Origin of the sequence: Brevundimonas kwangchunensis (assembly GCF_039523815.1) — a bacterium.
GTDB lineage: Bacteria > Pseudomonadota > Alphaproteobacteria > Caulobacterales > Caulobacteraceae > Brevundimonas > Brevundimonas kwangchunensis.
Genome location: NZ_BAAAGA010000001.1, coordinates 867896 through 922094 on the forward strand (window position 1 = coordinate 867896; position 54199 = coordinate 922094).

Here is a 54199-nt window from a genome sequence, read left to right on the forward strand (position 1 = left end):
TCCCGGCCGCGCCGGCGCCGATGATGGCCAGGTCGAGGGTAGCGGGCAGGCGGTCGGTCATGGCGATCTCAACGAAGCGGGCGGCGACCTGTTGCGCCGTCCCGCCTCCGGATCAAGAGGCGGGTTGCGGCAGGGCCACGCCCTCGATCGGTTCGCCCGACAGCCACTGCGCCGCCGCCGCCTTCAGCTCGTCCAGCGTCATGGCGCGATAGTCGGACTCCCACTCGACGGCGTCGCGAAGCTTCTGTGGTTCGCGGACCGAGCCGTTCAGGACGCCGTACCACCAGCTGTTGGTCGCGCGGGTTTCCGGGATGCGGGCGAGGATGGGACCCCGGACATTGTCCAGCTCGGCCTGGGTGATCTGGCCTGCTGCGACCTCGGCGACGACGCGGCGGACCGCCTCGCGCACCCGCTCGATGTCTGCTGGAGAGGTCGCCACGCTGACGCTCAGGGAGCCGTCGTCGCCGCCGTCCTCGAACCGTGTGCCGACGCCGGGGCTGTAGGTCGCGCCGAGCGTCTCGCGGACCTCGTCGCGGATACGGTTCTGCAGCACGCCCCGCACCAGCTCCAGCGCGCGTTGCTCGCGCCGCCGGGAGGCGTCGCCGACGAACAGGGGCCAGGTCGCCGTGAACATCGCCTGATCCGCCGCGCCCTCGTGGGTCGCCTGCACCTGCGGCCGGGCATCGCCGTACCGGATCAGGTAACTGCCCGCATCGGGGCTGACGAGCGTGCGGGGCGGCAGGGCGCCGAAGGTCGCCGCGGCCTTCTCGATCATCCGCTCCTCCGAAAGGTCGCCGACGATGGTCACCTCGATCGGCGTCTCGGTCAGGATCGGGCGATAGATGCGCTCGATGTCCGCCATGGTCAGGGCGTCCATCTGCTCGCGCGGCGGCAGCAGGCGCGGATTGCCCGGCGCGAGCGCCTCGCCGACAGCCAGCGTCAGGACGTTGGCCGGGCTGGTGCGGACATTGCGATAGACGGTGTCGATCATCTGCCGACGCTGGCCGGGGAAGTCGTCGCGGAAGCCCGGATCGGTCAGCAGGGCCGTCATGGCCTGCAGCTGGAGTTCGAACTCCGCAGGGGCGACCGTGCTGAACATCTGGAAGGTGTCGTTCTGCATCCGCACGCCGACGCCGATCCGCCGCGTCGGAAACAGGTCCTGGATCTCCCGCAAACTGTGCTGGCCGAGGCCGCCCGACCAGACGAGACCGGCCCCCATCGACGCGGTCTGGAAGTCGGCGTCCGGCACGGCGTTGCGCCCGCCGCCCATCTCGACCGAGACGTTGATCTGCGACCGGGTGAACTGCACGCTCTTCACATTCAGCACCACGCCGTTCGCGAACGTCACGCGGGTGAAGCCGGGTTCGGCGATGGTCTCGCGCGAGACGATCTCGCCGGCCGGGCCGAAGTCCTCATAGGCCCAGCCGGCCAATTCCTCGTCCGCCGGACGTGGCTCGGGCGCGGGCGCCGCCATGGCCTCGGCCCAGACCGCCCGGACCTCGTCCGCCGTCGGCGGCTCGGGCATGCGCACGGCGATCAGCGGCTCGGAGCCGTTCCAGGCGCTGACGAAATCGGCCTGAACCGCCGCCGCGTCGATGCCCGCGACCACGCCGTTGTAGATCGCCGGGATGTCGCGCGGCCGAACGAACCCGCTCGGGTCCAGCCCATGGACGGGGAACAGGCCCAGCAGGCCCTGCACCAGGCTGCTGGAGTACCTGTCATCGGCCCGGCGGATGCTGGTGGAGTTGCTGCGCTTCTGAAGATCGACCAGACGCTTGATCTCCGGATCGCTGACGCCGTGGGCCTCCATCCGGCGCACCTCGGTCAGGGCGGCGGCCGTCGCGGCGCGCCAGTCGCCGTCGACCGGCGGCGTGACGTTCAGGCACACGGCGTTCGCCTCGCGTGTCCACGGCGAAATCGAGACCGACGCCCCGGCGAACGGCGCGTCGGCCCCTTGGCTCAGCAGCTGCAGACGCCGATTCAGAATCCCGGCCCAGAGCCCGCGGGTGATGTAGTGGCGACGGCGTTCGCGCGTGTCCGGGCCGAGGGTTTGCCAGGGCGACAGCCGGCACAGGCCGACCGTCGATGTCAGGTGGTTCTCGGGGTAGACCAGCACGTCCAGCGGACGCGCCGGATCCAGCGGCGTGGCCTCGGCGCGAACCATGGGCTCCGACGGGGCCCGCCAGTCGCCGAACGCCCGGCGCACCCGCGCCTCCATCTGGTTGACCGGCAAATCGCCGGCGATCACCAGAATGGCGTTGTCCGGCCGGTACCAGGCGCGGTGGAAGGCGGTCAGGGCCCCGGCGTCGATGGCGCGGATGGTCTCCGACGTCCCGATCGGCGAGCGCACCCGGCTGCGGGCGTCCGGCGCCGCAAAAGCCTGATAGGCCTCGTACCAGTCCCGCGCCGGGCCCAGACGGCCGTTGTGCTCGGCGATGATCACGCCCTGCTCGCGGGCGACCGCCTCGGGCGTCAGGGTCAGGCCGTCGCCGATGTCGCGCAGCCAGCCGAAGGCGAGGTCCAGCGACGCCGCGTCAGACCGGGGCAGCTCCAGATCGTAGGTCGTGGCGAACATCGAGGTGCTGGCGTTCTGGTCCCGCCCGAAGGCGACGCCGGCCTCGGCGAAGCGGCGCACCAGCTCGCCCTCGGGGATGCCGCGCGTGCCGTTGAAGGCCATATGCTCGAGGAAGTGGGCGATGCCCCGGTACTCGTCCGGCTCCTCATAGCTGCCGACGTCGAACCGCAGCCGGATCGACAGGCCGCCGACCGGCCGGTCGTTGCGCATCAGGGCATAGCGCAGGCCGTTGGGCAGGCGACCCTGCCGCACGGCCGGGTCGGTGCGGATGACTTCATTGGCGCGCGGGTTTCGCTGCGCCTCCGCCGGCGTGCCGACGCACAGCGCCATCGCCGCCGCGAGGGCGACCGAAACAGACCTGAAAATCACCCGACCGCCCCGACGACGCTGACAACTCTGCGGCGAACCTAGACGCCGGATTCGACTTCACCAAGAGGCGTTCGCGCCGCGGCGTCATGCATTGAAATATCACGTGCGCGGCATCGTACTTTTTGCAGGATTGATTTTTGGACGGTTCTGTCCATTTATGCGCCGCGTTCCTCCCCGAACGCTCATATGCGAGTGCGCCAGATGGCCCTGAATCCCGTTCTCAAGAAGCGCCTGCCCCTGATCGTGGCCGGCGTCGCAGCCATCGGCCTCGTCGTCGGCGGTGTGGTCTGGTGGCAGGGCAAGCAGCGGTGGGAGGCCACCGAGAACGCCTTCGTCCAGGCCGACACCACCGAGGTCAGCCCCCAGATCGACGGCTATGTCGTCGAGGTGCTGGTGCGCGACAACCAGCGGGTCGAGGCCGGTCAGGTTCTGATCCGTCTGGACGACGCCGACGCGAAGGCGAACCTCGCCCAGGCCGAGGCCAATCTGGCCGCCCTGCAGGCCGGGGTGCAGAACGTCGACGCCCGCGCCGAGCAGGAACAGGCCGTCATCGCCAGCCGCGCCGCCGCCGTCAGCCAGGCGCAGGCCCAGGCCGATCTGGCCCGCCAGCAGGTCGCCCGCTACGGCCGTCTGGCCGAGCAGGGCTGGGTGTCGCAACAGCGTATCGAGACCGAACAGGCCGGCGTCCGCACCGCACAGGCCTCCGTGGCCGAAGCCCAGGCCGCCCTCGTCGCCGAACAGCGCGCCGCCGGCGTGCTGGGCTCGACCCGCAGCCAGTCGGTCGCCTCGGTCCAGCAGGCCCAGGCCGCCGTCGACAAGGCCCGCATCGCCCTGGAGCGCACCGTGATCCGCGCGCCGGTCGCCGGCGTCGTCGGCGCCCGCGGCGTGCGCGTCGGCCAGTATGTCCGTCCGGGCGGCCAGATCCTGTCGATCGTGCCGCTGGGCGACACCTATGTGGTCGCCAACTTCAAGGAGACCCAGATGGATCGCCTGCGTCTGGGCCAGACGGTCGAGATCAGCGCCGACGCCTTCCCGGGCCAGCGCCTGACCGGCCACATCGACAGCTTCGCCCCGGCCACCGGCTCGGAGTTCGCCCTGATCCCGGTCGAGAACGCCACCGGCAACTTCACCAAGATCACCCAGCGCGTGCCCGTCCGCATCCGCGTCGACCGCACCGCCGGCGCCGCCCTGCGCCCCGGCCTGTCGGTCGAGGTCAAGGTCGACCTCAAGAGCGAGGGCGGCCTGAGCTTCGCCGAGGCCGCCGCCGCGCCCGTCCAGAACGCGGCGCTGAACTAGGCCGCCATCATGGTTGTTCTGTCCCGCCCGGCTTCCGAAGGCCGGAGAATCCGCGAAGCGGGTTCATCGCAAAGAACGCCAAGGGGTCACCAAGGACACCACGAGAGCAGAGCTCTTCGTGAACCCTTGGTGTCCTTGGTGATGAACCCCGGAACGCTAAGCCAGATGCCGGCCTGCGCCGGGGCGCTCAATCCATGACAGCCGCTCCAGTATCCGCCGCCGCCCCCACGGACGAGCCCAAGGTCAACTGGACCGTCCTGTTGCTGGGCTTCGCCGGCATGGTCATCGGCCAGTTCATGGCGATCCTGGACATCCAGATCGTCGCCAGCTCTCTGCCCCAGATCCAGGCCGGCGTCGGCGCCTCGGCCGACGAGATCAGCTGGATCCAGACCGCCTATCTGATCCCCGAGGTCGTGATGATTCCCCTGTCGGGATATCTGTCGCGGCTGTGGGGAACGCAGAAGGTCTTCCTCGCCTCCTGCACCGGCTTCCTGCTGATGAGCATTGCCGTCGGTCTGTCGCAGTCGGTCGAGCAGATGATCTTCTTCCGCGCGATCCAGGGCTTCGTCGGCGGGGCCATGATCCCGACCGTCTTCGCCGTGGCCTTTACCGCCTTCCCGCCGAAACAGCGCATCACCGCCAGCGTCATCATGGGTCTGATCGTCACGCTGGCGCCGACCGTCGGCCCGACGCTGGGCGGCCACCTGACCGAGCAGCTCAGCTGGCGATGGCTGTTCTTCATCAACGTCCCGCCGGGACTGCTGGTGCTGTTCCTGGTCGGTCGCTACGCCAACTTCGACAAGGGCGACCCGTCGCTGTCGAAAGGCTTCGACTGGTTCGGCCTGGGCCTGATGGCCGTCTTCCTGATGAGCCTGCAGTTCGTGCTGGAGGAGGGGGCGAAGAACGACTGGTTCGCCGACGACCACATCCTGCTGCTGTCCGTGGTCGTGCTGCTTACCGGCCCGGCCTTCATCTGGCGGGTGCTGACTTACTGGAATCCGATCGTCGAACTGCGGGCGTTCAAAAACCGCAACTTCCTCGTCGGCGTGGTGATGACCTTCACCGTCGGCTTCGCCCTGTTCGGCGGCACATTCCTGCTGCCGCTCTTCCTGGGCCGGGTGCGCGAGTATTCGGCGGCCGAGGTCGGCACGACCATGGTCGTCTCGGGTCTGGCCATGTTCGCCACCGGCCCCTTCGCCGGGCGTCTGGCGCGGGCGGTGGATCCGCGCGTTCTGATGTTCGGCGGCTTCATGCTGTGCGCCTGGGGCATGTGGGACGCCCATGCGGTGACCAGCGAGTGGGGCTTCTGGGAGTTCGCCGGGGTTCAGGCCCTGCGCGGCGTCGGCGTCATGCTGGCCATGATCGCCTCGCAGCAGGTGACCATGTCGACCCTGCCGCCGCACATGGTGAAGAACGCCTCGGGTCTGGTGAACCTGTTCCGCAACGTCGGCGGGGCCGTGGGTCTGGCGACCCTGAATACTTCGCTGACGACCAACACGGCCCTGCATATGAGCGAGCTGACGCAGAACATCTCCGTCACCAACGCGGGCATGCAGAACCTGCTGGCTGGCATGCAGGAGCGGTTCGCCGGCTCGGCCGATCCGGCGGGCGCGGCGATGCAGGCGGTTCATGGCATGCTGATGCGGCAGGCCACCACATTGGCCTTCGGCGACGCCTTCGCGATGCTGGCCATCGGCTGCGCCATCGCCGCCTTCATCACCCTGTTCGCCCGCCCGGTGAAGCCGCAGGCCGGCGCCCCGCCCGTGGACGCCCACTGATGCCCAGGATCGCTGGCCAGATCGACGAGACCAAGACCGAGGCCATCCTTGAGGCGGCGATGGCGCTGTTCGCCGAGAAGGGCGTCTCGACCTCGATGGACGCCATCGCCCGCAAGGCCGGCGTCTCGCGCCAGACCCTCTACAACCGCTTCCCGTCCAAGGTGGAGATCGGCCGGGCCCTCGCCGAGCGCCGCTCGGACGCCATCAGCGCGCCGCTGCGCTCGGGCGGCGATCCGCAGGCGGTCCTGACCGCCATGGCCTCCAGCCTGCTGCAGAAGATCTGCGGCGACGACGGCCGGACCTCGATGCGCGGCGTGGCCCTGATGTCGCCGACCGCCCCCGATCTGGCCCGCGCGGTCTACGACGCCGGCCCCGCGCAGGGCTTGCGCCGACTGACCGACTGGCTGGCCGAGCAGAACCGCCTCGGAACCCTGTCCGTGCCGGAGCCGGCTCTGGCCGCTGAAATGTTCGTCGGCATGACCCTCGGCCACGGCCATCTGCGCAGCGTGCTCGGCGTCCCGCATCCGGCCTTCGATCCGGAAGCCCGCGCCGCCGAAACCGCCCGCCGCTTCATCCGGGCGTTCCAGCCTTGAACCCATCCCTCCAGAAAACGCCGTCACCCTCGGGCTTGACCCGAGGGCCGGACGCAGGGCTGCGCATCCCGTAGTTCCGGCCCGCTGAACGCGCCGCATCGGCAAGGCACAGTTCGCCACGCCGTCCGGTCCTCGGGTCAAGCCCGAGGATGACGATCGTGAGTGTACGGGTTAGACCCGGCCCAACTCACGGAGACCGCCCCATGCTGATGCACCTGTCGTCCTGGCCCGAGATCGACGCGCGCCTGAAGTCCACGAAGACGGTGGTGGTGCCGATCGGTTCGAACGAGCAACATGGTCCAACCGGCCTGCTCGGCACCGACTGGCTCTGCCCCGAGATCATCGCCCATGCCGCCGAGCAGACCGACGACAGCCTGATCGTCGCCCCGACCTTCAACATCGGCATGGCCCAGCATCACCTGGCCTTCGCCGGCACCATCTCCCTGCGCCCCTCGACCTTTATGGCCGCGATCACCGACTGGGTGCATTCGCTCGGTCGTCACGGCTTCGAGCGCATCTATTTCCTGAACGGGCACGGCGGGAACATCGCCACGATCGAAGCGACCTTCAGCGAGATCTACGCCGCGCCGTCGTTCCAGGCACGCAAGTCGCGCACGATCATGAAACTGCGCAACTGGTGGGACCTGCCGGGCGTGACGCCCCTGTGCAACCGCCTGTTCCCGACCGGCCACGGCGCCCACGCCACCCCGTCCGAGATCGCCGTGACCCAGGCGGCCTATCCCGACCGCATCAAGACCGCCGACTACAGCCCGCAGATCGCGCCGAACGGGCCGATCCGCGACGCTCTGGACTATCGCGCCCGCTTCCCCGACGGCCGCATCGGCTCGGACCCGGCCCAGGCTTCACCGGAGAAGGGGCAGCAGATCATCGACCTGGCCGTCCCCGCCCTGCTGAGGGACGTGCAGGCCTTTACCGATGAGGCCTTGCCGGGGACCTGATTGAGGCCCAAGGCTTGGCGCATGACCCAGTTCGACAAAGCCATTCAGACCGGCCGCCGCCTTACGCGCGATAGCGCGCGGGCCGCCAACAGCGCCCTGTCCGGAGGCGAGATGCTTCAGGCGGCGGGCGATGTGATCAACGCCCGGCTCGAGATCATGGCCGCCGGTATGGCCGATCCGAGCAAGCTCGACCTGAAGGAAATGTCGCTGATGAGCACCGAGAAGGTGGAAGCCTTGTCGGCGTCGGCTTCCGCCATCGCGAAGACCTTCGGCGACATCGGGGGGCGCGTCAGCTCCAGCGCCATGACCGAGGCCGGCCTCGCCATGCAGGCCGCCACCTCGAGCGCCTCGGCCTCCACGCCTGCCGGCGCCCTGCAGGCCCAGTACAGTTACGCCGTCGGCTGGTGGACCCGCGCTGCCGGCCAGATGCTGACCCTCAACAGCGAACTGCTGAAAGGCCAGACCGAGGCGATGCGGCCCATCCACCGGACGGCGGTCGCCAACGCGAAGCGGCTGAAGAAGTAAGAGGAATCTCCCTCCCGCTCGCGGGAGGGACGTCGGCGCGTCAGCGTCGACAGGGTGGGAGGGGCGCGACGACTCAAGCGCTGGCCCTCCCCACCCCGTCGCTGTGCGACCACCCTCCCCCGGCGGGGGAGGGTGATTTTCAGTCCATCAACGGAACGGCGGCTCGTCGAACGCGCGGAGCTTGCGGCTGTGCAGGCGGTTGCCTTCGGCGCGCAGCAGGTCGATGGCCTGGATGCCGATCTGCAGGTGCTCGGAGATCGAGCCCTCGTAGAAGCGGTTGGCCTGCCCCGGCAGCTTGATCTCGCCGTGCAGCGGCTTGTCCGACACGCACAGCAGCGTCCCGTAGGGCACCCGGAAGCGATAGCCTTGGGCCGCGATGGTGGCGCTTTCCATGTCGATGGCGACGGCGCGGCTCTGGTTGAAGCGCAGGGCCGACTTGGAATAGCGCAGCTCCCAGTTCCGGTCGTCGGTGGTGACGACGGTGCCGGTGCGCAGGCGCTTCTTCACTTCCTCGCCCGGCGCGCCCGAGACGATCTTGGCGGCGTCGTACAAGGCGCGCTGCACCTCGGCGATCGACGGGATGGGGATGTCCGGCGGCAGCACCGCGTCCAGCACGTGGTCGTCGCGCAGATAGGCGTGGGCCAGCACATAGTCGCCAATCGTTTGCGAGGGACGCAGCCCGCCGCAGTGGCCGATCATCATCCAGGCGTGCGGACGGGTGACGGCAAGGTGGTCGCAGATCGTCTTGGCGTTCGACGGCCCCACCCCGATGTTGACCAGGGTGATGCCTGCATGGCCCGGCGCAGTCAGGTGATAGGCCGGCATCTGATGCTTCTTCCACGACGCGTCGGCGATGACGGCGTCCGGGTTCGGCGTATCGCGCGTGACCACCACCCCGCCCGAGGTGGAGAAGGTCTCGTAGATGCTGTTCGGGTCCTGCAGCTGCGCCACGGCCCAGCGCACGAACTCGTCGACGTAGCGGTTGTAGTTGGTGAACAGGATGTAGCTCTGCACATCCTCGACCGGCGTGCCGGTATAGTGACGCAGCCGGGCCAGCGAGAAGTCGGTGCGCAGGCCGTCGAACTGCGACAGCGGGAAGTCCTCGGCCGGATCGAACAGGCCGTCGGAGATCTCGTCGCCGATGTGGGCCAGGTCGGTGGTCGGGAAATAGCGGGCGATGGCCGCCGTCATCGTGGCGTCCAGCACCACGTCCGAGCCGTCCAGAACATAGGGGAAGGGGATTTCCTGTTCCGACGGCACGACATCGAAGGTCGCGCCATAGTCTTCCTGCAGCAGGTTCAGCTGTTCGGTCAGATAGGGACGGAACAGGTCCGGACGCGTGACGGTGGTCGAGTAGACGCCCTGCCGCGACAGACGGGCGTACGCGCGCGTCGCCAGATTGGCCGGACGATCGCCGAACCAGCTGATGCGGAGTTCAGGGTAGGAGAAGAGACCCGTGGCCCGCGCCTCGGCGTCGGGACGCTCGCCGGTTGCGAGGAAGGTCTTCACCGCGTCACGCAGGTTGGAGACCGATTGGGTGTAGAGGGTTTCGAGGCGGTCCAGCGCCGCCTGTGCTGTCATCGTATTTGTCATGGCCTCCCTTAACGGAAGGTCGTGACGTTGGCGAGACGGCTACGCTGAACACGCGTTACGGCGTGTGACGAACCTCGGTCAGATGCAGGACGTCGTTGCGGATCTCGAACCGCAGCGACGCCCAGCCGCCGGTGGGACAGCAATGCCCGTCCCGCTCGCGCCACAGCGGCGTCACCGCCCGCATACGCTCGAAATCGATCCGCACCCCGCTCTGGATTGTCAGCCCGTCGGCCATGTCGGCCACCTGATCCTGCCACTGGTCGGTATCGACCGGCCGCCATTCCGCATCGTCCCAGCGGTACAGGCTGTCCATCGGACTGGCCGAGGTTCCGCCGCTGGTGGCGCGAAGGATCAGCAGGGGAACGCCGTCCTCGTCCGTCACCCACTGTGGCGCCTCGTAGCGCCAGGCGCCGAAAGCCTGAAGCACCGGCCGCAGACCCGGTCCGTCCTCGCGCAGAAGGACGATCCCGCCGCCGACCCCATCCTCCGCGCTCGCCCCCTGCTGGATCTGCCAGTAGAGCCGCCCGCCGCCCGGCGCGTCGTTGAGGAAGCCGGCGGACGCCACCGCGCAGCCCTGATCCAGCTTGATCGGCAGACAGGTCCGGCCCAGCTGTTCGAAGCTCGGGCGCGGCATCGGCTCCTCCGCGGAGCCGGTCAGCAGCAACAGGGCGACGGGTGCGAGCGCGATCTTCATGGGGCCCTCCGCGCGACATGATCCATGTCGGCCGCCGCAAGACCACTGACGCCTTCTGACGTCAGCCCAGCTCGCGATGCAGGAAGGCGCTGACGTCGGCCAGCACTGGCGCCTTCTTCCGGAACAGGGGCGAGAAGGTCGCGATCAGGTCGGCGTGGTTCAGACCCGGATAGAGCTTCGCCTCGCACCGGCCGCCGACTGCGCGCATCCGGTCGCACAGGATGGTGGTGTCCTCGGCGTGGACCACGACGTCGTCCGTCCCGTGCCCAAGCCACAGCGGCGGAGCGTCGGCGCGCACGAAGGAAACCGGCTGCGTCAGGGTCGGGTCCGCCACCCGGCCGAAGGCGTTGATCGAGGCCGGCACGTCGAACGGCAGGAAGTCATAGGGACCCGCCAGTCCCGCCGCCGCCCTGATCAGGTTCGGCGCATCGACGCCCGCCATATAGCGCCGGTCCAGCGCGATCATCATGGCCAGATGTGCGCCGGCCGAATGGCCGATCACGCCCAGCCTTGCCGGATCGCCGCCGTACCGCGCCGCCAGCTTTCCGGCCTCCGCCGTCGCCGCAGCCGCGTCCTGAATGAAGGCCGGGAAGTGGACCTCCGGCACGATCCGGTAGTCCGGGACGAAGACCACGAAGCCCTGCGCCGCCAGCGCCTGAGCGGCCCAGCCGTAGACCTCGCGAGACCCCGAATCCCAGCCGCCGCCGTAAAAGAACACCAGCACCGGACGCGGGCCGTTGGCCGCCGCCGTCGGCGCGAACACGTCCATCGTCTGCCGCGCGTCGGAGCCGTAGGGCAGGCCGCGCGCGCTACGCCTGACCCCGCCATCGCGCGGTCCCAGCCCGTTCAGCAGGGCGAGAGGAGAGCAGGCGGCGGCCAGGGCGCCGAGCACGGGGACGAACAGGCCTCTTCGGGTCATGCGCCAGATACGCACGATCCGGTCGACCAGACCACGGTGCGCCGGTTTATCTCGCAGAGGAAATCAGAGCGCCGCAGTTGGCGTCCTCGGCCAGACCGGGATCGACGAAGGGCAGCAGGGCGACCAGCGGATTGATCAGCGCGCCCAGAGCTGCGCCCAGACCGACCTGACCGGCCACCTGACCGCCGTCGATGCCCACGCGCGGCGCGGTCAGCGGACCCTGCACCACGATCGGCGACCACAGACGCACCAGCCGCGCCTCCTTGGTCTCGCCGTCGATCCGCAGGTTCATCGTCTCGGCGCCGAGATCGATCGTGCCTGTCCCCTGTGCCAGCACCGGGGTGGTGTCGATGACGAAAGTCCGCGCCGTGGCCACGCCGCCGGCCACGGTGAAGTCGGCGACGGCGCAGCGGATCTCCGACGAGGACTCGTCCCCGCCCAGCAGGCGACCGAGACCCGCGGTGACATTGATGCCCAGTAGTTCGGCGAAAGCCGAGCGGATGCGGCCTTGCGGCACCACCAGGCTCATCGTGCCTTTGGAGTTGTCCGCGAAGTCGTGGATCGAGGCGCCCGGTCCTTCCAGCTGCGCCCGGCCCAGCGCTGATCCCGTCACCGTCGGCGCGCCGCCGCGGGCGGGAATGATCGATTCCAGGGGATAGCCGCGCAGGCGGAAATCGACGGCGCTGTACGGTGTGTCGCGCGTGGCGTTGATCTTCGCGGTCCCGCGCAGTTCGCCGCGATTGAAGTTGAACGCCACCGGATCGAGGTTGAGGATGCCGTCCTTCAGATCGGCGCCCAGATCGACCTGTCGGATATCCAGTTCGTTCCGCTTCACCTGCGCCGCCCGATAGCGCAGCGTCCCGTCCATGGTTCGCAGGCGTTCGACGTTCAGCGGCGCATCCGGCAGCAGCTTGCCCGGCGTGCCCGAGGTCGCGACCGTATTGCCCGCCGGCGTCACCTGCGGCCGCGCGCCGAGCACAGAGGCCAGGTCGTCGATGTCCAGCAGGCTGGAGCGCAGGTCCGCATCCACCCGACGCCGCTCGCCCGGCTTGTCTACGACCAGATCGCCCGACAGGTCCGACGAGCCCACCCGGCCGCTGAAATCGGCGAAGGTGAATTTGGCGTCGTCGCGCGTCAGGGTCCCCGACAGCCGGTAGGGTGGGGTGTTCGGCGTGGTGATTCCGGTCAGCAGATAGATGTCCGCCAGATCCTGACCCTGAAGGCTCAGGGTCGCGGTGAACTGGCCCAGGTCGAAGGGCCGCGTGATCGAACCGTCGGCCACCAGTCGCGTGCCCAACCCGGCCAGCGTTGCCTGGAAGCCGTAGGGTCGGTCGCGCCGGATGTTGATGAAGGGCCCGCCCTTCACCGTCAGGGTCAGGGGCGTGCCGTTCATGGAGCCACGACCGTCAAGCATGAAGCCGGCCTCACCATCCGTGCCCTCACGGGCGCTGATCGTGGCCTCCAGCTGGATGTCGCGCCGCTGCTCGGTCAGGGACAAGGTTCCGTCGCGGATGACCAGTCGATGGATCGGCGGCAGCTTCATGCCCTCGCCTGTGTCGGGGTCGTCGGGGTTCAGCTGCCAGCTGCGCCGGCCGTCCTCGGTGGCGATCAACACCACCTCCGGTCGGGTGATGGCGACCAGCGGCATCTCCAGCTGGCCCGCGAACAACGAGCGCAGCCTCACCGACGCCTGCAGGTCGTCGACCTTCAGCGTATCGCGCTCGCGCGCCCAGTCGGGCCCGCCGATGCGCAGCTCGCGGATCTGGGCCGAGGGGGTCCAGCTGAACAGATTCACGTCCAGATCGCCATTCAGCTCGATCTGGCGGTCGTATTTCGCCGAAGCCCAGCGCTCGATCGGTCCGCGCAGCATGTTCCAGTCGAACAGCGCGAGGAACAGAACAACGGCGAGGATCAGCACAAGAGTGACGCTCGCGGCGATCTTTTCCGCCGGACCTGGCCGGCGTGCGGCCGCGTAAACGGGGTCATTGGCGACGATCCAGTCGCGCCATGCGCCGATCCGCTGGCCAGCCGGAACCAGCGCCCGGTCCCGCACCGCCAGCCAGTTCCGATTGTCTTTCAGCGGGTTGGGCAAGCGGCGGACTCCGTGGAACTCCACAGAACGCACAACCTCCGGGAAGGCTCAGTTCCCGCCTCTCCAGCACGGGTGTAAAATTTCAGACGCCGAACTGTCGTATAATATTTACATTCGGAGAAATGCGCGCATTATTCCGTCCGGGCCCTGACCATTTCAGGAGGTTTGGAGACAGAATCCGATGCGTCGATTTTCCGCTATCGCCGGCCTCGCGATCATCGCCGGCCTGACCGCCGGCTCCGCCATCGCCGGTCCCGTCCAGAACCAGACGCGCGCCTCCGAGCGCCCTGTGCTGGTCTGCGCCACCGACGCCGCTACCCGCCGGGCCTTCACCCGCGAGCATGGCGCCGCGCCGCAGTTCATCACCGCCCGCGAGGTCCTCTCGATCCAGGGCTCGGACGCCGGCTGGACGACCCCGCGCTGCATGACCGCGCGCGAGTTCGCCCGCTACAAGGAAGCGGCCACCACCTTCGCCCGCGCCAGCTAGGGTCAGCATCGACGCCAAAGGAAAAGGGGGAGNGCCCCCTTTCTCCTGTCCGGAGACCGGCCCGATTACTGGCCGGCAGCCGGGGCCGCGTTCAGGTGCTTGTTCAGCCAGCCGAACACCTCGTTGTGCCATTGCAGGCTGTTGGCCGGACGCAGGACCCAGTGGTTCTCGTCCGGGAAGAAGACCAGACGGCTCTCGATGCCGCGACGCTGCAGCGCCGTGAAGGTCGACAGGCCCTGCGAGGTCGGGATGCGGAAGTCCAGGTCGCCCTGCACGACCAGCATCGGGTCACGCCAGTTGGCCACGTGGTGCACCGGGTTGAAGGCCTCGTAGCCTTCCGGGTTGTCGTAGTGGGTGCCGCCGTACTCCCACTCGGTGAACCACAGCTCCTCGGTGCCGTAGGCCATGCCGCGGATGTCGAACACCCCATCGTGGTTGACCAGGCATTTGAACTCGCCCGGCCATTTGCCCGCGATCCAGTTGATCATGTAGCCGCCGTAGGAGGCGCCCAGGGCGCAGGCGTTGTCGCCGTCCAGGAAGCTGTAGCGCTCCTGGGCCGCAGCCCAGCCCTTCTGCAGATCTTCCAGCGGGCGGTCGCCCCAGTGCTGGCTGATCGAGTCGGTGAAGGCCTGGCCGTAGCCGGTCGAGCCGTGGAAATCGATCATCACGACCGCATAGCCCGCGCCCGCATAGGTCGAAGGGTTCCAGCGGTAGGACCAGCTGTTGCCGAACGAGCCCTGCGGCCCGCCGTGGATCAGGAAGGCGACCGGATACTTCTGTCCCTCGACATAGTTGGCTGGCTTGATGACGTAGCCGTGCACCGTCTCGCCGTTCCAGCCCGGGAAGTTGAACTGCTCGGCCTCGCCGAAGGCCATGGCGTCCAGCTGAGGGTTCACATTGGTGATCTGGCGCGGCATCTCGCGGCCGCGGAAGGTCTTCACGAACAGCTCGCTGGGACGACGCAGGGTGTCCTGCGCGAACAGGAAGCCCGAGGGCGTCTGCTGGAAGGCCGAGACATGGCCCTCGCCGGTCAGCGGGGTCACCGTGCCGCGACGCACGTCGATGCCGAAGATGCGGGTCTGACCCACGTCGCCGGCGGTGGTGTAGAGCATCCGGCCGTCGCGCGACCATTGCAGGGTGTCGGCCGAACGGTCCCAGTCGGCGGCGATCTGGCGGGTCTCGCCCGTCGCCACGTCACGCAGGAAGATCCCGTACTTGTCGGCCTCGAAGCCCGGACGGGCCATGGCGCGCCAGGCCAGCGTCCTGCCGTCTGGCGAGAAGACCGGACCCGTGTCCCAGGCGTCGTTGGCGTCGGTCAGGTTGGTCAGTTCGCCCGGCGCCGAGATCGCAACCTGATACAGGTCGAAGTTCGTGCTCCACGGCTCGCTGTTGCCGGCGTGACGGGCCGAGAAGACCACGCCCTGGCTGTCCGGGGTGAAAACGAACTCGCTCTCGTCGCCGAACGGCTTGGACGGGGTGTCGCCGTCGAAGCCGCGCGTCAGGTGCACCGGCGCGCCCGAGCCGTCGACGTTGACCGAGAACAGGTGGTTCTGGGTGCCGTCGTTCCAGGTGTCCCAGTGGCGCACGAACATGCGGTCATAGACCTGACCCGTGGCCGGATCGTCGGCGACGGCCTTGGCGCGGTCCACGGTGCAGGCCAGGTCGGCGCAGTCCGGGAAGACCGCCAGCGACACCACCACTTTCGAGGCGTCGGGGCTGACGCGGTAGGCGTTCACGTCCAGCGGCAGGTTGGTGACCTGGGTCGCGCCCGTGCCGTCGGCCTCGGCGCGCCACACCTGGCTGGAGCCCGAGCGGCCCGACAGGAACCAGATCTTGCCGTCCGAGCCCCAGCGGGCCGTGTTGGCGCCGCCCTCGTTCAGGGCCAGTCGGCGGCCTTCGGCCGGGTTCTGCAGATCGACCAGATAGATGGCGCCCGAACGACGGTTGGCGCCCACGTCGGTGGTGGTCAGCGAATAGGTGGCCCAGCGGCCGTCCGGCGAAACCTGCGGGTCGCCCAGCCGGTTGGCCGAGATCATGTCGTTGTAGTCGAATGCCTCGCGCGCGGCGGCCTCGGCGGCGGCCGGAGCAGCCGGGGTCTGGGCCAGAGCCGGGACCGCGGTCGCCAGGGCGATGGCGGCGACGGCGCACGAAAGCAGGGAGCGGTGACGCATGGGCAGGTTCCTTTGTCTTCGGGCGTTGGCGTAGCACCGCCTTTCCGGCGACGAAAGCGGCGACGCCTGTACTCACAAAGCCGTGCGATCCGGCCGTCATCCCGCTTGCCGTCCCTCGCGCGACCGGCGACAACCGGCGTCGAATGACCGCCGACGCCCTCGCCACTGCCAAAGCCGCACCGCACGTCGTCGACGTGCTGATCGCCGAGCGCGCGCCGCGACTGACCGCCTCGCCGTTCTGGCCGCTGGTCCGGCCGTTTCTCTACAAGGCTCTCAACTACCGGCAGGCGGTGCGGATGGCTGATGCGGTTCAGCCGCTCTCGGGCGCCGAGGCGCTGGACTATATGAGCGACCTGCTGGACCTGAAGGTCTCGGTCCTCAACGGCGACCGCATCCCCACGGACGGCCGCTGCATCGTCGTGGCCAATCATCCCACGGGCATCGCCGACGGCATCGCCGTCTTCGACGCCATCAAGGCCCGGCGGCCGGACGCCATCTTCTTCGCCAACGCCGACGCCGTGCGCGTCTCGCCCCGGTTGGGCGAGGCGATCATCCCGGTCGAATGGGTCCACGAAAAGCGCACCCGCGAGAAGACCCGCGCCACCCTTCAGGCCGCGAAGGAGGCCTTCGAGGCCGAGCGCTGCGTGGTCATGTTCCCCGCCGGCCGTCTGGCCCGCATCGGCAAGGACGGCTCGGTCACGGACCCGGAATGGGCGGCGACCGCCGCGTCTCTGGCTCGCAAATACGACGCGCCCGTGGTGCCGATCCATGTGTCCGGCCCCTATTCGCGCCTGTTCCACTGGTTCGACCGCTTCTCGCAAGAGCTTCGGGACATCACCCTGTTCCACGAGCTGCTGAACAAGAAGCGCAAGCCCTTCGCCCTGAAGGTCGGCAAGCCGATCCCACCCTCGCGGCTGGATATCGACGCGGCGAAGGCGACCTATGCGCTCAAGGCCTTCACCGAGCGGGTCCTGCCCAGCCAGCCGGACGCCGACTTTGCCTGAGCTGACAGTCTCCCTTCCCGACGCCGAGGCGACCGCCCGTCTGGGCGCCGCCATCGCCCCCCTGCTGCGGCCGGGCGAGGCCCTGCTGCTCTACGGCCCGCTGGGCATGGGCAAGTCGACGCTGGCCCGTGGCCTGATCCGCGCCCTGACCACGCCCGACGAGGACGTGCCGTCCCCGACCTTCACCCTGGTCCAGTTCTACGAGAGCGATCCGCCCGTCGCCCATTTCGACCTCTACCGCCTGACCCGCCCCGAAGAGGCGGCCGAGATCGGGCTGGACGAGGCGCTGGACGAGGGCTGCGCCGTCATCGAATGGCCCGAGCGTCTGGGCGACGATCCCGGCCACTGGCTGGGCCCCGACCGCCTCGCCGTCGTCATCTCCGAACGCGATGGCGGTCGTGGTGCGACATTTTTTGCCGCAGGGGCGTGGGAAGAGCGGCTCAAGGAACTCCATGTCTGATCGCGAACAGCTCCTTCTCGACTTTCTGAAGGCCGCCGGCCTCGCCGACGCCACGCGCGACCCGCTGCCCGGCGACGCCTCGACGCGCCGCTACGAGCGCCTGACCACGCCGGACGGCCGCTCCCTGATGCTGATGGATCAGGCTGCCTCGGCCGAAAGCCCGCCGGCTGATCCGTCCTGGACACCCGAGCAGCGGCTCGCCGCCGGCTGGAACGCCACCGCCCGCCTGTCCGCGGGCCGGATCGAGGCCTTCGCCGCCGTCGCCGACCACCTGCGCCGCCTCGGCCTGTCCGCCCCCGAGATCATCGCCGTCGACGCCGCCGCCGGCCTCGCGGTGCTGGAAGATTTCGGCGACGACCTCTTCGCCCGCGTCATCGAGCGCGGCGAGCCCGAGGAGCCCCTCTACCTCGCCGCCGTCGAGGCGCTCGCGACCCTCCACGCTGCCGAAACTCCGGCAGTCCTTATCGGCCCCGCCGGCGACTGGCCGCTCCAGGTCTATGACGAGACCGCGCTTCAGGGCGGGGCGGACCTCTTCGTCGAATGGTTGCCGAAGCTCGACCCGGAACTTGCCTTCGACGCCGAGGCCGTCGCCGACTGGCGCGCCGCCTGGGCCCCCGTCGTCGCCCGCGGCGCCGCCGGCGCCACCGTCATCGCCCACCGCGACTACCACGCCGAAAACCTCATCCGCCTCTCCGGCCGGTCGGGCGCCCCCATGGTCGGCATGATCGATTTTCAGGACGCCGTCCGCGCGCATCCATCCTGGGATCTCCACTCGCTTCTTCAGGACGCGCGTCGGGATGTTTCGCCCGCGCTCGAGGCGAAGGCTCTGGACCACTATTTCCAATTTTATCCACAGATCGATCGCGCGGTTTTCATGCGTGATTACGCCGGTCTGGCGGCCCTGAACGAAGCGCGAATTCTCGGCATTTTCGCCCGTCTGATCGTCCGCGACGGCAAGCCGCGCTACGCCGCCTTCATGCCCCGCATGTGGGACCACCTGAACGTCAACCTGAAACAGCCGGGTCTGGAGACGGTCGCTGCCTGGTTCGATCGGCATGTCCCTGAGGCGAGACGCAAATGAAATCAGCACCCAGGACCGCCATGGTGCTGGCCGCCGGGCTCGGCACCCGCATGCGCCCCCTGACCAACGACCGCCCCAAGGCCCTCGTCGAGGTCGGCGGCCGCGCCCTTATCGACCATGTGCTGGACCGCCTGGCCGACGCCGGCGTCGAGAAGGCCGTCGTCAATGTCCACTGGTTCGCCGACCGCCTCGAAGCCCACCTCGCCGCCCGCGGCCGCGGCCCGGAAATCGTCATCTCCGACGAACGCGCCGAGCTGCTGGAAACGGGCGGTGGCCTGAAGAAGGCCGCGCCCCTGCTGGGTTCAGACCCCGTCTTCGTCGCCAACATCGACAGCGTCTGGACCGACAACGGCGACGCCCTCGCTGATCTGTCCCGTCTCTGGGACCCGCAACGCATGGACGCCGCCCTGCTGCTGGCCAGGCGCGAAGGCTCCATCGGTTTCGAGGGCGACGGCGACTTCTTCCTCGCCGACGACGGCCACCTGGCCTTCCGCGGCGACGCCCCGTCGGCCCCCTACGCCTATATGGGCGTCCACATCTGCCGACCGGATTACGTCGCGGACGGTCCTGACGGCCCCTTCTCGCTCAGCCAATTCTGGCGCCGCTCCGCTGCCGAGGGCCGCCTGTTCGGTTGCGTGCTGGACGGTGACTGGATGCACGTCGGCGATCCTCAGGCCCGCGACGAGGCCGAGGCGAAACTCACCCGGCAGGCATGACCTCGCGCTTCGATCCCTTCACCGGCGAAGCCCCCCGCTGGTACGCCATCGAGGCGCACCGGCCGTTCCTCGAGGATCTGGCCAGCGGCGTGCTGGACTGGATGCAGGGCCTGCCGCCCGAGGCCTTGGCCGACGCCGTGGTCCTGCTGCCCAATCGCCGCGCCGCGCGCGCCTTCACCGAGGCCCTGTCGCTGCGGGCCGAGGGCCGGACCCTCCTGCTTCCGCAGGTTCGCCCGCTGGGTGATCTTGAGGAGGACGAGCCGCCCTTCGCCCCCGGTGACATCGAGGCCGACCTGCCGCCCGCCATCTCGGCCCTGCAGCGCCGGTTCGAACTGGCCCGTATGATCGCGCGCCACCACAAGGATGTGCTGCCGTCCCTGCGCGCGCTGGAGATGGCCGAAGCCCTCGCCGGCTTCATGGACTCCTGTCAGATCGAGGAAGTCACGGAACCGGGACGCGTGAAGTCGCTGGTCGAGGCCGATCTCGCCGCCCACTGGCAGGCCTCCGCCGCCTTCCTCTCCATCGCCGTCGAGGCCTGGCCCGCCCGGCTCAGGGAACTGGGTCTGATCGACCCGCAGGAACGCAAGGTCCGCCTCCTGAAACGACTGGCCGCGACCTGGGCTGACCGACCGCCGCAGGGTCCGGTCATCGCCGCCGGCTCAACCGGCACCGTCCCCTCCGCCGCCGAGGTCATCGGCGCGGTCGCCAGGGCGCCGCAGGGCTGCGTGGTGCTCCCCGGTCTCGATCTGAATCTGGAGTCCCGCGCGTGGGACGAGGTCGGCGACCAGCATCCGCAAGGTGCGCTCAAGGCTCTGCTGGCCCGCCACGAGGTCGATCGCGCCGCCGTCCGCCGCTGGCCCGCGCCCGAAACGGAAGCCCAGGCCTCGGCCGGTCGCGCCCGCCGGCGCCTGATCGCCGAGGCCCTGAAGCCGCCACGCTCCACCGCCGACTGGCGCGAGACCATCGACGCCATGCAGGCGGGCGGCGCCGATCCGATCGGGGAGGGGCTGTCCGGCCTTTCAGTCCTGACCGGTCGCACCGAGGAGGCTGTCGCCGCCCTCGCCGCCGTCTTGATGCGCGAAGCGGTCGAGACGCCCGGCCGCACCTGTGCTCTCGTCACCCCCGACGCCCAGATCGCTCGCCGGGTGCAGGCGCGCCTCGGCCGCTGGGGGCTGGAGGCCGACTCCTCGGCCGGCACGCCCCTGTCCGGTACCCCCACCGGCGTCCTGCTGGGCCAGATCGTCGAACTGGCTGGCGACGGCTTCGGCGCGGTCGGCCTGCTGGCCCTGCTCAAACATCCTCTGGTCAGTCTCGGACTGGATCCGGCGGACCTGTCCCGCGACCGGGACGGACTTGAGCGGCATGGCCTTCGCGGCCCGCACCCCGCCGACTTCGCCGCCATCCGCCGCAGGCTGGAGCAGGCGACAAAAGGCCGCCGCGGCCAGCCCGCGACCGAACATGTGCAGGCCCGCATCGCCGCCGCCCGCACCCTTCTGGACCATCTGGAGCGAGTCCTTCTGCCCGTGCTCGCCGACTCGGACGCGCCGCGCGGGGTGGACGAGCAGGCCACACACCTCGCGGCGGCCGTCGAAGCGCTTGCCGGCGGTCCGGATCAGGCCTGGCGCGGCGCGGAGGGCGAGGCCGCGGCCCGTCTGCTGGCCGGTCTCATCGAGGACGGCGCGGCGTCCGCCCCCATGACCGGCCGCGCCTTCGCCGACCTGCTGCAACGGCTCATGGATCAGGAGATCGTGCGCACCGGCGGCGCGGCCCACCCGCGCCTGCGCATCCTCGGCGCCATCGAGGCGCGGCTGGTGCGGGCCGACCGGGTCATCCTCGCCGGTCTGGAGGAGGGCGTCTGGCCGCGCGGCGGTGGCGCCGATCCCTTCCTGTCGCGACCCATGCGCCAGACGCTGAAGCTGCCGTCGCCCGAGCGTCGGGTCGGCCTGTCCGCCCACGACTTCGCCCAGGCCGCCTGCGCGCCCGAGGTCATCCTGCTGCATGCCGAACGCCGGGGCGGTCAACCCTCGGTGCGCTCCCGCTGGCTCTGGCGATTGGAGACGCTGGTGAAGGGCGCGGGTCTGTCCCTGCCGGGCCTGCCGCAGGTCGAAGCCTGGGCCCGCGCGCTCGACCGACCGGCCGCCTCACCGCCCGCCAGCCTGAAGCCCGCGACCCGCCCGTCGCCCACGCCCCCGGTCGAGGCCCGGCCGACGCGGATGTCGGTGACCCGCATCGAGGAATGGGTCCGCGATCCCTACGCCACCTACGCCCGCTTCATCCTCAAGCTGTTCCAGCTGGAACGGCCCGACGAACGCGTCGACGCCCGCATCCGCGGCACGGCCATTCACAAGGCGCTCGAGATTTTTTCCCAAGAGTGGGACACGAAGGGCGGCGCGGATGGACCGGCGCGGTTCTCGAAGCTCTATCTCGACGAACTTCTTGCTGCGGGTATGGCGGAATCGGCTCTGGCCCGCGAGGCGGTGCTGGGTCGAAACGCCGGCGTCTGGGTCACCGAGTGGGAAGCCAGCCGCCGTGCGGGCGCGCCGCGCGTCCTGCTGGAGCAGCACGCGGAGTGGGTTATTCCCATCGACGGGACAGACTTCACCCTGACCGCCGACGCCGACCGGGTCGAGGTGCGCGACGGCAAGGTCTCGGTGATCGACTTCAAGACCGGCTCGGCCCCCAGCGCGAAACAGGTGAAGACCGGCTTCTCGTCCCAGCTGCCCCTGACCGCAGCCATGGCGCGGGACGGCGCATTCGGCCCGGAAGGCCAGGGCGAACCCTCTGAACTACTTTATGTCTCTGTCACGGGACGAAACCCACCCGCGCGCATCGAGGATCGCGCCGGCGACGACGGCGCGGCCATGACCGCCGACGAGGCCGTGGCAGGTCTGAAGAAGCGGGTGATTGAGTACGCCGACCCGACCCGCGGCTACGGCTCGCGCACCGCCCCGGCCTTCGTCAAACAGCCGCCGTCGGATTACGACCATCTGGCCCGCGTGGCCGAATGGTCCACCGCCGGCTACGGGGAAGAGGGCTGATGGCCGTGCTCGATCCCCAGAGCCTCGCCGCCGATCCCGGCGTCAACGCCTTCGTCATGGCCAATGCCGGCTCGGGCAAGACCACGACCTTGGTGTCCCGCGTCGCCCGCCTGCTGCTGGGCGGCTCGCGCCCGGACGCCGTGCTTTGCCTGACCTTCACCAAGGCCGCCGCTGCCGAGATGCAGCGCCGCCTCTACGAACGCTTGGGCAAATGGGCGGTCGCGCCGGACGCCGAGCTGCGCGTCGAACTCGGCAAGCTGGAGCAGCGCGACCCCGGCTCCTACGACCGCGGCCAGCTGTCCCACGCCCGCACCCTGTTCGCCCGCGCGCTGGAGACGCCGGGCGGGCTGAAGATCCAGACCATCCACGCCTTCTGCGAACAGCTGCTGCGCCGCTTCCCGATCGAGGCCGGTGTCTCACCCCTGTTCCGCGTCGTCGACGACGTCGAGGCCGAGGCCATCCGGGTCCGCGCCCGTGAGCGGGTGGCCGAACGCTCCCTGTCCGGCGACGCCGGCCTGTCCGACGCCTACGCCAGCATGGCCGGGCAGCTGGACTTCCAGGCCTTCGAGCAGATGTTCGTCCGCTTCGAGGAGAAACGCGCCGCCATCGCCGCATGGGTCTCCCATGCCGGCGGCCCCACCACCCTGCTGCAACGCATCGCCGATCAGGTCGGGGTCGAGCGGCTGGAGGACCCCGACACGCTCGAGGCCGAGGCGGTCAGCCCTCCGGCCCTGAACCTCGACCGCTGGTTCGCCGCGGCCGGCGGCCTGACGCGCGGCTCGGAGAAGTCCGATCGGCCGATGGGCCTGAAGATGCAGGCCGTAGCCGAAGCGATCCGCGCGGGCGCGACGCCGGTGCAGGAGGTGAAGGCGCTGTTCTTCACCGACGGCGGCGACGGCGGACCCCGCGCGAAGCTGGGCACCAGGGCCGTCGACGATGTCACACTGGAGTGGCTTGTCCGCGAACAGGCGCGGCTGATTGAGGTCGTGGCCAAGGCTCGCGCCTGCCGCGTCGGCCGCGACACCCTCTACGCCCTGACTCTCGCGGGCGCCTATTCGGCCGAGTACGAGGCGGCCAAGGCGGCGCGCGGCGCTCTGGACTTCTCCGACCTGATCAGCGCGGCGAAGGAGCTGCTGACTAATGAGGAGACCGGCGCGGCCTGGGTGCTGTTCAAGCTGGACGGCGGCGTCGATCACATCTTGGTCGACGAGGCGCAGGACACCTCGCCCGAGCAGTGGGAGATCGTCCGCGCCCTGACCGACGAGTTCTTCCGCGGCGCCGGCGCGCGCGAGGGCGGGGTCGAGCGGACCCTGTTCGTCGTCGGCGACGAGAAGCAGTCCATCTTCTCCTTCCAGGGCGCCGCGCCCGAACGTCTGCTGCGCGAGAGCCAGTGGTACCGGAAGCAGATCGCAGGCGTCGGCCGCCGGTTCGAGGATGTGCAACTGCTGCAGTCATGGCGCTCGACGCCCGAGGTGCTGGCCTTCGTCGACCGCGTCTTCCTCGATCAGGAGCGGGCGCAGGCGCTCAGCCCCGGCCGGGGCCTGCTCGACGATCGCGCCGACACCCGCATCGAGCACGTCGCCGCCCGCACTGACGGTCTCGGGACCATCGACGTCTGGGACGCCGTTCAGGAGGAGAAGTCCGAGGAACGCCGGGCCTGGGACGAGCCGATGGACGCCGACGCCACCCGCGGCGCCCGCCGTCAGGTCGCCGACCGCATCGTCGCCGAGGTCCGTGGCATGGTCGAGCGCAACGAGGGCGTCCACGACAAGGAGACCCGCCAGTGGCGCGCCGCCGACTGGGGCGACGTCCTGATCCTGGTCAAGAAGCGCGGGCCTATGTTCGAGGAGATTCTGCGCGCGCTGAAGCAGGGCGGGGTGCCGGTGGCCGGCGCCGACAGGCTGAAACTGTCCGAGCATGCGGTGTTTCAGGACCTGCTGGCGCTGGGCCGCGCCGCCCTGTTCCCAGAGGATGACCTGACCCTCGCCGGGGTGCTGCGCAGCCCCCTGTGCGACGTGTCCGAACAGGCCTTGTTCGATCTGTCTCACGGCCGGGACGGCGCATCCCTGTGGCGGGTGCTGCGTGGCCGGGCCGAGACCGAAGACGCGGCCCGCGCGGCGGTCGAATTGATCGCCGGCTTCCGCGCCGCCGCCCGCGACCGGACGTCTTTCGATCTCTACGCCGGCCTGCTGAACCGCCTAGACGCTAACGGTCTGACGATGCGCCAGCGCTTCCTGACCCGGCTGGGCGGGGAGGCGGCCGATGCGCTGGACGCCTTCCTCGATCAGGCCCAGGCGGCGGAGATGCGCGGCGTCATGGATCTGGAGCGGCTGTGCCATTCGCTGGCTTCCCTGACCCAGACTGTGAAGCGCGAGATGGACGAGCCTCGCGGCGAGGTGCGGGTCATGACCGCCCACTCGTCCAAGGGGCTGGAAGCGCCGATCGTCATCCTGCCCGACACCATCTTCGAGGAGCCCAAGGGCGACGCCCTGCTGGAGACCGAGGAGGGCGGTTTCCTGTGGTGCGGGTCTTCGAAGGCCGACTGCGACGCGTCGGCTGAGGCGCGCGAGGCCCGCAAGCGCCGCAACGAGGAGGAGTCGATGCGCCTCCTCTACGTCGGCCTGACGCGCGCCCGCGACCGGCTGATCGTCGGCGGCCGTTATGCCTCGAACCGCAAGCTGGAGAACCTGCGCGCCTGGTGGGGACCGCTGGACGAGGCCATCGGGTCGCTGGGCGGTCGTGAGGTCGAGGGCGTGCACGGCCGCATCCGCCGCTTTGGCGAGGACCCGAAATCCTACCCCCGGATCGAGGCCGCGAGCGCCGCCGATGTCGCCGCGCCGGATTGGCTGGGACGCGTCGTGTCGGCGGAGCCGGGGGAGCGCACCCTGTCCCCCTCGCGGATGGGCGGCCTCGACGGCGCGCCGGCTCCCTCGCCTCTGGCCCGCTCGGGCGGAGGAGGGCTGGGCCGCTTCCGTCGGGGTGATCTGATCCACCGACTGCTGGAGCGCCTGCCGGATGTAGCGGTCGATCTGCGCGCCGATCTGGCCGTCCGCCTTATGTCCCGAGAGCGGGACCTGTCCGACGAGCAAAAGCAGGAAATGATCGACGCCGCGCTCGGCATCCTGACCGACGCGCGGTTCGCACCCGTCTTCGGTCCCGGCTCCCGGGCCGAAGTGGCGCTGACCGGCCGGGTCGGCTCCGCGACCGTCTCCGGCCGGATGGACCGGCTGGTGGTGTCGGCGGATCGTGTTCTGGTCGTCGATTACAAGACCAATCGCCCCGCCCCGCTGCGGATCGAGGAGGCCGACCCGGCCTACCTTGTCCAGATGGCGGTCTATGTCTCAGTGTTGAGGCAGTTGTATCCGACGCATCGGGTGGAGGCCGCCTTGGTGTGGACCGACGGCCCCAACCTGATGCCGATCCCGGACGAAATGCTGACGGCGGCGCTGGCGCGCTGAGGGGCGTTGATTTGGGCGCGCGCTGCGCCCACATGGTTCGGGAACGGGCCGGAATCACCTAGGATGACCAGCCGAGATCAGGTGCAGCGCGCGGCCCGACGGCCGCCCTTCAGGAGACTTCCACATGGCCACCGTCAAGGTCACCGACGACAGCTTCGAGACCGACGTCCTGAAATCCTCGACCCCTGTGCTCGTGGATTTCTGGGCCGAGTGGTGCGGGCCCTGCAAGCAGATCGGCCCGGCTCTGGAGCAGATCTCGGATGAGCTCTCGGGTCAGGTGACCATCGCCAAAGTCAACATCGACGATAGCCCGATGATCCCGTCGAAGCTGGGCGTGAAGGGTATTCCGACCCTGATGCTGTTCAAGGATGGCCAGATGGCCTCGATGAAGGTCGGCGCCATGCCCAAGGGCAAGATCGTCGAATGGCTGGCAGAGGCCGGGATCGCGCCGACGGTCTGATCGCGCCAAGGTTGCGATAATTGCTGAACGGTGTTCTTCTGCCGGCTCCGGAGTCCGGGGCCACAGGAGAACGCCCATGCTGACCGCCGCTACTATCGCCGCCGTCCTGCTCGGCTCGACCCCTGTGATTTCCAGCCAGGCGGTCAGCGTCATCGCTCGCGCGCCCGCGCCTGCCGCTGATACCGCGGCCGGTGAAACCCGCCGCATCTGCCGCTACGAGCGCGCAACCGGCTCGACCATGCAGCAACGCGTTTGCCGGGACCGCCCTGTCCGGGGCGTTCAGGATCAGCAGACGCGCGAGTTCATGGGCAACCTCCAGCGCATGCGGGTGCCGGACAACAACGCCGCCTATGTGCCCGCCGGCCCCGCGGGTTGATCGCAAACTGCTTGCCAACCGTATCGGAGCGCGAAAGATGCTCCACGACTGATCCAGTGGAGTTCTCCCGATGTTGATCGCTTCTCTCGCGTTTGTGCTGTCGTTCGGCCTCGATCAGGCCGCGCAGACCCCCCAGGCCGCTCCGGCGCCTGTGACCGTGGCCCAGGCGGCGACGCCGTCGAATCCGGACATACGCCGGGTTTGCCGCTTCGAAACCACGACCGGGTCCAATCGCCGTGTCCGCGTCTGCCGCGACGTCGACGTGAACGCGATCCAGGACCAGGTGACGCGCGACTTCATGCGCGACAACCAGCGGGTCCGTTTACCGGACGGCAACTGAGGTCCGTCAGGCCGGCCAGGTTTCCCGGGCCGCTCCGAGCACCTCGCCCGCCAGATAGAGCGATCCGCAGATCACCACGCGCCCGGCGCCCAGCCGCAGAGCGTGCTCCAGCGCCTGCGTGACATCGGATGACGCCTGTGCGCCGAGCCCATGCCCCCGGGCGACGGCGGCCAGCGCTTCGGGCTCGGCCGCGGCGCCGTCGAACGGCACGGTGAAGACCGAGGCCTCGCTGTCCCGTAGCGCCTCGAAGAAGCCGCCGGCGTCCTTGTTGGCCAGCATGCCCACGATCAGGGCGGTCGGGCGCGGCGCCTTCGCCTGTCGTTCGGCCAAAGCGACGGCCAGCGCGCGCCCGGCATGCGGGTTGTGGCCGCCATCCAGCCAGAGTTCGGCATCCGCTGCGCGGGCGGCCTCGCCAAACGGGCCGGTCGCCAGCCGCTGCATCCGTGCAGGCCAGCGCACCGCGCCCAGCCCCTCCGCGATCGCTTGTTCCGGCAAGGCCAGTTCCAGCGCCACCGCGACGGCGAGGCCGGCGTTCTCGATCTGGTGCGGCCCCGCGAGGGCTGGCGCGGGCAGATCGAGGAACTGCTCCTGATCCTGAAACGCCAGCCCGCCCCGCTCCGCCCAGGCGTCGAAGTCCACGCCCATCACGGTCAGGGGCGCGCCGACCCCCAGCGCCGCGACCTCGATCGCCGCCATCGCCTCTTCCGACTGGCGCGCGATCAGACCGCGCGCGCCCGCTTTCAGGATGCCGGCCTTCTCCACCGCGATGCCTCGCAGGGACGTGCCGAGAAACTCTGCATGGTCCAGATCGACGGGCGTGATGACGCTCAGCAACGGGCGCTCGATGACATTGGTCGCGTCCAGCACGCCGCCCAGTCCCACCTCGATGATCGCCAGATCCGCAGGGGTTTCGCTCATGGCGAGGAAGGCGGCGGCGGTGGTGCTTTCGAATACCGTCGCCTCGGTCGCGACAGCCTCGATCCGGTCGAGGATGTCGTTCAACTGCTCATCGGAGATCAGCTCGCCGGCCAGGCGGATTCGCTCGTTGAAGCGCACCAGGTGGGGCGAGGTGTAGACGTGTACCCGCAGCCCGGCCGCCTCGGTGATGGCGCGGATGAACGCGACGGTCGAGCCCTTGCCGTTGGTGCCGGCGACGTGGACCACCGGCGGCAGGCGATGCTGCGGATCGCCCAGCGCCGCGCAAAGCGCCCGCATCCGGTCCAGCGACAGGTCGATGCGCTGCGGATGGCGCGCGCGCAGGCGTTCGGAAATCGGATCCATGGCCGCGCTTTTACGCGGCCCGGCGCTTCCCGCCCATCAGGATCGACAGGATCTGGCCCAGAACCTTCGGCAGGTCCGAGCGAGCGACCACGCGGTCGACCATGCCTTTCTCCTGCAGATATTCGGCGCGCTGGAAGCCGGGCGGCAGCTTTTCGCGAATGGTCGCCTCGATGACGCGCGGACCGGCGAAACCGATCAGGGCGCCCGGCTCGGCCAGATGGACATCGCCCAGCATGGCGTAGCTGGCGGTCACGCCGCCCGTGGTCGGGTCGGTCAGGACCACGACGAATGGCAGCTGCGCCGCCTTGAGTTCCTGAATGGCCAAGGTGGTGCGAGCCATCTGCATCAGGCTGAGCGCGCCTTCCTGCATCCGGGCGCCGCCGGCGGCGGTGAAGCAGACAAGCGGGACATTACGCGCGATCGCGGCGCGGGCCGCGGCGATGAAGGCCTCGCCCGCGGCCATGCCCAGCGAGCCGCCCATAAAGGTGAAGTCCTGCACGATGACGACGGCCTCGACGCCGTCCAACTCACCGAAGCCGATGGCCATGGTGTCCTTGCGGCCGGCGGCCTTGCGAGCGGCGTTCAGACGATCCTTGTAGGGCTTGCCGTCCGAGAACTTCAGCGGATCTTCGGGCACGTCCGGCGTGTCGATCGCCTCGTACTCACCGTCGTCGAAGGTCGCGCGCAGGCGGGTCGGCGCGTCGATCCGCATGTGGCGGCCCGACGGCGTGACCCAAAGCGAGGCCTCGAGGTCCGAGCGATAGAGCATCTCGCCCGAGTCCGGATCCTTGACCCAGAGATTGTCGGGCGTGTCCCGCCGGCTGACGATCTTGCGGACGCCGGGCGCGAAGCGCGACAGCCAGCCGCCGCGTTTTTCCTGCTGAGGTTTGTTCTTGTCGACCATCGGGGCGCTTTAGACCGTTTCTTCCGTGCGCGCACCCTTCACCGCATCGGCGAGGCTGCGCACCTTGGCCAGAACGCGCGGCCCGGCGGGTTCGTTCGCGTCCAGCGCGGCGGCGACCTCGTCCACCAACACCGAGCCGGCGACGACGGCGTCGGCGACGCGGGCCACCTCGGCCGCGCGCTCGGGCGTCTTGATGCCGAAGCCTACGGCGACGGGCAGGCCCGAGGCCTTGCGGACCCGCTCCACGGCCGGCGCGACCGACCCCGCCTGGGCTTCCTTCACCCCGGTCACCCCGGCGACGGAGACGTAATAGACGAACCCCGAGGTGCGTTCGGCGATCACCGTCAGGCGGTCGTCGTCCGAGGTCGGCGTCGCCAGCCGGATCAGCGACAGGCTGTGAGCATCCAGTGCATCGGTCAGCGGCCCGGCCTCTTCCGGCGGGCAATCCACCACGATCACCCCGTCCACGCCCGCGGCGGCGACGTCTCGGGCGAAGGCCTCATGGCCATAGCTCTCGATCGGGTTCAGATAACCCATCAGGATCACCGGCGTGGCGTCGTCGCCATCGCGGAAGGCGCGGGCTAACGCCAGCGTCCCCTTCAGCGTCAGCCCGGCCTTGAGGCCGCGCAGCGCGGCGCGCTGGATCGGCGGGCCCTCGGCCATCGGATCCGAGAAGGGGAAGCCCAGCTCGATGATGTCGGCGCCGGCCGCCGGCAGGCCGCGCAGGATCTCCAGCGCCTCGTCACGGGAGGGGTCGCCTGCCATCACATAGGCGACGAAGCCGGCCCGTCCCTCGGCCTTCAGGGCCGCGAAGCGGGCGTCGATACGTTGGGTGGTCATGTCTTACTGCGCGGGAGGTCCGGCCGGATTGGCGGGCTGGGGCGTAGGCGCCTGGGCGGCGCACACATCGCCGGGGATTGGTCCGAAGCCGAGGTAGCCGGTCGATTCCGGGCCGCTGGGCCGCGAGGTGTCGTAGAAGGCCTGCATCTGCAGACCGTCGCAGCCGCCGGCCTCGCGACGGCGCACGAAGACGACGCGGTTGTCGTCCCCGCCAGCAGGGATCCAGCCCTGACCCTGCAGGGCGCTGATGTAGGACTCGGCCAGACCGCCGATCGAGGCGAGCGGTGCGCTGACGCAGAAGGCGCGGCCCGCCAGGCCGTAGAGGTTCCCGCAATCGGGCGACAGGGTCGCGCCGGGAAGCACCAGTTGCTCGGCCGTGACGCCCGGAGGCGGGGTCGGCGCCGCCGGCGCGGCGTCCTGCGCCATGGCGGCAGAGGCCGGAAGGGCCGCGATCGCGGCCAGAATGACGAACTTCATGCTTTTCAGAGCTCCACGCCCAGATGCTTTGCGACCGCAAAGATGTCCTTGTCGCCCCGACCGCACATATTCAGCACGACATCGCCGTCCTTGCCCACCTCTTTCGCGATCTCGCCGACTCGGGCGAGGGCGTGGCTGGGCTCCAGCGCCGGAATGATGCCTTCCAGCTTCGAGCACAGCTGGAACGCCTCCAGCGCTTCCTTGTCGGTGGCGGCGCGATACTCGGCCCGGCCGATGTCCTTCAGCCAGGCGTGTTCGGGGCCGATGCCGGGATAGTCGAGACCGGCCGAGATCGAGTGGCCCTCAAGGATCTGTCCGTCCTCGTCCTGCAGCAGATAGGTGCGGTTGCCGTGCAGCACGCCCGGCCGGCCGCCCTGGATCGAGGCGGCGTGGTCAGGGCCGTCCAGCCCGTGGCCCGCGGCCTCGACGCCGATCAGGCGCACCCCGGCGTCCTCGATGAAGGGGTGAAACAGGCCGATGGCGTTCGAACCCCCGCCGATCGCCGCCACGCAGGCGTCCGGCAGCTTCTCCTTGCGGGCCAGCATCGAGGCGCGAACCTCGCGGCCGATCACAGACTGGAAATCCCGCACCATCGCCGGATAGGGATGCGGACCGGCCGCCGTGCCGATCAGATAGTAGGTATCCTCGACATTGGTCACCCAGTCGCGCATCGCCTCGTTCATGGCGTCCTTCAGCGTGCCGCGACCCGAGGTCACCGGCACCACCTCGGCGCCCAGAAGCTTCATCCGGAACACGTTCGGCGACTGCCGCTCGACGTCCGTCGCGCCCATGTAGACGATGCATTTCAGGCCGAAGCGGGCGCAGACGGTGGCTGTCGCCACGCCGTGCTGGCCGGCGCCGGTTTCGGCGATGATCCGCGTCTTGCCCATCCGCATGGCCAGAAGGATCTGGCCCATACAGTTGTTCACCTTGTGAGCGCCGGTGTGGTTCAGCTCGTCGCGCTTGAACCAGATGTCCGCCCCGCCGTGGTGCGCCGTCAGGCGCTCGGCGAAATACATCGGGCTGGGCCGGCCCACGAAATCGGTCAGGAAGCCGTCCAGCTGCGCCTGGAACGCCGGATCGGCCTTGGCGGCCTCGTAGGCGTCGTTCAGCTCGTGGATCAGCGGCATCAGGGTTTCGGCCACGAACCGCCCGCCGTAGGGGCCGAACCGGCCTTCGTCGTCAGGGAAGTTGTAGCTGTTGGGCAGGATGGCGTTCACGGGACAGTCTCTGGCGCGGGGGAGCGGCGGAAATCAGGCGGAAGTCACAGCGTCGAGGAACGCCGCGATCCGGGCCGGGTCCTTAACACCCGGCGCGCTTTCCACGCCAGAGGACACGTCCACGAGGGGGGCGCCGGTGATCCGCACGGCCTCGCCGACATTGCCGGCGTCCAGTCCTCCGGCGAGGAACCAGGGCCGCGGGAACGTCCGGCCGGCCAACAGCGTCCAGTCGAACGTTGCGCCCACCCCGCCGGGCAGGGCCGAGCCCTCGGGCGGCTTCGCATCGAACATCAGATGATCCACGACCGGCGCCCAGACGGTCGCCGCCTCGATATCCGCCGCCGTCCGCACCGACAGCGCCCGGATGATCCCGGCGCCGGTCAGGGTCCGCACCTGAGCGGCCCGCCCGGGCGTCTCGGACCCGTGCAGCTGGATCAGGTCCGGCTTCAGGATCAGGGCGATCTCCGTCAGCAGGGCGTCGTCGGCATCGACCGTCACGGCCACCACCCCCGTCTTGCCCCGCGCCCGATCGAACAGGGTGGCGGCGTGCAGCGGGTCGATATGCCGGGGGCTTTTCGGAAACACGACCGCGCCCACGAACGCCGCCCCGCCGGCCAGGGCCGCGTCCAGCGTGTCCGGCGTCGTCAGGCCGCAGATCTTCGCGCGCGTCGTCATCGGCCGCACCTGCGCCCGCCGTCCGACAGGGTCAAGGCCGATACAGATCGGCGTCCGGATCGGCGGTCCCGCGTATCGCCGCCGACACGATCTGGCTGGCGATGACCGAATAGGTGATGCCGTTGCCGCCGAAGCCCATGACCGCCCAGGCGTGATCCATCTCCGGCACTCGCGCGATGGACGGCAGGCCGGTCGCGCTCTCGCCGAACGCGCCCGCCCAGCTGTAGTCGATTTCGAATTCCAGCTCCGGCAGCAGGCGCTTCAGCTTGCCCGCGATCGCCGCGCATTTCCGCTTCAGCTTTGCCGCGTCGGCATGGGCGGTCGCTGACGCTTCGTCCTCGCCGCCGACGATCAGCCGACCGTCCCTGCTCATGCGGAAGTACAGATACGGATCGGACGCCTCCCAGACCAGGGTGTCGCGCAGCCAGGCCGGGCAGCGCTGCCTGGGCTTCGACGCCATCGCCCAGGTCGAGATCACCTCGGCCCCCGGCGTCGGGACGCCCTTGGGAAACTCGTAGCCACAGCAGAAGACAACCGTCCTCGCCCGCACCGCGTGCCCCGCGTCCGTCAGCAGGGTCACGCCCTCCGGGTCGCTGGCGGCCTCCAGCACCTCGACCTGAGAGTAAACGGTCGCGCCATTGGCCTGCGCCCGCCGCAGCAGGCCCGCCGCCAGCCGCGCGGGATCGCCGCTCGCCGAGCCCCGGCTCAGGATCGCGCCCGTCCGGTCGATCCCGAACCGCTCGCGCAGATCCGCCGGCCCGACGTACTCGCTTTCCAGTCCGATTCCCGCCCGCGCCTCGGCCTCCGCCTCCAGCGCGCGATGTCCGTATTCGTCGCCGGCCAGATACAGGGCCGCCTTGTCCTTCAGCCCGCAGACGATCCGCTCCTCGGCCACGATCCGCTTCAGCGCGTCCACCGCCGATCTTGAGCGCAGATAGGCCTGCTTCGCCTTTGCCGGACCGATCCTGTCCGCCAGCGTCGTCAGCGGCAGGTCGATCTCCCATTGCAGCAGGGCGGTCGAGGCGACGGTCGATCCCATCAGGGGCGGCCGCCGGTCCAGCACGGCCACAGAGTGATCGCGGCTCAGTTCGTGCGCCATGAAGGCCCCGCTGATCCCCGCGCCGACGATCGCCACATCCACGGCCACGGCGGCCCTGAGCGGCCGCACGGGCACGCCCAGCCCCGGGCTGTCCGCCCACAGCGAGCGCCCCGTCCTGAGGTCGCGTTTGAGGGTCGCGCCGGTCATTCCATCTCCGTCGAAGCGGAGCCTTAAGCGACTGTCGGCGAACCGGGTTCCGGATCAGCAGAAAATCGCGTCGATCTCGTCCTGACTCAGCAGCCGCCACTCACCCGGCGCCAGATCGTCGGGCAGGGCCAGTCCGCCCAGCCGCTCGCGATGCAGGGCCTCGACGTGGTTGCCCACGGCGGCGAACATCCGGCGCACCATGTGATAGCGGCCTTCGGTCACCGAGACCCGTGCCTCGGTCGGCGAAAGGATCTCCAGCCCGGCCGGTTTCAGCGGCCGGTCGTCGTTCTCCAGCAGCAGTTCGCCCGAGGCGAACAGGGCCGTTTCCGTCCCAACCAGCGGCCGCGCCAGCGTCGCGCGATAGATCTTGGCCACATTTTTCTTCGGCGAGATCACCCGGTGCAGCAGGTCGCCGTCGTCGGTCATGAGCAGGAGGCCGGAGGTCTCCTTGTCCAGTCGCCCGATGGTCGAGATCGCCGGATCGCGCCGCCGCCAGCGGTCGGGCAGGACGTCATAGACCAGCGCCCCGTCCTCCTTGTGCGAGCAGGTCATGCCCAGCGGCTTGTGCAGCAGGATGACGATGCCCTGCGGCGGATCCAGCGGCTCGCCGTCGATCTCCATGCGCGACGGCAGGTCCGGCGTCACCGGGATCCGCTTCGACACGTCGGTCAGATCGACGCCGTCCAGCACGATCCCGCCCGCCTTGCCCATCCGCGCCATCTCGGCCCGCGAGCCATAGCCCAGCGAGCCGAGGAGCTTGTCGACGCGGGAGGTGGGTACCTTCGCCACCTACTTCAACGCCTCGAACAGCTTGTAGCCGCCCGCGTCGGCGACCATCCGCACGCGCTTGAAGGCCTCGTTCAGCTCCGCCTCGTAGGGCAGATGGCGGTTGGCCACGATCCAGGCGACGCCGCCCTTCTTCAGCAGGCCTGCGGCCTTTCGAATGAAGGCCTGACCCAGTCGGCGATCCTCCGCCCCGCCGTCGTGGAAGGGCGGGTTGCTGACCACGAAATCGCGGTCGCCGGTCTCCTCGATCAGCCGCACGTCGGCCTGTTCGAAGGTTGCGCGCGGGTCCTCGACGTTGCGACGGGACGCCTCGACCGCGCGACGGTCCAGATCGATCAGGCGCAGGGTTGTCACGGCGGGCGAGCGCAGGGTCACGACCGACAGGGCGCCGTAGCCGCAGCCCAGATCGACGCCCGCGCCCTTCATCGGCGGCAGGTGTTCCGCCAGCAAAGCAGAGCCCGGATCGATCCTGTCCCAGGCGAACACGCCCGGCTGCGACCACGCCTCCAGCCCCGGCACGACCCGCGCCGCGCCGCCCGCGATGGCCTCGTCGATGCCGGTCAGGGTTTCTGGTCTGATCACCACGCAACGCCGGTGGTGCGCCTTGGCAGTCTCGCCGATCTCGACGCCGAAGGCGTGAAGCTCCTTATTCAGCCGGGAGCCGCCCTTGTCCTTGGGGGCCATGACGTCCAGCCGTCCGCCGACCTTCAGCGCCCGCAGCGCCAGCGCCAGGGTGTATCGCCGCTCCAGCACGCCGGGCGGGGCATAGACCATGATGTCGTCGACCGAACCCTCGGCCACATCCTCCAGCGCGGCCGCGCCGGGGATCAGTGGCGAAACCTGCGTCGCCGCGCCGGGAGGATCGAAGACCGCCGGCGGCCGGCCATAGAGAAGCGTGGTCATCCTGGCGCTATAGCTGGAACGGTGAGGCGGGGGAACGACCCCTCCACCATGCTGCGCATTGTCCCCCTCCCCGCTACGCGGAGAGGTGAGCGGACACAGATTCACCTCTCCACGCAGTGGGGAGGTGAATCTGTGCGCTTGCGCGACGAGACGGAGGGGGCCGACGTGGGCTCTGCATCCACAGTGACACCCCGGAACAAATCCGGCACAACCCCGCGATGCTCGCCGATTCAGTTTCCGCCCCGACCGCGCCGACGCTGGCCGATGCGCGCGCGACTCTGGAGCGGGTCTGGGGGCATACCGACTTCAGGGGGCTGCAGAGCGAGGTCGTCGGCGAAATCCTCGCCGGCCGGGACGTGCTGGCGGTGCTGCCCACCGGCGGCGGCAAGTCGGTCTGCTACCAGATCCCGGCGATGCTCCGGCCCGGTCTCGGACTGGTGGTGTCGCCGCTGATCGCTCTGATGACCGATCAGGTCGAGGCGCTGAAACAGCAGGGTGTCTCGGCAGCGAGACTGGACTCCGGCGTGTCGATGGATGACCGATCGGCCATCTGGCGCGCGGCGCGGGCGGGTGAACTGGATCTCCTGTATGTCTCGCCTGAAGGACTGGCCCAGCCGCATCTGATCGATCGCCTGCACGACCTTCCACTCAGCCTGATCGCCATCGACGAGGCGCACTGTGTCTCGCAATGGGGACACGATTTCCGCCCGGATTACCGGACGCTAGGCAGACTGGCCGAGCTTTTCCCGGGCGTACCCCGCATCGCCGTGACCGCCACCGCGGACGCCCGCACGCGGGAGGACATCGTCCGCTCGCTGCGGCTCGACGGCGCGCGTGTCATCGTCGACAGCTTCGCCCGCCCGAACCTGCAGCTCTCGGCCATCCGCAAGGAGAACGCCTCGCGCGCCCGCACGGACGCCGCGGTCATCGATCTGGTGCGTCAGCGCCGGGGCAAGTCCGGCGTCGTCTACTGCGGCTCGCGCGACGGCTGCGAGCGGGTGGCGCAGGCCCTGCGCGACGCCGGGACCAACGCCATCGCCTACCACGCGGGCATGGACGCGAGGGAGCGCGACAAGCGGCTCGAACGCTTCCTCGCCGAGGACGGGACGGTGATGGTGGCGACCATCGCCTTCGGTATGGGCGTGGACAAGGCCGACGTTCGCTTCGTCATCCACGCCGATCCGCCGGGCTCGCTGGAGGCCTACTGGCAGGAGATCGGCCGGGGTGGTCGCGACGGCGAACCGGCCGAGGGCATCACTCTGTACGGCCCCTCCGACATCGCCTGGACGCTGAAACGTCTCGATGGCCGGCCGATGGCCGAGGAGGTCAAGGCGGTGCAGGTCCGCAAGGCCCGCCAACTGTTCGCCATGCTGGACGGCGCGATCTGCCGTCCGCAAGCGGTGCGGCGCTACTTCGGCGAGGCGGATGCGCAGCCCTGCGGCGTCTGTGACCTGTGTCAGGACCCGCCGGCGATGTTCGACGCCACCGTCCTGGCCCAGAAGGCGCTGGCGGCGGTTCAGCGGCTGGGCGAGCGCTTCGGCAAGACCCGCGTGCTGGATCACCTGACCGGCCGGACCAGGGACGTCCAGCCGTGGGAGGCGGGCCTGTCGACCTGGGGCATCGGCAAGGATACGGCGCTGCACACCTGGCGCGACGTGATCGACCACCTGATGTTCGAGGGACTGCTGGTCGAGGACCCGAACGACAACAAGCCGCTGGTCAGGCTGGGCGATCCCGAGGCGGTGCGCGCCGTCTATCGCAACGAGCGGGTCATCGAGGTCCGCCTGACCCCCGCCCGCGTCGCCGCCCCGCGCGAACGCGTCCGCAACGGCCGCAACGCCGCGCTGGAAAACATGGATGCCGACGTCCGCGCCCGATTCGAGACCCTGCGCAACTGGCGTCGCGAACGCGCCGCCGAACAGCGCGTGCCGCCCTATGTGATCTTCCAGGACAAGACGTTGCTGGAGATCGCCCTGGCCGAGCCAGGCGACCTGCACGCGCTGGAGCACATCCCTGGCGTGGGACAGTCGAAGCTGGAGCGCTACGGCAAGGGCGTTCTGGCGGCGCTGTCGGCCGCCGCCTGACCTAGCCCCAAGGGCCGCGTTTGACGTTGGAGCCGGGCGCATCCGAGGTCGGGACGGCGGTCGATGCCGGTCGAGGCCGGGTCACCGGAACGGCCTCCATCACCGGCGCCGGACGAACCGGGGTACGGCCCATCTTCATCGCCAGTTCGGTCAGCGCCCGCACGCGGTTGCCGGTCGCCGGGTGGGTCGAGAACAGGTTGTCCGCGCCCTTGCCCGCCAGCGGGTTGATGATGAACAGCTGACCCGAGGCGGGATTGCGCTCGGCGGTCGGGTTGTGGATCCGCTTGGCATAGGCCTCGATCTTCTGCAGGGCCGAGGCGAGGGCGTTGGGGTCCTGTGCGATCTCGGCGCCGACTCGGTCGGCCTCGTACTCACGGGCGCGGCTGATGGCCATCTGCACCAGACCGGCGGCCATCGGGGCCAGCAGCATCAGGGCGATGGTGCCGATGATGCCGCCCGGACGTTCGCGATCATCGCCGCCGCCGAAGAACAGGGCGAAGTTGGCCAGGGCCGCGATGGCCCCGGCGATGGTGGCGGTGACGGTCATCGTCAGGGTGTCGCGGTTCTTCACGTGGGCCAGCTCGTGGGCCATCACGCCCCGGATCTCCTCGCGGGTCAGCATGTCCAGCAGGCCGGTGGTGGCGCAGACGGCGGCGTTCTCGGGATTGCGGCCAGTGGCGAAGGCATTGGGCTGGTCGTTCGGGATGATGGCGATCATCGGCCGCGGCATGCCGGCATCGCGCGCCATCTGCAGGGTGTCGGCGACGTAGGTGCGCACCACGGCGTTCGGGTGGCTCTCGTCCACCGGCTGGGCACGGTACATCTTCAGGACGATCTTGTCGGCGTTCCAGTAGCTGAACACATTCATCCCGCCCGCGAACAGCAGGGCGATCAGCATGCCCGGCACGCGGCCGATCATGAAGCCGATGCCCATGAAGATGGCGGTCAGCGCCGCCAGCAGGGCGAAGGTCCTGAGATGGTTCATTCGTCGCTCGAATACCGGTCACTGGCGCGTGAAGCGCGCTCATCCAATTTGCGAATTGCAACGCACTGGCTCAAGGCAGGGACGCTGTGACCGATCATCCCACCCCCGACGCCCCGACCGAGACCGACGCCGCCGCGGAAATCGCGCCCGCGTTCAATGCTGACGTGCCCCACGCGACGCCCGAGCGCCCGCTGAGCGAAGCCGCGCGCCGCGCCTTGCTGGAGGCGGCCGAACGTCGCGCCGCCGCCGATCAGGCCGACCTTGCGACCGAACACGGCGGCCCGCGCGGTCCGGAACCCACCCGGTACGGCGACTGGGAGAAGAAGGGCCTCGCGGTCGACTTCTGATCGCGGCGAACGGATCTGACCGAACGGCGTTAACTGTGTCGTTCAGGAGAGCCCTTCCATGATCCGCACCTTCGCCGCCCTCGCCGCCGTCTCCATTCTGGCCTGCGCCGGCGCCGCCTCAGCCCAGACCTTCGCCCCGTCGTGGGGGCAGCCGGTCTATCTCGACGCCTGGGGTCGCCCGGTCGGCGGCACGCCGCTTTCGGAGGTCGAAACCCGGTCCTACCTCGAGACGGGTCGCTGGGCCGACGGCTATCACGAGCGGCCCTACGTCTACGTCCCCGGTCAGGCGTCGTCCTATCGTTACGACGGATATCGGTCCGGCTATCGCTATGGCCATGGCTGGCGTGATCGGGGCCAGAGCCGGCCCTACCAAGGCTATCGCGACGAGTGGGGCTACAACGATGATCGCGCCCGGTCCGGTCGGCAAGGCTATGTGAATCGCGGGCGTTATCGTGACGCCGACGCCCCTTACTTCTACGACCGGTAGGGCTGAACAGGGTTAAATTGGCCCCTCTCCGGGGAATACCGGTGATCGGTCTCGCGCCTGCGGTGCAAGCGCGGGCCTTCTGGTTTCCAGCGTCGATAACGGCTCCTGAAACGGAGTCCGTCACATGCGCAGGTTCACCGCGGCCGTCGGCGCCGCCCTTCTCGTTCTGGTCGCCGGCCCCGCCCTCGCCGGAGAGCGCGACGGTCGCGGCGGCGGACATCACCCGCAGCCGCCCCAGCCCCCGCGCCCCGCGCCATGCTGCCACCACGGCGGCGGCAATACGAACGTGAACGTCAACGTAAACGCCCAGGCGAGCGCGCAGGCCTATGCCTCGGCCGGGTCGTACTTCAACGCCCGCGCCTATGACGTCGGATCGATCCGCGGTCATGGCGGCTACGGCGGCGTGATCTACACCGGTGGTGGCTACGGCGGGGATGCCGGCGCCTACGTCGGCGGTGGCGCGATCTATGACGAGCGCGCGCGGGAAGGTCCGGCCTGCCCGTCGGCTCCGTTCGGCTACATCGTCACCGGTATGGGGCGCGACGAACGCCGCCCGAGCTGGTGCGGTTATCGCGGTCGCGACGACGGTTACGACCGCGGCGGCCGCTACGGTTACAGCACCCGGCACGAGAGCTACGAGGAAAGCCGCTACGAGTACCGCGAGCGGTACGAGGAATACGGCGCCTCGGCCTACTACGAGGACCGCGGCGATTATGCCTACGACGGCTACGACCGCGACTACGACCGGGGTTGCGACTGCCGTCGGGATCGGGATCCGGCGCCCTATCCGCCGCCTTACCTGCCCGAGCCCCCGCGTTATGACCCGCCGCGCCGTCCGGCGCCGGATCGCGGCCACTACCGCCCGCACCGCGAGGAGTTGCCGCGCCAGATCTATCGTCAGGAGCCCGGCGAGCGGGGCTGAGATCAGATCAGGGCGATCGATTCCGCGATCGCCAGCGCTGCCTCACGCGGATCGGCCGCGGCCGTGATCGGGCGACCCACCACCAGATGGGTCGCGCCGTCCCGCAGGGCCTGCTCCGGCGTCGCGGCGCGGCTCTGGTCGTCCATCGCTGCACCGACGGGCCGGATGCCCGGCGTCACGATCAGAAAGTCCGGACGACCGGCGGCCGTGGCGATCTCGCGAACGCGCCGCGCTTCCTGCGGGCTGGACACGACCCCGTCGATCCCGGCGTCCAGCGCCTGACGCACCCGCAGTTCGACCAGTTCGGCCGGCGACAGGCTGTGGTCGTCGGCGGCCACGTCCTCGGCGGACAGGCTGGTCAGGACAGTCACGCCCAGCACCTTCAGGCCTGAACCCTCGGCGCCGCGGCGCGCTGCAGTCATGACCTGCGGCCGGGCATGCACCGTCAGCAGATCGCAGCCGGCGCCCGCCAGACCTGCGGCGGCCTTCTCCACCGTCGCGCCGATGTCGTGCAGCTTCCAGTCCAGGAAGACCCGGCGCCCGTCGCCCTTCAGGGCGCGGGCCAAGCTCATGCCGTCCGTGGCGAACAGCTGCAGGCCGATCTTGTAGAAACCAACGGCGTCCTGAACCCGGTCGACCAGTGCGCGGGCCTCGTCGGTGGTCGGGACGTCCAGCGCGCAGATCAGCCGCGGGTCCGGCTCACGGTTCGGCGCGACGTCGACAGTAAGGGCGTGGTCGGTCATCGACGGACTCCGGCGAACCGGCTAGACCTTGGGCAGGAGGGCTGCGCGCGTGTCGCCGGTCGGGGTTTTCAGGGGCGAGGTCAGCACATGGACGCGGTCGAACTGGGGGTCAACCTGTTCGTGATCCTGTTCGCCCTGCTCGATCCGATCGGCAATCTGCCGATCTTCGCAGCGGCGACGGCGGGAGCTTCTCTCAAGCAGCGCGTGGCCGTGTCGTGGTGGGTCTGCCTGTTCGCGGCCGTGTTCATGGTGCTGATCTTCTTCACCGGCCTGTGGACCCTGCAGTTCTTCGGCATCTCCATGGCCGCCTTCCGGATCGCGGGCGGCATCCTGCTGTTGCTGCTCGGCCTCGAGATGGCGCGCGGGGATTTCATCTCCAGCTTCGTCGACAAGGACGCCGCCAGCGATCTGGCCGACGTGCGCGGTTACGCCAAGCGTCGCTTCCAGCGACTGGTCGTGCCGTTCGCCATTCCGCTGATGATCGGGCCGGGCGCGATCTCGGCCATCATCATCCAGGCGGGTGAGGCCGCCAAGCTGGGGCCGACGGGCACCGCCGCCTCCATGGTCGCCATCGCCGCGGCGTGCGTGGTCACCTTCCTCTGCTTCGCCCTGACCGGGCCGATCAGCCGCCTGCTGGGCGAGGTCGGGCTGGCCATCGTCGTGCGTGTGCTGGGCCTGATCCTGTGTGCCCTGGCCATCCAGTTCATCCTGATGGGACTGGGCGAAGCGCTGCCGGGCATGATCAGCACCGGGGTCATCACCCCCTATCCGAGCGGCGGTCACTGACGACACGAAAAGTGGGGAGGGGGCAATGGACGGATCGCCGGGGCTCAGGCCCCACGGCATGCATGACTGGCAAAGACTCGACGCCTTCGTCGACGCCGCCTTCGCCTTCGCCGTCTCCCTGCTGATTATCAGCGGGACCGAGCCTTTGGCCTCGTTCGAGGACCTGTCGAGGGCGCTGGCGCGGACCCCGGCCTTCGCCTTCGGCTTCGGCCTGATCGTCCTGTTCTGGCTGTCGCACCGGACGTGGTCGAAGCTCAGCCCGGCGCGCAACGGATGGACCACGGCGCTCAGCCTGATGCTGGTCTTCACGATCCTGGTCTTCGTCTTCCCCCTGCGCCTGCTGACGGAGACGGCGACCCACTTCATCTCCGGCGGCGTCCTGCCCGGTGGCGGACTGATGAGCGACATCGCCGACCTGCGTTGGACCTATGCGATCTACGGCGCGGGCTTCGCCCTGCTGTCGGGCTTGAACGTGCTCCTGTTCCGGCAGGCGGCGCGGGCCCTGTCGGTCGGCTCTCCGAACCGCAAGGCGGCGGACCAGTGGTGGGTCACCTGGACCTTGTCGGCGGGGGCAGGCCTGTTGTCGGCCGCGATCGCCCTGACGCCCCTGTTGGCCGCCGCGCCCTGGCTGCCTGGCGTGACCTACAACATCATTCCGCTGGGGCTTCTGCTGATCCTGAGACGCAGCAGGGCGAAGCCGCCCGTCGCCTGATCAGAGGTTCAAGGCCGCGCGGATGTCGCGCCAGTCGACGTATTTGAAGTTCTGGGTCCCGACGTCGTTCACGTCGTCCTGAATGACGACCACGCCTTCCGGGAAGGCCTCGCCGACCGGCCCGCCCAGCGCGTCCAGACCGTCCGTGCCGGTGATGCCGTCGACGGCGCCGTCAGTGACCACGAACCGGCCCTTCAGCACGGGCGCCGGGCCGTCGATGCGCCAGACCGGGAAGGTCGAGTCGCCCTGGCTGGAGCCGATCAGATAGCGGGCGTCGCCGTCGTGCAGGACCGTCAGCCCCTCCAGATCGGCGACGATCACGCCCGGCGCGATCGGCTGGATCAGGGTGCGGCGGTCGCCCGTCGCCGGATCCAGATCGTAACGCCACAAGCCGACGTTCTCCTCGCCGATGAACAGCGAGCCGCTGGCTTCGTCTGCAGCGCAGCCTTCCGAGATGCTGCCGATCTCCGCGCGTCTGACCTCGCGTGATACCGGCTGCCCGTCTGCGCCGACGGTCAGCACGAACTGGCGCAGTTCGCCCTCGTGTCCCACCAGCACGGCGTGCACCTCGGCGCCGCGACGGGCGAAGCAGAAGCCGTAGGGCTCGACCACGTCCGTCGCGATCCGGCCCCAAGGTCTGACAGCGTTGTCGCCTTCACCGGCCGGGTCGAACAGATACAGCGAGATGCCGGTCCTGCCCGGCGTCCGGTCGCTGGCCCCCAGAACCACCTGCGGCCGCCCGCCGACGCTCAGCCCCTCGACCACATCGACATTGTTCAGCAGGCCCTCGGGCAGGAATTGCAGGATCTTCCCGTCCAGACCGTAGATGTAGAGCCCGGCCTTTTTGTCGGTGCCGGCGACGAAGCCCGGCGTCTCAACCCCGCCGATCCGCACCGGCGTCGCCGAGGCCCAGATGGCGGGATCGTCGGCGGCGTCCTCGCCGGCCGTGCCGACCGACGGCGTCTCCAGCGGCGCCTGCACCGGCGCGCCCTGTCCGACCACGCCCTCGCCCTCGCCCTGGTAGTCGACCTCGCGCGTGGCGCAGGCAGCGACGACTAGCGCGGCGATGGCGACGAGGGTGGTGTTCCGGATCAATCTGGAGGTCATCTGAACAGGTCCCCGCGTATTGCCGCGCTGATCGTCGAGGCCCTGCGATCCGTCAACGGCGCTCCCGCGACGATTTTGCAGCGGTTCCGCGACGCTTGGTCCGTGTCGGGAGGGATCGTCGCTTTCCTGTCCGCAAACCGAGAAGCCAGCGTCGCTGTTCCGTCGCCTTGGCGTCGTCGGCTCGCTGTAACGGGCCGGTCCCATGGCCCGAGCCGAAACGCGCCGGGAATGGGGATCATCGAAATGAAGCTTCACCTGTTGATGGGCGCCAGCCTTGCGACGCTCGCCTTCGTCAGTCCGGCCATGGCCGCCAATGACGAGGTCGCCGCCGCCGTCTCGACCGCGCCGACCGTTTACGGCCGCGTCATCAACGCCGACGGCGCGCCGCTGCCGGGCGCCGAGATCATCGTCCGCGAGACCGGCCAGCGCGCCGTCTCAGACGCCCAGGGCCAGTTTGTCCTGAACGTTCGCGAGGGCTCCTCGACCTTCGACGTTCGCTACCTCGGCCTGCCGACCGCGACCCAGACCGTTTCGGCTGTCGGTGGCGAAGCAGTCAGCCTGTCGGTCACCCTCGGCGCCGACGCCTCCAACCTCGGCGAAGTCATCGTCACGGGTGTGATCACCGACGGCGTCGCCCGTTCGCTGAACCAGCAACGCAACGCGGACGGCACGGTGAACGTCCTGTCGGCCGACGCCATCGGCCGCTATCCGGATCCGAACGTCGCCGAGTCGCTCCAGCGCGTCCAGGGCATCGCCATCCAGCGCGACCAGGGTGAGGGCCGTTACATCAACGTGCGCGGTGCTCCTGCAGCCTTCACCGCAGTTTCAGTCGATGGGGTCGCCGTTCCGGCCGTCAGCCCGACGACGCGCGCGGTCGACCTGGATACCCTGCCCAGCGATATCGTTTCGAGCGTGGAAGTCTCCAAGACCCTGCTTCCCAGCCAGGACGCCGACTCGATCGCCGGCGCCGTCGACATCCGCACCCGCTCGCCCTTCGATCGCCGCCGCTTCGCGGTTAGCGGCTACGCCGGCGGCAGCTACAACGACTACGGCGGCTCCGACACCCGTGCGGGCGCAACCATCTCGAACGTCTTCGGTCCGAACCAGACCTTCGGCGCGCTGGTCTCGCTCAGCTATTCGGAGACCAACCGTCGCCCCGACAACGTCGAGAACGCCTGGATTTTCGATACCCGCCCGCTGATCGGCGCCGCCGTCAATCCGGCCTTCAATCACTACGTGATCGAGGAATCGCTGTTCAAGGACTACGAAACTCAGCGTACCCGCCAGGCTCTGAGCGGTGCTCTGGAATGGCGCCCGAACGACAACCTGCGCGCATGGCTGCGAGGCTCGTTCGCCGAGTTCAACGATAACGAATACCGCGACACCCTGCGCTTCACCTATGCGGACGGTAATCCGAGCGGTACGGTCACGGATCAGACGGCGACCTACACAGGCGCCCGCATCTACAAGGCTCTGCGTCACCGCGAGCAGGACAACAAGATCACCACCCTGAACACCGGGGGCGAGTATACCTTCGCCAACGGCGGCGTTCTGGACGCCACCCTGGCCTGGGCGCACAGCGAGCAGACCTACCCCCATCGGGACGAACTGGTTTACCGCTCGGGATCGCAGACCCTTAGCTACGACACCTCAGGCAGCCACTACTATCCGACCTATTCGGCGTTCGGTTCCACGTACTATCAGACGCCGACGAGCTATACCTTCCGCGAGAACACGTTCCGCTCGAACACGACCGATCAGGAAGATGTCTCGTTCCGGATGAACTACGAGCTGCCGACAGTCATTGCCGGTCGCGACGTCACCCTGCGGTTCGGCGCCAAATACAGCACCCGTGACGTCGTCGCCGATGAGGAGCGTTACCGCGACCGCACCACCACGGCTCCGGTGAACCCGGGTCTGCTGGCTCCGCTGCTCAGCGACCGCCCGTCGCAGAACTATGACTACAATCTCGGCGTCAAGTTCGACCACGGTCTGGTCAGTGACTATCTGGCCGCCATCCGTGCGACCTCGACCAACGCCGCTTCACGCCGGATTCCGCAGTCGTGGACCGCGGACTACACCGCGAACGAGGACATCCTGTCGGCCTACGGCCAGGCGCGTCTCGACATCGGGGCCACCAACGTCCTGATCGGTCTGCGCATTGAGCAGACCGACTTCGAGGCCGGTTCGTTCCGCGCCCTCGCGGTGCCGGCGGCTACTCCGGGAGCTGTGCAGGGCTACATCCAGACTCCGACGGCGATGCAGACGGATCGGACGGACTTCTTCCCGAACCTCACGGTCCGTCACAGCTTCAACGAGGATCTGATCGGCCGCTTCGCCCTGACGCGCTCGATCTCGCGTCCGGACTACGTCGATGTCGTGCCGCGCGTCCTTGAGACGACCGACGGCGGCGTTACGACTGTCTCGCGCGGCAATCCGAACCTTGAGGCGACCTTGTCGAACAACATCGACGCCGGTCTCGAGTACTACCTGCGTCCGCTGGGCGTGGTCTCGGTCAACGCCTTCTACAAGGACCTGTCGGACTTCCGGTACACCCTGATCACCAATGGCGCGCCCTATCTGACGGGTGTCGCCAACATCACCGAAAGCCTGAACGCGCCCGACGGTCACCTGGCCGGCATCGAGTTCAACTGGCAGCAGACCTTCGACTTCCTGCCGGGCTGGATGTCGGGCTTCGGCGTGTTCGCCAACTACACGGTCACCGACGCCGAGATCAAAACCAGCAACAGCTACGGTGTGGCGGGTCAGCAGCGGAACACCTTCGTTCTGCCGGGCCAGTCGGACACGCTCTACAATGCGGCGCTGTTCTACGAGAAGCACGGCTTCAGCGCCCGTCTCTCGTACACGCACCGCAGCGAGTTCCTCGAAGCGATCAACGCCGATCGCGCCGGACTGGACCTCTGGGTCGAGGGTCGCGGACAACTCGACTTCACGACCAGCTACGACTTCGGCAACGGCATCGAGCTGTTCGGGGAGGCCAAGAATCTGACCGACTCGGCCGGCGTTCGCTACTATGGCGTCCGCGAGCGGACGTATGAGTACGAGAAGTTCGGCTACAACATCTTCATGGGCGTTCGCTTCAAGCTCTGAGGCCTGCGTGTGATGCTTTGAACGAGGGCCGGGCGGCGACGTCCGGCCCTTTTTCGTCGCCGAACGCGAAAAGGTTAATGGCCAAGCTGGACCGTTTTCGGGAGTGTGGTTAGGTCGCTTCGGGGGCGAGCGCGGGCCGGAACGGTTCGCCGTTTGCAAGGTGTCTCCCGAAGCGGCGCGACGGCGCCAGAACGGGACAGTCAGGTCGAATGTTTCTCGAAGGCCAGATCAACTGGATGTGGGTGCTGGGCGCACTGGCGGCGGTCGGCTGGGCCATCGGTCTGGTTGCGTTGTGGTTCGCGGTCCGCAAGGGCACGCAGCACGTCAGCGCGACCGATCAACTGGATCTGATCCAGCGGGTCGCCGAGGATTCCCAGAAGCGTCTGTTCGAGACGCTGAACGCCATTCCGGTGGCGCTGGTCGAGACCGATCGTCAGGGCAAATTCGTTTTCGCCAACCGCGCGGCGCACCAGCTTTTGGGCCGTCGTGACGCCGAGCTGATCGGTCTGCGCTTCCATTCCGCCACCTGGGGCATCACCTTCCCGGACGGTCGTCCGGTGCCGCCGGATCTCTTGCCCAGCGCCCGCGCCCTGCGCGGCCAGACGGTGAAGGGGTTCCAGCATCTGATGGCCAATCCGGCGACGCGCCGGAAGATGACGGTCGCCGTCACCGCCATGCCGATCGAGAACGAACTGGGCCAGATCACCGGCTCGACCGCCGCCATCGTCGAGATCGAGGGCCTTCAGACGCCAGAGATCGTCATGCCGGATCTGCCGGTGGTCGTCGAGGTCGCGCCGACAGCCGTTGTCGATGACATCACGCGCCGGGTGTTCGACGCCGCCTCCAGCGCCCTGGTCGTGGTCGGCGCCGATGGCGTGGTGCGCGAGGCCAACCGAACCGCCATGCTGGTGCTCGGCCGCGACAGCGCCGACGGCGATTTCGCCGACCTGTTCCTCGCCGATGACGAACGCGTCGAGGGTCGTCAGGCCCTGCGCGCCGCGCTCGCCGCACCGGCGGGCGAGGCTGAGGCCTTCGTGTCCCGAAACGGGGCGCCGGAGGGTATTCGCTGGAACATGCTGCCTCTGACCGACGCAGAGGGTGCAGTCGACGCCGTCCTTCTGGCGGGAGAGCGCGCGGAAGCGGTCGAGGCGATCGCGGCTCCGGCCGAGGTCGAGCCGTCCGAAGACATCGCGATCCCGGCCGCGCCCGAGCCGGTGGTGATTGTCGACGAAGCTCTGAAGCTTGAGGCCGAAGCCGCTCGCGCCGAGGCCGAAGCCGCTCTGGCGGACGCGGCTGCAGCCCGCGCCGAGGCGGACGCCGCCCATGCCGCAGCCCGCAAGGCGACCGAGGACGCCGAGGCCGAACTGCGTGGCGTTCGTCGCATGGAGAATGTCGGCCGCCTGACAGGCGGCCTGGCCCACGATTTCAACGCCCTGCTGGGCGTCATGACGGGCGCCCTGGACATGATGCTGCGTCAGGCCGACGACCCCGCACGGGTCCGTCGTCTGGGCGAGGCCGCCCTGTCGGCCGGTCGCCGCGGCGAGGACCTGACCCGCCGCCTGACCGCCTTCTCGCAGGGCGATGACGAGCCGGTGTTGCGGGTGCTGGACGCCGGCGTTCTGCTGCGCGGCATGGAAACCCGCCTGCGCGCGCTCGCCGGGCCGGGTGTCGACCTGATGATCGAGGGACCTCTACAGGCGTCGCCAGTTCGTCTGGACCCGGTCGCCTTCGAGGGCGCGGTCAAGGCGCTGACCCAGAACGCTGTCGACGCAGTGGGGCAGGGCGGCTCTGTCGCCGTGCGACTGGAGAACCTGATGGAAGGCGGCTTGCGGCTCAGCGTCCGCGACTCCGGCCCCGGGATGGATCGCGAACTGGCCGCCCGCGCCATCGAGCCCTTCTTCACCACCCGTGACGGCGCTGCCGGGCTGGGCCTGTCGCAGGCCTATGCCTTCGCCCGTCAGTCTGGCGGCGTCCTGTCCATCGACAGTGCGCCCGGCGAAGGCGCGGAGATCTCGGTGACCCTGCCACAAGCCGCCTGAGGCGAGTTCGCTATCGACGTTCGGTGATCGGGGTATAAAACGTTAACGACGTTTCCCGGGAGGACGGCCATGAAGGCCCTGCGTTTCATCATCGTTCTGGTCGTGCTCGGCTATGCCGGCTGGCTGGCCTGGCCCTTCATCCAGCCGCTGATCTTTGGTGGCCCCGGCGTCGCCGAGGTCGCGGCCGAAGCCAATGCCGAGGCGGGCGGGGACCTGTTCGGGCTGATCCCGGCTTGGGCCTTCTGGGCCGGCGCTGTGGTCCTCTACCTCGTTGCGGCCCTGATGCTGGGGTCGGGCAACCCGAAGGCGGCCACCGCCTACTTCCTCGGTTTCCTCGCCGACGCAGCCCTGCGGCTGGCGCTGGATCAGAACGGCGGATCGGGCGACATCGCCGCTCGCTCGACCGGCCCGACCACGATGGCCGCACCGGAATCCATCACTTCCAGCCTGCCGGTTGATCCGCTGTGGCTGGTGCTGGGCGCCCTCCTGGTGCTTGGCATCCTGGTGGTCGTCGCCAGCCGACGTATCCGGCGCAAACGGGTCGCGGGCCAGTTCGCCTACTAAGGTCGTCCATGGTCGCCGGTTTCGCCCGGCGCTGTTCGTGACTAGATGTGGTTGACCCAACCGGGCGGGCCGCTAGGTTCCGCCCGCCTCCCCGCGCCCACGTTTCAGACACGAGAGATCCCATGGCCGAAGCCGCAACCTATGACGTCGTCATCATCGGCGGCGGGCCGGGCGGCTACAACGCCGCGATCCGCGCCGGCCAGCTGGGCCTCAAGGCCGCCTGCGTCGAGATGCGCGACACCCTCGGCGGCACCTGCCTGAACGTCGGCTGCATGCCGTCCAAGGCCCTGCTTCACGCCTCGGAACTGTTCGAGGTCGCCAACAAGGAGTTCGCCACCCTCGGCATCGAGGTCGGTACGCCCAAGGTGAACCTGCCCCAGATGATGGCGCAGAAGGCCGACAGCGTCGGTCAGCTGACCAAGGGCATCGAGTTCCTGTTCAAGAAGAACAAGATCGATTGGGTGAAGGGCAAGGGCAAGATCGCCGGCGCCGGCAAGGTCGAGGTGACCGCCGCCGACGGCACGGTCACGACCCTGACCGCGAAGGACATCGTCATCGCCACCGGCTCCGAGCCGACCCCGCTGCCGGGCGTCGACTTCGTCGAGGGCAAGGTGATCGACTCGACCGGCGCCCTGTCGCTGTCGGCCGTGCCGAAGAAGCTGATCGTCATCGGCGCCGGCGTGATCGGCCTCGAGCTGGGTTCGGTCTGGCGTCGCCTGGGCGCCGAAGTGACCGTGGTCGAGTTCCTCGACAAGGTCGGCGCCGGCATGGATGCCGAAGTCGCCACCGCCTTCCAGCGCGGCCTGACCAAACAGGGCATGACGTTCAAAATGGGCGCCAAGGTCACCGCCGCGAAGACCGGCAAGGACGGTGTCGAGCTGACGCTGGAACCCGCCGCCGGCGGCGCCGCCGAGACCCTGAAGGGCGATGTGGTTCTGGTCGCCATCGGCCGCCGTCCCTACACGGCCGGCCTGGGTCTGGAGACCGTCGGCATCGAGACCGACAAGCGTGGCTTCCTGGTCAACGACCACTTGAAGACCGGCAAGGACGGCGTCTGGGTCATCGGCGACGTGACCCACGGCCCGATGCTGGCGCACAAGGCCGAGGAAGAGGCCGTGGCCGTGATCGAATACATTGCCGGCAAGGCGGGCCACGTCGACTACGACCTGGTCCCCAGCGTCATCTACACCGGCCCGGAAGTGGCCTGGGTCGGCAAGACCGAGGAGCAGCTGAAGACCGCGGGCGTCGAGTTCCGGAAAGGGAAATTCCCCTTCGCCGCCAACAGCCGCGCCAAGATCAATCACGAGACCGAGGGCTTCGTGAAGATCCTCGCCGATGCGAAGACCGACAAGGTTCTGGGCGTCCACATCTATGGCCCGCAGGCCGGCGAGATGATCGGCGAGGCCTGCATCGCCATGGCCTTCGGCGCGGCTTCGGAAGACATCGCCCGCACCTGCCACGCACACCCGACCCGCTCGGAAGCCGTCAAACAGGCCGCCATGGGCGTCGACGGCTGGACGATGCAGGCCTGATCAGGCGTTCAGCTCGTCCTCGATGGTTCGCGTCGTCTGCCGACGCAGCCCCTCGAACACCACGCGGTTGGCCGGGAAGTCCAGGGTGACTTCCCGGAACCGACCCAGCAGGTCCGCGCCGATCAACAGGGCCGGCTCGTCCGCAAGGCCGAGGGTGTTGAAGCAATGCAGATCGGCGAACAGCAGGGGCGTCGGCCCCAGCCGCGACGGCCCCAGTCTCAGGTCGTCCACGCGAGCCAGGTCCGCCTGAAGGCTCTGCCCCGTAACCCCGAACAGGGGAATGGTGCGAACAAACCGGCCGCTACGGACCCGACGCGCTGCCATCGCCTGTCTCAGGGCATGATTGCCGATGGAGTATTGCGCCCCGCTGTCGATGAAGGCGGCGACCGGCTGGCCCTCCACCACCACCTCGGTCAGGATCAGTTGCCCGAAGCGTCCCCGGATTGCGCGCACGCCGTTGCGCCGCAGTCGGGAGCCGATCGACATGGTGCCGCCCATCACGACGGTCAGGCCCGGAAGGGTCAGGCTGGCGGTCATGCGTGACACATTGAACTTCAGCTTGAACCGACCGAGGGCGTCCAGGCCGATCAGACCGTCCGCGCCCAGCTGATCGCGCGGCAGGATCGGGCAGCGGAGATTGTTGAACGGAATCCCGCTGACATGGAGCCGGCTGACGGCCGCACTCTGAACCACGCTGGCGGTGGTGATCCCGTGAACGATCATTGGGGGGCCGGCCGGCAGATTCAGTTGAGCGGCGACCGTGTCCGCGATCGAGGTGGCGCCGGCGCCGGTGTCGACCACGAAGGTGAACGGCCCGCGATTGTTGATCATCACCTCGGCGCCGACCCGGGTGAACAGATTGGCCAGCAACTGGATCGGCTGCTCCGGGCCGTCCGCGCCCGGCGACGGTTCCTGTCCCGCAATGGCCGGCCATGCCAGCCCGCTCGTGGTCAGGCCTGCGGCCAACCCGGTCAGAACCAGTCTCCGGTCGACCCCTCTGGCGTGGTCTGTCCCGATCACGACCGCCTCCCCGTGCGGTTACATCCGAGACACTCTAGGCGCCGATCGGTTTCCGGTGCGAGTCCGACGCGATCAGTGTTCGGTGATTGCGATCAGGCCCGCGGGTGGGCCGACGAATAAGCGTCCAGCAGGCGTTCCGCATCGACGGCCGTGTATTTCTGCGTCGTCGAAAGGCTGGCGTGTCCCAACAGTTGCTGGATCGAGCGCAGGTCGGCCCCGGCGCCCAGCAGATGGGTCGCGAAGCTGTGGCGCAGGGCGTGGGGCGTGGCGCTGGCGGGCAGGCCCAGCCGTCCCCGCAATCTCTGCATCGCCGCCTGCACCTGTCGCGGTCCCAGCACGCCGCCGCGCTTGGCCCGGAACAGGGCGTCCTCCGGCGCCAGCGGGAAGGGAAGCAGGGCCAGATAAGCGTCGATCGCTTCGGCCACGGCCGGCAGGACCGGCGCCAGCCGCTCCTTGCCCCCCTTGCCGGTGATCCGCAGCGCCTCGGGCAGGGGCGCGTCGGCCCGCGTCAGCGACAGGCCTTCCGAGATCCGCAGCCCACAGCCGTACAGCAGGGTGAGCACAGCCCGATCCCGCGCCGCCTCCCATGGCTCGATGTCCGGATCGGCCTCGGTCTCCTGCAACAGGCCGCGCGCCTGATCCTCGGTCACCGGCCGGGGCAGGGTGGGCTTCAGGCGCGGCCCCTTCACGAGGGCGAGTTGAGGCGCATCCACGCCGCAGCGCCGGTCCAGCCAGCCGTGGAAGGCCCGGATCGCCGACAGGGTCTGGCTGATCGAGCGACCGTTCAGCGGGCGGTCGCCGCTGCGCCGCTCGGCCAGATGGGCGCGCAGTTCGGCGGCGGTGACGGTCCCCAGGTCGCGCAGGCCCAGCGCCTCGCCACGATGGCGCGCCATGAAGGTCAAATACAGCCGGCCGATATGGCCATAGGCCTCCAGCGTCCGGGGCGACAGGCGGCGCTCGTGCGCCAGATGCTGCAGCCAGGCGTCGAGCGCCTGATCGGCCGTGGTCAGCTGAGGATCGGCCATCGCTCGGCCGTGCGCTCGACCACGCGCGCGATGAAGGCGACCAGTTCGCACCCCATGCTGGGCGTGAAGCCGTCCTCGTCGGGTGACCCGAAGGCGCAGATGGCGTGGCGCGCCGGCGTCTCCGAGCCCGGGAAATGCGGGGCCATGCGGATCACGGCGACCGACTTCACCTCGGCCTCGGCCGCGCCGAACAGGTCCAGCCCCTCGAAATTCGGTCCCAGCCAGGTCAGGCCGTGGTCGCCCAGCAGGGCGTCGACGCCGCCGGCCTCCAGCGCCTTCCAGCCGAACGGCACGCCGCCGGGCTTCTCCAGCGCCACCGAGGCGCCGACCAGGCCGAACCGGCCCTGGGCCACGCCATCCAGCCTGCGCGACAGGTCCGTAGGGCTGCGCGCCTCCATCAGGTCCAGCGCCGCAACGTGGGTCTGGGTCTGGGCGGCGAAGTTGGCGCGGGCGATGGCCTCGATCCGCTTGCGGGCGTCGGCCTCGCGCTCGGCGGCCTCTTCCAGACGCGTCAGGGCGGCCTTGCCGAAGTCGACCACGTTTGGACCGGTTGACTTCAGTCCCAGCTCTTCCAGCAGGGACCGGTCCTCGGTCAGCAGGTCGGGGTGGGCCTGCAGCCAGTCGCGCACGCGCGGCCAGTGCAGATCGTCTTCGGTCGTCGAAAGAGGGTCGGTGGCGGTGCTCAACGACCCCTCCCGAGGGTCAGTACTAGAGGATGGACTGGCCGGTCTTGCCCCAGTCCGCAAGGAAGGCATCAAGCCCCTTGTCGGTTAACGGGTGCTTGACCAGGGCCTTGAAAACGTCCGCCGGCAGGGTCGCGGCGTCCGCTCCGGCCAGGGCCGCGGCCGAGACATGGGCCGGATTGCGGAGGCTGGCGGCCAGCACCTCGGTCTCGAAGCCGTGGATGTCGTACAGGGTGCGGATCTCTTCAAGCAGGCCCACGCCGTCGGCGCCGTGGTCTTCCAGACGGCCCACGAACGGCGAGATGAAGGTCGCGCCGGCCTTGGCGGCCAGCATGGCCTGGGCGGCCGAGAAGCACAGGGTGACGTTGGTCTTGATGCCCTTGTCCGCGAAGGCGCGGGTGGCGCGCAGGCCGTCCCAGGTCAGGGGCAGCTTCACGACCACGTTCGGAGCGATGGCGGCGAGCTTGTCGCCCTCCTTCACCATGGTCTCGAAATCGGTCGCGACGGCCTCCGCGGAGATCGGCCCCTCGACGAGGGCGCAAATCTCGGCGATGACCTCGGCGATGTTCCGGCCCGACTTTGCGATCAGCGACGGATTGGTGGTGACGCCGTCCACCATCCCGGTGGGCAGCATGTCCTTGATGACGGGGACTTCGGCGGTGTCGAGGAAGAGTTTCATGGGCGGGACATTTAGCGGGGGATGGGCTGGCGCGCGAGCCAAATCCTCCCCCATCGG

47 protein-coding genes are annotated in these 54199 nt (G+C 69.2%); 25 read left to right on the forward strand and 22 right to left on the reverse strand.

The genetic code is table 11. The annotated features are described in order from the left end of the window. Positions 1 to 112 precede the first annotated feature (112 nt). Positions 113 to 2944 (reverse strand): M16 family metallopeptidase, encoded by a 2832-nt coding sequence (locus tag ABDZ95_RS04210; RefSeq protein WP_343790845.1) that lies wholly within the window; start codon positions 2942 to 2944, stop codon positions 113 to 115. A 201-nt stretch (positions 2945 to 3145) separates the two neighbouring features. Here ABDZ95_RS04210 and ABDZ95_RS04215 point away from each other — a divergent pair, with 201 nt between their 5' ends. The 5 genes from ABDZ95_RS04215 (at position 3146) to ABDZ95_RS04235 (ending at position 8095) form a co-directional block, all read left to right on the forward strand. Beyond that, positions 3146 to 4240 (forward strand): HlyD family secretion protein, encoded by a 1095-nt coding sequence (locus tag ABDZ95_RS04215; RefSeq protein WP_343790850.1) that lies wholly within the window; start codon positions 3146 to 3148, stop codon positions 4238 to 4240. A gap of 194 nt (positions 4241 to 4434) precedes the next feature. After that, positions 4435 to 6018: a DHA2 family efflux MFS transporter permease subunit gene (locus ABDZ95_RS04220; RefSeq protein WP_343790853.1), complete on the forward strand. Its 1584-nt coding sequence runs from the start codon at positions 4435 to 4437 to the stop codon at positions 6016 to 6018. Continuing rightward, the gene (locus tag ABDZ95_RS04225; RefSeq protein ID WP_343790856.1) at positions 6018 to 6611 is read left to right on the forward strand and encodes a TetR/AcrR family transcriptional regulator; all 594 of its coding nucleotides are present in this window, start codon (positions 6018 to 6020) and stop codon (positions 6609 to 6611) included. The genes ABDZ95_RS04220 and ABDZ95_RS04225 overlap by 1 nt, the downstream gene beginning before the upstream one ends. Before the next feature lie 203 nt (positions 6612 to 6814). Next, positions 6815 to 7570, forward strand: a complete 756-nt coding sequence (locus tag ABDZ95_RS04230) for a creatininase family protein (RefSeq protein ID WP_343790859.1) — start codon at positions 6815 to 6817, stop codon at positions 7568 to 7570. A 21-nt stretch (positions 7571 to 7591) separates the two neighbouring features. Beyond that, on the forward strand, positions 7592 to 8095 hold the full coding sequence (locus ABDZ95_RS04235; protein WP_343790862.1) for a phasin: 504 nt from the start codon (positions 7592 to 7594) through the stop codon (positions 8093 to 8095). Between the two features lie 147 nt (positions 8096 to 8242). Here ABDZ95_RS04235 and ABDZ95_RS04240 read toward each other — a convergent pair whose 3' ends face one another. The 4 genes from ABDZ95_RS04240 to ABDZ95_RS04255 form a co-directional block, all read right to left on the reverse strand. Continuing rightward, entirely contained in the window at positions 8243 to 9688 is a 1446-nt protein-coding gene (locus ABDZ95_RS04240) for an AMP nucleosidase (protein ID WP_343790865.1), read from the reverse strand. 55 nt (positions 9689 to 9743) lie between these two features. Further along, a complete protein-coding gene (locus tag ABDZ95_RS04245; protein WP_343790868.1) occupies positions 9744 to 10382 on the reverse strand; it encodes a hypothetical protein in 639 nt (212 codons plus the stop codon). Positions 10383 to 10443: 61 nt separating this feature from the next. After that, positions 10444 to 11301 (reverse strand): alpha/beta hydrolase, encoded by an 858-nt coding sequence (locus ABDZ95_RS04250; protein ID WP_343790871.1) that lies wholly within the window; start codon positions 11299 to 11301, stop codon positions 10444 to 10446. Positions 11302 to 11347: 46 nt separating this feature from the next. Then, entirely contained in the window at positions 11348 to 13393 is a 2046-nt protein-coding gene (locus tag ABDZ95_RS04255; protein WP_343790874.1) for an AsmA family protein, read from the reverse strand. A gap of 181 nt (positions 13394 to 13574) precedes the next feature. Between ABDZ95_RS04255 and ABDZ95_RS04260 the strand changes: the two genes are divergently transcribed. Then, positions 13575 to 13880 carry a hypothetical protein gene (locus ABDZ95_RS04260; RefSeq protein ID WP_343790877.1) on the forward strand — a complete coding sequence of 102 codons (306 nt, stop codon included), beginning with the start codon at positions 13575 to 13577 and terminating at the stop codon, positions 13878 to 13880. A 65-nt stretch (positions 13881 to 13945) separates the two neighbouring features. On the opposite strand, the gene ABDZ95_RS04265 is transcribed toward ABDZ95_RS04260, so the two are convergent. After that, positions 13946 to 16051, reverse strand: coding sequence for a prolyl oligopeptidase family serine peptidase (locus ABDZ95_RS04265; RefSeq protein ID WP_343790880.1), 2106 nt, complete (start codon positions 16049 to 16051; stop codon positions 13946 to 13948). Positions 16052 to 16194: 143 nt separating this feature from the next. On the opposite strand from ABDZ95_RS04265, the gene ABDZ95_RS04270 reads away from it, so the two are divergent. The 9 genes from ABDZ95_RS04270 (at position 16195) to ABDZ95_RS04310 (ending at position 26984) form a co-directional block, all read left to right on the forward strand. Continuing rightward, positions 16195 to 17055 (forward strand): GNAT family N-acetyltransferase, encoded by an 861-nt coding sequence (locus ABDZ95_RS04270; RefSeq protein ID WP_343790883.1) that lies wholly within the window; start codon positions 16195 to 16197, stop codon positions 17053 to 17055. Position 17056: 1 nt separating this feature from the next. Next, positions 17057 to 17515 carry a tRNA (adenosine(37)-N6)-threonylcarbamoyltransferase complex ATPase subunit type 1 TsaE gene (tsaE, locus tag ABDZ95_RS04275; protein WP_343791242.1) on the forward strand — a complete coding sequence of 153 codons (459 nt, stop codon included), beginning with the start codon at positions 17057 to 17059 and terminating at the stop codon, positions 17513 to 17515. Next, entirely contained in the window at positions 17508 to 18596 is a 1089-nt protein-coding gene (gene amgK, locus ABDZ95_RS04280) for an N-acetylmuramate/N-acetylglucosamine kinase AmgK (RefSeq protein ID WP_343790886.1), read from the forward strand. The genes tsaE and amgK overlap by 8 nt, the downstream gene beginning before the upstream one ends. Beyond that, positions 18593 to 19312: an N-acetylmuramate alpha-1-phosphate uridylyltransferase MurU gene (gene murU, locus ABDZ95_RS04285; RefSeq protein WP_343790889.1), complete on the forward strand. Its 720-nt coding sequence runs from the start codon at positions 18593 to 18595 to the stop codon at positions 19310 to 19312. Before amgK ends, murU begins: the two co-directional genes overlap by 4 nt. After that, positions 19309 to 22350: a double-strand break repair protein AddB gene (gene addB / locus ABDZ95_RS04290; protein WP_343790892.1), complete on the forward strand. Its 3042-nt coding sequence runs from the start codon at positions 19309 to 19311 to the stop codon at positions 22348 to 22350. Before murU ends, addB begins: the two co-directional genes overlap by 4 nt. Then, on the forward strand, positions 22350 to 25808 hold the full coding sequence (gene addA / locus ABDZ95_RS04295) for a double-strand break repair helicase AddA (RefSeq protein ID WP_343790895.1): 3459 nt from the start codon (positions 22350 to 22352) through the stop codon (positions 25806 to 25808). Before addB ends, addA begins: the two co-directional genes overlap by 1 nt. Positions 25809 to 25932: 124 nt before the next feature. Continuing rightward, on the forward strand, positions 25933 to 26268 hold the full coding sequence (trxA, locus tag ABDZ95_RS04300) for a thioredoxin (protein WP_343790898.1): 336 nt from the start codon (positions 25933 to 25935) through the stop codon (positions 26266 to 26268). Between the two features lie 76 nt (positions 26269 to 26344). Next, a complete protein-coding gene (locus ABDZ95_RS04305; protein WP_343790901.1) occupies positions 26345 to 26644 on the forward strand; it encodes a hypothetical protein in 300 nt (99 codons plus the stop codon). Positions 26645 to 26714: 70 nt separating this feature from the next. Beyond that, positions 26715 to 26984 carry a hypothetical protein gene (locus tag ABDZ95_RS04310; RefSeq protein ID WP_343790904.1) on the forward strand — a complete coding sequence of 90 codons (270 nt, stop codon included), beginning with the start codon at positions 26715 to 26717 and terminating at the stop codon, positions 26982 to 26984. Positions 26985 to 26990: 6 nt separating this feature from the next. On the opposite strand, the gene ABDZ95_RS04315 is transcribed toward ABDZ95_RS04310, so the two are convergent. The 9 genes from ABDZ95_RS04315 to ABDZ95_RS04355 are packed head-to-tail and all read right to left on the reverse strand — an operon-like array spanning position 26991 to position 35316. Next, positions 26991 to 28265: a bifunctional folylpolyglutamate synthase/dihydrofolate synthase gene (locus ABDZ95_RS04315; protein WP_343790908.1), complete on the reverse strand. Its 1275-nt coding sequence runs from the start codon at positions 28263 to 28265 to the stop codon at positions 26991 to 26993. Between the two features lie 10 nt (positions 28266 to 28275). Then, positions 28276 to 29169, reverse strand: a complete 894-nt coding sequence (locus tag ABDZ95_RS04320; RefSeq protein ID WP_343790911.1) for an acetyl-CoA carboxylase carboxyltransferase subunit beta — start codon at positions 29167 to 29169, stop codon at positions 28276 to 28278. A 9-nt stretch (positions 29170 to 29178) separates the two neighbouring features. Beyond that, entirely contained in the window at positions 29179 to 30009 is an 831-nt protein-coding gene (trpA, locus tag ABDZ95_RS04325) for a tryptophan synthase subunit alpha (protein ID WP_343790914.1), read from the reverse strand. A 3-nt stretch (positions 30010 to 30012) separates the two neighbouring features. After that, positions 30013 to 30486, reverse strand: a complete 474-nt coding sequence (locus tag ABDZ95_RS04330) for a hypothetical protein (protein WP_343790917.1) — start codon at positions 30484 to 30486, stop codon at positions 30013 to 30015. A 5-nt stretch (positions 30487 to 30491) separates the two neighbouring features. Beyond that, on the reverse strand, positions 30492 to 31706 hold the full coding sequence (trpB, locus tag ABDZ95_RS04335) for a tryptophan synthase subunit beta (protein ID WP_343790920.1): 1215 nt from the start codon (positions 31704 to 31706) through the stop codon (positions 30492 to 30494). Between the two features lie 33 nt (positions 31707 to 31739). After that, entirely contained in the window at positions 31740 to 32381 is a 642-nt protein-coding gene (locus ABDZ95_RS04340) for a phosphoribosylanthranilate isomerase (RefSeq protein ID WP_343790923.1), read from the reverse strand. A gap of 31 nt (positions 32382 to 32412) precedes the next feature. Then, positions 32413 to 33627 carry an NAD(P)/FAD-dependent oxidoreductase gene (locus ABDZ95_RS04345; protein WP_343790926.1) on the reverse strand — a complete coding sequence of 405 codons (1215 nt, stop codon included), beginning with the start codon at positions 33625 to 33627 and terminating at the stop codon, positions 32413 to 32415. Positions 33628 to 33681: 54 nt separating this feature from the next. Next, positions 33682 to 34416, reverse strand: coding sequence for a 16S rRNA pseudouridine(516) synthase (locus tag ABDZ95_RS04350; RefSeq protein WP_343790929.1), 735 nt, complete (start codon positions 34414 to 34416; stop codon positions 33682 to 33684). Next, positions 34417 to 35316: a class I SAM-dependent methyltransferase gene (locus ABDZ95_RS04355; protein ID WP_343790932.1), complete on the reverse strand. Its 900-nt coding sequence runs from the start codon at positions 35314 to 35316 to the stop codon at positions 34417 to 34419. A 218-nt stretch (positions 35317 to 35534) separates the two neighbouring features. On the opposite strand from ABDZ95_RS04355, the gene recQ reads away from it, so the two are divergent. After that, positions 35535 to 37400, forward strand: a complete 1866-nt coding sequence (gene recQ / locus ABDZ95_RS04360; RefSeq protein ID WP_343790935.1) for a DNA helicase RecQ — start codon at positions 35535 to 35537, stop codon at positions 37398 to 37400. Between the two features lies 1 nt (position 37401). On the opposite strand, the gene htpX is transcribed toward recQ, so the two are convergent. Next, the gene (gene htpX / locus ABDZ95_RS04365) at positions 37402 to 38385 is read right to left on the reverse strand and encodes a zinc metalloprotease HtpX (RefSeq protein WP_343790938.1); all 984 of its coding nucleotides are present in this window, start codon (positions 38383 to 38385) and stop codon (positions 37402 to 37404) included. 86 nt (positions 38386 to 38471) lie between these two features. On the opposite strand from htpX, the gene ABDZ95_RS04370 reads away from it, so the two are divergent. The 3 genes from ABDZ95_RS04370 to ABDZ95_RS04380 all read left to right on the forward strand — a co-directional run bounded on the left by ABDZ95_RS04370 (position 38472) and on the right by ABDZ95_RS04380 (position 40141). Beyond that, positions 38472 to 38732, forward strand: coding sequence for a DUF1674 domain-containing protein (locus ABDZ95_RS04370; protein ID WP_343790941.1), 261 nt, complete (start codon positions 38472 to 38474; stop codon positions 38730 to 38732). Between the two features lie 58 nt (positions 38733 to 38790). After that, positions 38791 to 39219, forward strand: coding sequence for a hypothetical protein (locus tag ABDZ95_RS04375; RefSeq protein ID WP_343790944.1), 429 nt, complete (start codon positions 38791 to 38793; stop codon positions 39217 to 39219). Between the two features lie 124 nt (positions 39220 to 39343). Beyond that, on the forward strand, positions 39344 to 40141 hold the full coding sequence (locus ABDZ95_RS04380) for a hypothetical protein (protein ID WP_343790947.1): 798 nt from the start codon (positions 39344 to 39346) through the stop codon (positions 40139 to 40141). A gap of 2 nt (positions 40142 to 40143) precedes the next feature. On the opposite strand, the gene pyrF is transcribed toward ABDZ95_RS04380, so the two are convergent. After that, positions 40144 to 40884, reverse strand: coding sequence for an orotidine-5'-phosphate decarboxylase (pyrF, locus tag ABDZ95_RS04385; protein ID WP_343790950.1), 741 nt, complete (start codon positions 40882 to 40884; stop codon positions 40144 to 40146). A gap of 87 nt (positions 40885 to 40971) precedes the next feature. Here pyrF and ABDZ95_RS04390 point away from each other — a divergent pair, with 87 nt between their 5' ends. Both ABDZ95_RS04390 and ABDZ95_RS04395 read left to right on the forward strand, forming a co-directional pair. Next, entirely contained in the window at positions 40972 to 41670 is a 699-nt protein-coding gene (locus tag ABDZ95_RS04390) for a MarC family protein (protein ID WP_343790953.1), read from the forward strand. A 25-nt stretch (positions 41671 to 41695) separates the two neighbouring features. Then, positions 41696 to 42382 (forward strand): TMEM175 family protein, encoded by a 687-nt coding sequence (locus tag ABDZ95_RS04395; protein WP_343790956.1) that lies wholly within the window; start codon positions 41696 to 41698, stop codon positions 42380 to 42382. On the opposite strand, the gene ABDZ95_RS04400 is transcribed toward ABDZ95_RS04395, so the two are convergent. Then, positions 42383 to 43489, reverse strand: coding sequence for a phytase (locus ABDZ95_RS04400; protein ID WP_343790959.1), 1107 nt, complete (start codon positions 43487 to 43489; stop codon positions 42383 to 42385). A gap of 243 nt (positions 43490 to 43732) precedes the next feature. Between ABDZ95_RS04400 and ABDZ95_RS04405 the strand changes: the two genes are divergently transcribed. From ABDZ95_RS04405 to lpdA, 4 genes are all read left to right on the forward strand, one after another. After that, positions 43733 to 46600, forward strand: coding sequence for a TonB-dependent receptor (locus ABDZ95_RS04405; protein WP_343790962.1), 2868 nt, complete (start codon positions 43733 to 43735; stop codon positions 46598 to 46600). Between the two features lie 209 nt (positions 46601 to 46809). Beyond that, positions 46810 to 48639: a PAS domain-containing sensor histidine kinase gene (locus tag ABDZ95_RS04410; protein ID WP_343790965.1), complete on the forward strand. Its 1830-nt coding sequence runs from the start codon at positions 46810 to 46812 to the stop codon at positions 48637 to 48639. A 69-nt stretch (positions 48640 to 48708) separates the two neighbouring features. Then, a complete protein-coding gene (locus tag ABDZ95_RS04415) occupies positions 48709 to 49203 on the forward strand; it encodes a hypothetical protein (RefSeq protein WP_343790968.1) in 495 nt (164 codons plus the stop codon). A gap of 122 nt (positions 49204 to 49325) precedes the next feature. After that, positions 49326 to 50735 (forward strand): dihydrolipoyl dehydrogenase, encoded by a 1410-nt coding sequence (lpdA, locus tag ABDZ95_RS04420; RefSeq protein ID WP_343790971.1) that lies wholly within the window; start codon positions 49326 to 49328, stop codon positions 50733 to 50735. On the opposite strand, the gene ABDZ95_RS04425 is transcribed toward lpdA, so the two are convergent. From ABDZ95_RS04425 to fsa, 4 genes are all read right to left on the reverse strand, one after another. Next, positions 50736 to 51755, reverse strand: coding sequence for an aspartyl protease family protein (locus tag ABDZ95_RS04425; RefSeq protein WP_343790974.1), 1020 nt, complete (start codon positions 51753 to 51755; stop codon positions 50736 to 50738). A 92-nt stretch (positions 51756 to 51847) separates the two neighbouring features. Then, positions 51848 to 52780: a tyrosine recombinase XerC gene (locus ABDZ95_RS04430; RefSeq protein WP_343790977.1), complete on the reverse strand. Its 933-nt coding sequence runs from the start codon at positions 52778 to 52780 to the stop codon at positions 51848 to 51850. Next, entirely contained in the window at positions 52762 to 53466 is a 705-nt protein-coding gene (locus ABDZ95_RS04435; RefSeq protein WP_343790980.1) for a DUF484 family protein, read from the reverse strand. Before ABDZ95_RS04435 ends, ABDZ95_RS04430 begins: the two co-directional genes overlap by 19 nt. Positions 53467 to 53488: 22 nt before the next feature. Beyond that, entirely contained in the window at positions 53489 to 54142 is a 654-nt protein-coding gene (fsa, locus tag ABDZ95_RS04440; RefSeq protein ID WP_343790983.1) for a fructose-6-phosphate aldolase, read from the reverse strand. Positions 54143 to 54199 lie beyond the last annotated feature (57 nt).

Excerpts from the sequence above, each read along its gene's own strand:
- ABDZ95_RS04245 (WP_343790868.1), bottom strand. The coding sequence starts at position 10,382 with ATGAAGATCGCGCTCGCACCCGTCGCCCTGTTGCTGCTGACCGGCTCC.
- ABDZ95_RS04215 (WP_343790850.1), top strand. The coding sequence starts at position 3,146 with ATGGCCCTGAATCCCGTTCTCAAGAAGCGCCTGCCCCTGATCGTGGCC.
- ABDZ95_RS04395 (WP_343790956.1), top strand. The coding sequence starts at position 41,696 with ATGGACGGATCGCCGGGGCTCAGGCCCCACGGCATGCATGACTGGCAA.
- ABDZ95_RS04340 (WP_343790923.1), bottom strand. The coding sequence starts at position 32,381 with ATGACGACGCGCGCGAAGATCTGCGGCCTGACGACGCCGGACACGCTG.
- ABDZ95_RS04415 (WP_343790968.1), top strand. The coding sequence starts at position 48,709 with ATGAAGGCCCTGCGTTTCATCATCGTTCTGGTCGTGCTCGGCTATGCC.
- ABDZ95_RS04305 (WP_343790901.1), top strand. The coding sequence starts at position 26,345 with ATGCTGACCGCCGCTACTATCGCCGCCGTCCTGCTCGGCTCGACCCCT.
- ABDZ95_RS04240 (WP_343790865.1), bottom strand. The coding sequence starts at position 9,688 with ATGACAAATACGATGACAGCACAGGCGGCGCTGGACCGCCTCGAAACC.
- pyrF (WP_343790950.1), bottom strand. The coding sequence starts at position 40,884 with ATGACCGACCACGCCCTTACTGTCGACGTCGCGCCGAACCGTGAGCCG.
- addA (WP_343790895.1), top strand. The coding sequence starts at position 22,350 with ATGGCCGTGCTCGATCCCCAGAGCCTCGCCGCCGATCCCGGCGTCAAC.
- ABDZ95_RS04220 (WP_343790853.1), top strand. The coding sequence starts at position 4,435 with ATGACAGCCGCTCCAGTATCCGCCGCCGCCCCCACGGACGAGCCCAAG.
- ABDZ95_RS04315 (WP_343790908.1), bottom strand. The coding sequence starts at position 28,265 with ATGGATCCGATTTCCGAACGCCTGCGCGCGCGCCATCCGCAGCGCATC.
- ABDZ95_RS04375 (WP_343790944.1), top strand. The coding sequence starts at position 38,791 with ATGATCCGCACCTTCGCCGCCCTCGCCGCCGTCTCCATTCTGGCCTGC.
- murU (WP_343790889.1), top strand. The coding sequence starts at position 18,593 with ATGAAATCAGCACCCAGGACCGCCATGGTGCTGGCCGCCGGGCTCGGC.
- ABDZ95_RS04330 (WP_343790917.1), bottom strand. The coding sequence starts at position 30,486 with ATGAAGTTCGTCATTCTGGCCGCGATCGCGGCCCTTCCGGCCTCTGCC.
- addB (WP_343790892.1), top strand. The coding sequence starts at position 19,309 with ATGACCTCGCGCTTCGATCCCTTCACCGGCGAAGCCCCCCGCTGGTAC.
- ABDZ95_RS04250 (WP_343790871.1), bottom strand. The coding sequence starts at position 11,301 with ATGACCCGAAGAGGCCTGTTCGTCCCCGTGCTCGGCGCCCTGGCCGCC.
- ABDZ95_RS04270 (WP_343790883.1), top strand. The coding sequence starts at position 16,195 with ATGACCGCCGACGCCCTCGCCACTGCCAAAGCCGCACCGCACGTCGTC.
- ABDZ95_RS04400 (WP_343790959.1), bottom strand. The coding sequence starts at position 43,489 with ATGACCTCCAGATTGATCCGGAACACCACCCTCGTCGCCATCGCCGCG.
- ABDZ95_RS04265 (WP_343790880.1), bottom strand. The coding sequence starts at position 16,051 with ATGCGTCACCGCTCCCTGCTTTCGTGCGCCGTCGCCGCCATCGCCCTG.
- htpX (WP_343790938.1), bottom strand. The coding sequence starts at position 38,385 with ATGAACCATCTCAGGACCTTCGCCCTGCTGGCGGCGCTGACCGCCATC.
- ABDZ95_RS04430 (WP_343790977.1), bottom strand. The coding sequence starts at position 52,780 with ATGGCCGATCCTCAGCTGACCACGGCCGATCAGGCGCTCGACGCCTGG.
- fsa (WP_343790983.1), bottom strand. The coding sequence starts at position 54,142 with ATGAAACTCTTCCTCGACACCGCCGAAGTCCCCGTCATCAAGGACATG.
- amgK (WP_343790886.1), top strand. The coding sequence starts at position 17,508 with ATGTCTGATCGCGAACAGCTCCTTCTCGACTTTCTGAAGGCCGCCGGC.
- ABDZ95_RS04320 (WP_343790911.1), bottom strand. The coding sequence starts at position 29,169 with ATGGTCGACAAGAACAAACCTCAGCAGGAAAAACGCGGCGGCTGGCTG.
- trxA (WP_343790898.1), top strand. The coding sequence starts at position 25,933 with ATGGCCACCGTCAAGGTCACCGACGACAGCTTCGAGACCGACGTCCTG.
- ABDZ95_RS04225 (WP_343790856.1), top strand. The coding sequence starts at position 6,018 with ATGCCCAGGATCGCTGGCCAGATCGACGAGACCAAGACCGAGGCCATC.
- lpdA (WP_343790971.1), top strand. The coding sequence starts at position 49,326 with ATGGCCGAAGCCGCAACCTATGACGTCGTCATCATCGGCGGCGGGCCG.
- recQ (WP_343790935.1), top strand. The coding sequence starts at position 35,535 with ATGCTCGCCGATTCAGTTTCCGCCCCGACCGCGCCGACGCTGGCCGAT.
- ABDZ95_RS04410 (WP_343790965.1), top strand. The coding sequence starts at position 46,810 with ATGTTTCTCGAAGGCCAGATCAACTGGATGTGGGTGCTGGGCGCACTG.
- trpA (WP_343790914.1), bottom strand. The coding sequence starts at position 30,009 with ATGACCACCCAACGTATCGACGCCCGCTTCGCGGCCCTGAAGGCCGAG.
- ABDZ95_RS04345 (WP_343790926.1), bottom strand. The coding sequence starts at position 33,627 with ATGACCGGCGCGACCCTCAAACGCGACCTCAGGACGGGGCGCTCGCTG.
- ABDZ95_RS04235 (WP_343790862.1), top strand. The coding sequence starts at position 7,592 with ATGACCCAGTTCGACAAAGCCATTCAGACCGGCCGCCGCCTTACGCGC.
- ABDZ95_RS04230 (WP_343790859.1), top strand. The coding sequence starts at position 6,815 with ATGCTGATGCACCTGTCGTCCTGGCCCGAGATCGACGCGCGCCTGAAG.
- ABDZ95_RS04390 (WP_343790953.1), top strand. The coding sequence starts at position 40,972 with ATGGACGCGGTCGAACTGGGGGTCAACCTGTTCGTGATCCTGTTCGCC.
- ABDZ95_RS04310 (WP_343790904.1), top strand. The coding sequence starts at position 26,715 with ATGTTGATCGCTTCTCTCGCGTTTGTGCTGTCGTTCGGCCTCGATCAG.
- ABDZ95_RS04260 (WP_343790877.1), top strand. The coding sequence starts at position 13,575 with ATGCGTCGATTTTCCGCTATCGCCGGCCTCGCGATCATCGCCGGCCTG.
- ABDZ95_RS04355 (WP_343790932.1), bottom strand. The coding sequence starts at position 35,316 with ATGACCACGCTTCTCTATGGCCGGCCGCCGGCGGTCTTCGATCCTCCC.
- ABDZ95_RS04405 (WP_343790962.1), top strand. The coding sequence starts at position 43,733 with ATGAAGCTTCACCTGTTGATGGGCGCCAGCCTTGCGACGCTCGCCTTC.
- ABDZ95_RS04380 (WP_343790947.1), top strand. The coding sequence starts at position 39,344 with ATGCGCAGGTTCACCGCGGCCGTCGGCGCCGCCCTTCTCGTTCTGGTC.